Origin of the sequence: Aquimarina algiphila, assembly GCF_947494415.1 — a bacterium.
Taxonomy (GTDB): Bacteria; Bacteroidota; Bacteroidia; order Flavobacteriales; family Flavobacteriaceae; genus Aquimarina; species Aquimarina algiphila.
Genome location: NZ_CANLVC010000001.1, coordinates 519,043 through 576,713 on the forward strand (window position 1 = coordinate 519,043; position 57,671 = coordinate 576,713).

Sequence of the window (57,671 nt, forward strand, 5' to 3'; positions counted from 1 at the left end):
ACTTTGGTATTTGGCTTAACATATGGATAGAAACACTTGATAAACTCTTTTTTGGAGAAAAAGTAGAACTTGCAAAAAGAAGAGCCCGAAAAATGTCAACTCACCTATTCATAAAAATGTTTGAGTCTAGAAATTCTAATAAAACAATATGCCCATTTCTAAATGAAAAAAGCAAAAATGCTTTTTAAATATATTGATGTAAAACCTGAGGTGTAATCATACTATGTGAAGAATGATGAACCACTACTCCATTGCGAATTACAATAAATTGTGGTGACTCATGAAAAACCTGAAATTTTGCAGACACCTCTGAAGAAACATCTCTATGATTCAATAAATCTAAATAATAAAGATCTACCTGACTCTCTGTTAGATCAAAACTACTTTCAAAATTTCTAATCACCATTCTACTAATTCCACATCGTGTAGAATGTTTAAAAATTGCTTGTGTTTTAGTCTTTGAAGCTTCTGCTATTTTATCCAATTGAGGTATCGAATTAAGCTCTTGCCATGGTAGAGCTTGTTTTTCTTCTTTAGATTCTTTCTCTTCAGATCCAAATAATTTACCTAATATTCCCATTGTTATTTCTTATACTAAATTATTGCAAACTTAGTCAAATGCATTTTAAAACTGACTATAATTATTTATTTGTCGTTGTAAAACCCTTAACTTTACATTTAGCCAAAAAGTCAGTAAACCTCGAGAAAAAACAGACATTTTGACGTGTTTTTATTGTCGGAATATTATTTGATTTCCTACACTAGAACTCAAAATATAACCCTATGAATTTTAATAATTTCACCATAAAATCACAAGAAGCCATACAGCAAGCACAACAACTTGCTCAAGGGTTCGGACATCAGCAAATAGAAAATGAACATATTTTTAAAGCCATTTTTAATGTAGACGAAAATGTTTTACCATTTCTACTTAAAAAACTTAATGTAAATATTAATCTATTACAACAAGTTTTAGATAGTACGTTAGAAAGTTTTCCAAAAGTAAGCGGAGGAGAATTGCAATTGTCTCGAGAAGCTGGTTCTTCATTAAACGAAGCTAGCATCATTGCAAAAAAGATGAACGATGAATACGTTTCTATCGAACATTTAGTCATTGCAATTTTTAAATCAAAAAGTAAGATCGCACAAATCCTAAAAGATCAAGGAGTCACAGAAAAACATCTTACCGAAGCCATTAGCGAAATAAGAAAAGGAGAACGAGTAACATCTCAAAACGCAGAAGAAACATATCAAGCATTAAGCAAATATGCCAAAAACCTTAATGAAATGGCAGAAAGCGGGAAATTGGATCCTGTAATTGGCCGTGATGAGGAAATTAGAAGAGTGCTACAAATCTTATCTCGTCGTACCAAAAACAACCCAATGCTGGTTGGAGAACCTGGTGTTGGTAAAACTGCTATTGCCGAAGGATTAGCACATCGAATTATCGCTGGAGATATTCCAGAAAACCTGAGAGATAAACAAATTTTTTCCCTGGATATGGGTGCCTTAATTGCTGGCGCAAAATTTAAAGGTGAATTTGAAGAACGTTTAAAATCTGTAGTCAAAGAAGTAACCTCTAGCGATGGAGATATTGTACTATTTATTGACGAAATACATACTTTGGTAGGTGCCGGCGGTGGCCAAGGGGCAATGGATGCCGCCAACATCCTTAAACCAGCTTTAGCAAGAGGAGAGTTACGAGCGATAGGAGCTACAACACTAGATGAATACCAAAAATATTTTGAAAAAGATAAAGCTTTAGAAAGACGTTTTCAAAGGGTAGTTGTGGATGAACCAGATACAGAAAGTGCTATTTCAATTCTTAGAGGTATTAAAGAAAAATACGAAACACATCATAAAGTTCGTATAAAAGATGAAGCCATCATTTCTGCAGTTGAATTATCCCAGCGCTACATAACTAACAGGTTTTTACCCGACAAGGCTATTGACTTAATGGATGAGGCTGCTTCTAAATTACGAATGGAAATCAACTCAAAACCTGAAGAATTAGATGTATTAGATCGAAAAGTTATGCAACTCGAGATTGAAATCGAAGCTATAAAACGAGAAGATGATCATCTAAAATTAAAAACATTAAATGCTGATCTTGCTAATATCAAGGAAGAACGTAATGAAATTTTCTCAAAATGGCAAAGTGAAAAAGAAGTCGTTGATGCCATACAAAATGCCAAAACAGATATAGAAGAATATAAACTTGAAGCTGAACGAGCAGAGCGAAATGGTGATTATGGGAAAGTTGCAGAATTACGTTATGGAAAAATAAAAGAAGTACAGGAAAAACTGGACGAACTTCAAACACAACTAAATGAACAACAGAGTAAATCTTCTCTTATCAAAGAAGAAGTTACCAATGATGATATCGCAGAAGTTGTTGCCAAATGGACAGGCATACCCGTTACCAAAATGCTACAAAGCGAACGAGAAAAATTACTTGTATTAGAAGAAGAACTTCAAAAACGAGTTGTTGGTCAAACTGAAGCCATACAAGCAGTTAGTGATGCAGTACGTCGAAGTCGTGCCGGTTTACAGGATCAGAAAAAACCCATTGGATCGTTCTTATTTCTGGGAACTACCGGAGTGGGTAAAACTGAATTAGCAAAAGCTTTAGCAGAATATCTCTTTAATGATGAAAGCTCCATTACTCGTATAGACATGAGTGAATATCAAGAGCGACACTCTGTAAGCAGATTAATGGGAGCTCCTCCAGGATATGTTGGATATGATGAAGGAGGACAATTAACTGAAGCTGTAAGAAGAAAACCATATTCTGTGGTATTACTCGATGAAATAGAGAAAGCACACCCTGATACATTTAATGTACTCTTACAAGTATTAGACGAAGGTCGATTAACAGATAACAAAGGTAGAACAGCCGATTTCAGAAACACCATCATCATTATGACCAGTAATATCGGGAGCCATATCATTCAGGAAAAATTTGAAACTATTAAAGATATGGATTCTGCGATGGAAGCGGCCAAAGTTGAAGTTCTTGGATTACTAAAACAAGCTGTTCGCCCAGAGTTTCTAAACAGAATAGACGACATTGTGATGTTTTCTCCATTAACCAAATCCAACATAAAGGAGATTGTAAAACTTCAACTAAAACATGTTTCAAAAATGCTAGTGGAACAACAAATTACTTTAGATGCCACAGAACAAGCAATAACATATCTCGCAGAAAGAGGTTTCCAGCCAGAGTTTGGAGCAAGACCCGTTAAACGTACAATACAAAAAGAAGTGCTAAACAAGCTATCAAAAGAAATTCTAGCAGGCAAAGTATCTACTGAAAACATAATCCTACTAGATGAATTTGATAATAATTTAGTTTTTAGAAATCAAGAGAATTTAGTTTCTTGACCGGGAAAAATCCCCTGAATTTTATGACAAAACAAGCAATCTACCTGGAAAAAGTAGATTGCTTGTATATTTTTAAACAAAAAAATAAAAAAAGTAAATATCGTTAGACTGCATGAATTACGGTTTTACCGTAGATATTAACAAAATTATTCCTACATGGTTAATAACTAAATAATGAAAAAAAAGAGGTTTTGAGTACATTGCTCCCTCAATGAAACCAACTATAGTATTAGTACTTCTTCTGACCTCATTTATCTCCCTGGGCCAAACCAGAAAAGGAGCATTATCTGATATTCGCAATAAATATCAATTAATCAGAGAATTAGTAGACACAAACACTCTAAGACAACATCATACAGAATACTCTTGTGAAGAAGCAATAGAAAAAGGAGGTCTTACTTTTTATTACAATGGTAATGAACTAAAACACATCATACATACTCATACCAAAGGGCATGTAAAATATCGTGATGAATTCTATATCTGGGATGATGAACTATTCTTCCAGTACGCAACACATAAGATCTCGTACAAGGATTATGAAAGAAGTAAATCAGGAAAGCGTCAACTTGTAGATGTTATATTAACTCTTGAAGAGCGTTTCTATTTCAAAGAAAGAAACGTTATAAAATGCCAATTTAAAGACTTTGAAAATAGAAGTAATCGACCTAAAGAGATTAAAACAAATAATGTGAGAAATGTGAATGTTGGGTGTGATCAAGCGCAAAGTGCTCTCAAAAAATTTGATTTATTATTACGTTATCAGGATATGGAAATTGAAGATGCTTGTAACTTACCAAAAAGCATTACAAAAATAGAACCTCTCGATGGTATTTATGGCAATCTAGGTCATAATTAGCAACTTTACTTTTTTCTGTTTTTTAATTATCTAAAAATTATTTTACTTTAAAATATACCAATAGGTATATTTTTTGTACATTTAAACTCATTTTACTAAGAAATGCTTACAAAAGCCGAACAGACAACAGAATTTATTATTCAGACCGTTGCGCCAATTTTTAATAAAAATGGATACGCAGCTACAAGTCTTAGTGATATCACTAAGGCTACAGGATTAACTAAAGGCGCTATTTATGGTAACTTTAAAAATAAAGAAGAATTAGCTGTTGCTGCATTTAATGCTACAGTAAAAAATATGCTTCGCAGGATCACAGATCACCAATCTTTAAGTAACTCTTCTCTGGAAAAATTATTTCTAATTACCGATTTTTATCGAAATTATTATAACTACAGTCAAGAATTAGGAGGTTGTCCGGTTCTAAATATGGGAGTAGATGCCAAACATCAAAACCCTTTATTACTCGAACGGGTAAGATATACAATCACAAAAATAAAAAGTAATCTTGCAAAGATTATTGAAAACGGCCAAAAACATGGAGAGATAAACTCTAAAATAGACCCTATATTATATGCAAAAAGATTATACACAATGATTATTGGTGCTATTTTTATGACGCATACCCTAGAAGATAACAGTTATCTTCTGGAAACTATGGATCAAGTTGATGAAATAATTAACAACGAACTTAAATAATAACTTTTTTTTAATCTACAATATACCAATTGGTATATTATTAAAATTAATAAATAACAGACATATGAAATTACTTAAAGTACTAGAAAGTAAAGCAAAAATAAGATTTCAGGATTGCGACCCTTTTAATCACCTGAACAACGCTGCTTATATCAATTATATGATCAATGCCCGAGAGGATCAAATTGACAAATATTACAATCTTGATATTTTCACACTAGCAAAGACAAAAGGTATAAGTTGGGTAGTCGGCACAAACCAGATTGCATATATCAAGCCTGCCTTATTAATGGAAAATGTAATTATAGATTCTCAACTGATCCAACACACAGAGAATCAATTGCATGTAGAAATCAGAATGTGGAATCAAGACAAAACTGAATTAAAAGCTATATTGTGGAGTACTTTTGTACACTTTAATTTATTAAAGCAAAAACGTTGGAATCATGATACTCAACTCATGGAATTATTCAAAAATATCGAAGAACCAATTGCAGCATCCAGTTTTGAAGAAAGAATTTCACAATTAAAACCACAAAAAGTGTAACATTTATATTTTTATGGGGTCTTATATAAACATGCAACCACATAAAACCAAGCCATATGAGATCTTCTGGCGATTTGGGCTCCTCTAACAAAAAGAGAAGCTCCTATACCTATATCTATATAGGATTTTTTATCATAGCCATTCTGTCTATGATCATTGTTATTTGGCAAATGGGAATGTTAGAATAATCCAATCAGATACGAAAATAACCGTTTATTACTTTTGTAATAGTTATTTTCGTATCTGATTTAATAGTTACATTATATTATGAGAGCAATATTAGTTTTAAGCATTTTTCTTTCTTCATTTTTAAGTTTAGCTCAGAACACAGGAGCATCACAGGATCTTACAACTACGTATTTCTTTATACGACATGCCGAAAAAGACCTTAGTGATCCCAAAAACAGGAATCCTAAACTTACGGATGAAGGAAACGCAAGGGCAGAAAACTGGGCGAAAATGCTTGTTGACACTACTATTGATATGATATACTCTACTGATTATATCAGAACGCAAAAAACCGCTGAACCTATAGCAAAAAGTAAAAATTTACAAGTAACACTATATGATCCCAGAAATCTAAATGATCCTGAGTTTCAGCAAAAAACTAAAGGAAAAACAGTTGTCGTTGTTGGTCATAGCAATACTACTCCTGCTTTTGTAAACAAAATCATGGGTAAAGAAAAATATAGTGCAATTGATGAAAAAGTTTATGGCAAAGTATTTATTATAAAAATTACTGGAGATATTATTACAGATACTGTACTTACAATTAATTAACGATATCCTTTTCAAGATACACATAAATATCTTCTAGCTCTATTTTCGAAAGTAACTTCAGTTGTTTCTGCTCAAATAATTGATCTAGTTTTTCTAATGGAGTTTTTAGATCGTCTGTTTTATAATTCTTATAATCCACAAACCGTATACCATTAATAACCCTTGAATTATATGCCTCTCTAAAACGTATTCCTCCTCCATTAACTGCATATTTATAAGCTAGATAATCTATTGTAAAATCTTCTTTATTTATCCAATATAAAAATTCATCTTCAAAATCAGTTCCTCCACCTTCTTGAGCAAAAGTGACTTTGATCTTATAATACCCTTCATTATCAATAGTTGATTCGCCTATTAACTCTTTTTGTACGGCAGGAGCATTAAGTCCATAAGGTAAGTTTGCAAAGTAATGCACAGAATTTACCCCATCACTAATTCTGGTTACTAATGAATCAGTAATTTCCACAGGACAATTTTCAATAGTACGCTTCAAACCAGCATTACTCACAATATCATGAATCAATCCATTTGGTCCATCCACAAATCTTTCTAATGCATAGATTCCTTCTCCTCTTTCACTTCTATATTGTTTTCCTCTAAATGTAAAATGCATAATTGCATTATCAAATCTATGACCTCCAGCATGATCTATAGCTTTGTCTATAATTTCTGTTGCAGAAAACTGGGGCAAAACCAAAGTGAATGAAGCTAAAGCTATAATCAATAATAAAAGTGAATACCTTTTCATAACAATCATTAAAAAAACTAAATTAAACTTTACAGGATAAATTACTGTCACAATTTTGTTAAACCCCAATTACATAAAAATTAAGGTCACACAAAATTCAATAGTGTTTATCGCCCTATTAGACGGTACCCATATAACATACTTACTCATTAACTTCACTTTTTATACCCCAAAAAGAGGATTAGGTAATTATCTGTTTTTTAGCCTTATTTTTTTAAATCTTAAAAAAGATAATTATTTTGCACTTTCAAAACCCCAAATGTTAATGCTATGAAATATATAGTTCTACTTATAATTTGTTTTTCTACTCAGCACATCCTAGCTCAGGATGCTACTGCATATGAAAATACTATAAAAGCTTTTCAAGAAAACTTTAATGCGCAGAATGTAGATGCCATTTTTGCGTTATATACTCCCGAAATGCAAGAAACCATGACAAAAGAAGGAGTGAAACGTTTTGTGAATGGATGTCATGAGCAATTTGGAAACCTAAAAAACCTTACTTTCATACAGACAGCAGAAAATATCAATAGCTACACGGCAGAATTTGAAAAAATAAGTTTGGTAATGGAGCTTCTGTTAAGCCCCAATGGTAAGATTGCCACAATACAATTTCAAGAACCATAGAAAGTATTTAAAATATTCACTTTTGATGTAAAGCTTTCTTTCGAGAAAGCTTTGTACTTTTGCATTCATTTATAAAAGTATCTCGAATTCACAAACATGAATCCAAATAAAATCAATATACTCAACCGTAAAGCAAAATTCGAATATGAATTTCTGGATAAATATACAGCAGGAATTAAATTAGCTGGAACCGAAATCAAAGCAATACGCGAAGGTAAAGCAGGTATTGCAGAAAGTTTTTGTGAATTTAATAACGGTGAGCTTTTTGTAATCAACATGCATATAGAAGAATATTCACATGCCACATATTTTAATCACAACCCCAAAAGTGAAAGAAAATTACTTCTGAATAAAAAAGAATTAAAAAAATTAGAAAAAGAAGTAAAAAATTCTGGATTAACCATTATCCCTACCCGTTTATTTATTAATGATCGTGGATTAGCCAAGTTAAATATTGCACTTGCTCGTGGTAAAAAAATGTATGACAAAAGAGAAACGATTAAAGATCGTGATAATAAAAGAGCTCTGGATCGTATTAAAAAAGATTTTAGATAACTTGAATATATTCTTATTTATCTTATTCCATTAATTCTATTATATTCCTGACGTTCTTTTTCTTGTAAAAGAACATTATCCGGATCTGCATCCAATTCTTTCAAGGTTTCAACATAATTAGGGTAATCTCTATATTTTAACTGCATCAATATAGAACTCGGCATTAAAAACAATAAGCAACACACCACTCCTAACACAACTGATCTTAAAAGTATTCCCGCATACACCTCTTTCTTTCCCAACCATAGTTTTATCAAGCTCACTACTAAAATTATGGATGTTATCCCCCCTCCGATCAACAAATTTTGATTCGCAAAAGGCCATTTAAATATTTTAAAAAGTATCCCTAAAACTATGATTGAAAACCCTATCCCTGCTCCTATTGTAGCAAAAATTCTGACCCCGGGAATTCCTCTGAAGGATTCTTTTCTAAACATTTCATGAAACTTCACTCCATTAAGTAATGCAAAACTAAAATAGAAATAGAAACCAGAAAGTGTTACAAGAGACAATATTGCAATAATAGCTCCAAAAGGCAAGTTCAATACAAATAGTAAGATTCCAAAAATAATTAAGGCTCCTAAAATTATTTCAGTTTTTTTCATAATACAAACTTGATCAATTCTTATCTTCTAATAAAGGAACAAATCTAAATTCTCCAAACTCTCGCTTTTCAAATTCAGTTTCATTTTTGCGAATAAAAAGAGTCATAATTTGTACATCTTCTCCTACGGGGATTACCAACCTTCCATTAATTTGTAACTGGCTTAATAATGGTTTAGGAACATAAGGAGCACCCGCTGTCACGATAATTGCATCATAAGGTGCATGCTCTGATAAGCCTTTATACCCATCACCAAACGATAAATGCTTAGGGCGATATCCAAGTTTGGATAAAAACAATTTTGTTTTTTTAAACAATTCTTTTTGGCGTTCAATACTATAAACTTTTGCTCCTAATTCACATAATACAGCTGTCTGATAGCCCGATCCTGTTCCTATTTCTAATACCATATCCCCCCTTTTGATTTCCAATAATTCACTTTGAAAAGCTACAGTATAAGGTTGAGAAATTGTTTGATCTGCAGCTATAGGAAAAGCTTTATCCTGATAAGCATGATCTTCAAACCCAGAATCCATAAATAAATGTCTGGGTATCTTTTCTATAGCAGATAGCACAGCTTTATTCTTGATTCCTTTCTTAATTAATACTTCAACTAACTGTTTTCTTTTTCCGGCATGTCTAAGGGTATCTTTCACTATCTTGATGGTTATTTAGAGGGCTAAAATTACATAAACATTTTATCTGTTTAAATATTTTGAGTTGAAAATATTACAAAAATTTACTCTTTGCAATTAGATCAATTATTTATAGAATTAAGAGTATAATGATTTATGATTTCGAAAACAAATAAAACAAAAATTATCGTTTTTATATATTCTAAAAATGCTCATTTAAAAAACATTTAGTTGAAGTATTTACAACTTATTCCCCTTTTAGAATTAAAATTTTAGATTTTAGATATAATTAGGATTTAAAATTTATAAATAATACTATTTTTGTGTAAAATCTTGAATTATGCTCAAAGCCGGAGTACTCGGTGCGGGACACCTTGGTAAAATCCATTTACGTCTTTTAGAACAGTCAGAAAATTACAATCTTATAGGTTTCTATGATGCTAGTCAAAGTCAGGCTAAATCTATCGTTGAAGAGTTTGGATATCAATTATTCAATTCTGTAGAAGAACTCATAGATGCTGTTGATGTGGTTGATATTGTAACCCCAACTTTTGCTCATTTTGAAGTAGCAAAACAAGCTATTAAAGCAGGCAAGCACGTTTTTATAGAAAAACCAATCACCAATACTGTTGTAGAAGCTCAACAACTTATTGAGCTGGCAAATACACATGGTGTTAAAGGACAAGTAGGTCATGTAGAACGTTTTAATCCTGCATACACTGCTGTCGCTAACAAAATAGACAACCCTATGTTTATTGAATCTCATAGATTAGCAGAGTTTAATCCCAGAGGAACAGATGTTCCTGTTGTTTTGGATCTTATGATTCATGATATTGATGCTATTCTAAGTGTTGTTCATTCTGAAGTAAAACATATTAGTGCTAGTGGCGTTTCAGTAATTAGCGAAACTCCGGATATTGCAAACGCTCGTATCGAATTTGAAAATGGCTGTGTAGCTAATCTTACAGCTAGTAGAATTTCGTTAAAGAATATGAGAAAATCTAGATTTTTTCAACGTGACGCATACATTTCTGTCGATTTCTTTGAGAAAAAATGTGAGGTTGTCAAGATGAAAGATGCACCAGAAACTCCTGATGATTTTGCCATGATTTTACAAAACGCAGAAGGCATCAAAAAACAAATATATTTTGACAACCCTAATGTACCTTCTAATAATGCAATATTGGATGAACTAGATACTTTTGCCGAAGCTATAAAAAATGACTCAATTCCTATCGTTTCATTAGAACAAGGAAAAAAAGCGTTAGAAGTAGCATTAAAAATCATTGACTGTTTCTAGCGCTAATACAAAATTTACACACTCATATAAATAAACAATACACACATGAAAAACATTGCAGTAATTGGTGCTGGGACTATGGGAAATGGTATTGCACATACTTTTGCTCAAAAAGGATTTAAAGTACAATTAATTGATATATCACAACAGTCTTTGGATAAAGGTTTAGCGACTATTACAAAGAATTTGGATAGAATGATTGCTAAAGAAAAAATATCAGAAGCTGATAAAGAAGCTACTCTGGGAAATATATCTACGTTTACTAATGTTAAAGACGGAGTAGAATATGCTGAACTTGTTGTTGAAGCAGCCACAGAAAATATTGATCTTAAGCTTAAGATATTCAAAGAATTAAATGATGCATGTTCTGATGAAACTATTTTAGCATCGAATACCTCATCAATATCAATTACTCAAATTGCGGCAGTAACAAATCGTCCCGAAATGGTTATCGGAATGCATTTTATGAACCCTGTTCCTATCATGAAACTTGTTGAAATTATTAGAGGTTACAATACTTCTGATGAAGTGACGAATACAATCATGGAGTTATCAAAAACATTAGGCAAAACCCCTGTTGAAGTAAATGACTATCCTGGATTTGTAGCAAATCGCATTCTAATGCCTATGATCAATGAATCTATTGAAACGTTATATAATGGCGTGGCAGGTGTTGCAGAAATAGATACGGTTATGAAACTAGGTATGGCTCATCCTATGGGACCACTTCAACTTGCTGATTTTATTGGCCTTGACGTATGCCTTTCTATCCTCAATGTAATGTATAATGGTTTCAAAAACCCTAAATATGCTCCTTGTCCATTATTAGTGAATATGGTTATGGCTGGTAAACTCGGTGTAAAAAGTGGTGAAGGGTTCTATGATTATAGCCAAAGTAGAAAAGCAGAGCATGTAGCAAAACAGTTTATATAACCAACAGTTTGAGGTTTGAGGTTTGAGGTTTGAGGTTTGAGGTTTGAGGTTTGAGGTTTGAGGTTTGAGGTTTGAGGTTTGAGGAAAAAAGTTATTATAATCCAAAAATGAAAATACCTTTAATAATTGTTATAGTAATCTTATCTTCATTTTTGTCCTGCAAAAATGAAACAAAAAGTTATTCTGTTACTCAAAACATAAATAAAAAAACAAACCCTGCCTTAGTCCAGAATCAATACCAAAAATACGACACTTTATTTAAGAAAAACCCTGACTGGATTGCTACTGATTTTGAATATCCAGTAGGTAAGCCAAACGCTAAAGGGTATTATAACGCTCAAAAGTTCGAAGAAAATAACCATTTAGGCGACGACTGGAATGGCGTTGGTGGAGGTAATACCGATTTAGGAGATCCTATTTATGCTATTGGAAATGGATATGTATCTTTTGCAAAAGATATAAAAGGAGGATGGGGTAATGTTATCCGAATTATACATAAATACAAAGGGAAATATTATGAATCGGTATATGCCCACTGTGATACTATACATATAGAAGAAGGTGATTTTGTAAAAAAAGGAACCTTAATAGGAACTATTGGTAATGCACATGGTATATATTGGGCACACTTGCATTTGGAGATAAGAGATGATATCTTTATGGATATCGGAGGTGGTTATTCTGAAGAAACTTCTGGATATCTTGATCCAACAGAATTTATAAATATCAATTAATGACAAAAATCCTTCCGTTTAAGGCTGTACGGCCAACACGAGACAAAGTAAGCTTAGTAGCTTCCAGATCATACCAAAGCTACACTCCCTTTGAACGAGACTCGCGAATGGATTATAATCCTTATTCTTTTCTTCATATTGTAAACCCAGGATATAAATATCAGAAAGAAATATCAGGCGAAGAACGTTATAAATTAGTTCGTAATAGGTATTTAGAATTTAAAGAAGACGAAATCTTTATACAGGAAGACACTCCTTGCTATTATATTTATAAAATTGTAAATCGTGAGCATGAATCTTTTTGTGGTATAATTGCGGCCGCTAGTGCTGAAGATTATGAAAATGACATTATCAAAAAACACGAAGACACCATACAATATCGCGAAAACACCTTCAAAGAATATCTAAAAACAGTAGGATTTAATGCAGAACCTGTATTACTCACATATCCTGACAATCCCACAATTGCAAAAATTATTGATGAAACCATTGAGCATAGAGCAGAATATGAATTCACAACCACAAATCGAGACACCCATTATCTCTGGAAAATAGATAATAAAAATTCTATCCAAGAAATAAAAGAAGCTTTCTCTTTGATTCAGACAATTTATATTGCTGATGGACATCACCGCTCTGCTTCTTCTCAATTATTGGCACAAGATTTAAAAACGCATAATTCTGAGCATACTGGTAATGAAGCTTATAATTTTTTTATGAGTTATTTGATTCCCGAATCAGATTTAAAAATCTATGAATTTAATAGATTAGTTAAAGATCTTAATGGATTATCAAAAGAAGAGTTTTTAATTCGGTTAGATGAGTGGTTTCGAATTGAAAATAGAGGAATCGAAGTTTACAAACCTTCAAAACCCCATCATTTCAGCATGTATCTGGATGGTGAGTTTTATTCCTTATATCTTAGAAAAACAACTTATGAATTTACTAATGCACTTGAGGAATTGGATGCACAAGTGCTTTACCAAACAGTATTGAATCCTATATTAGCAATAAAAGATGTACGAAGTGATACTAGAATTGATTACGCACATGGTAAAAAAGACATCGTATATATCAAAAGCATGGTCGACTCCAAAGAGTTTAAAGTTGGATTTGGATTATTTCCTGCTTCGGTAGCTCAAATGAAAAAAATTGCAGACGAAGGATTAACAATGCCTCCCAAGAGCACTTATATTGAACCCAAACTTAGAAGCGGCATTACTATATATGAGTTTTAGAGTAAAAATGGTTTTTTTAGATATCTTTGTAGCTTATGAATGACATCGAAAGAAATCTTCACAACATACAAACTTCAATTCCAAAAGAAGTTACTCTGGTTGCTGTATCCAAGACCAAACCTATTTCTGATCTAATGACTGCTTATAAAGCCGGACAACGCATTTTTGGCGAAAATAAGATTCAGGAAATGGTTGAAAAATGGGAAAATATGCCAAAAGACATTAATTGGCATATGATTGGTCATGTACAGACTAACAAAGTTAAATACATGGCTCCTTTTGTAAATCTCATTCATGCTGTAGATAGCTATAAACTTCTTAAAGAAATTGACAAGCAAGCAAAAAAACACAATAGAATAATCGATTGTCTCTTACAGGTTAAAATTGCTGAGGAAGAAAGTAAATTTGGTTTAGATACAGAAGACATCATTAATTTACTAGATTCTAAAGAATTAAAAAACCTCACTAATATTAGTATTAAAGGGCTAATGGGGATGGCTACTTTTACTAATAACCAACAACAAATAAAAGCTGAATTTGAAAAAATAGCTGTGCTGTTTAGAACGTTAAAACCTAAATATCCTTATCTAGAAACCTTATCCATAGGCATGAGCGGAGACTATAAAACAGCAATTGATTGCGGTAGTACCATGGTTCGAATAGGAAGTTCTATCTTTGGAGCCAGAAATTATGGATAAACAGCAAATAATTTTAATTTAACAAAAACAAAAAAACGTAACCGCTACGACAGACATTATATATGTATGCAATTTTAGATATAGAGACTACAGGAGGAAAATATAATGAAGAAGGAATTACCGAAATTGCTATATATAAATTTGACGGACATAGTGTAATTGACCAATTTATTAGTCTTATCAATCCTGAAAGACCTATACAACCATTTGTTGCTAATCTTACAGGAATAAACAATCAAATGCTTCGTAATGCTCCAAAGTTTTATGAAGTAGCAAAAAGAATTGTTGAAATCACCACAGACTGTGTTATTGTTGCTCATAACGCCAGTTTTGACTATAGAATCTTAAAAACCGAATTTTCCAGATTAGGGTTTGAATTCGAAAGACAATCATTGTGTACCGTAGAGCTTTCTAAAAAGCTAATTCCAGATCAAGAATCATATAGTTTAGGTAAGCTTGTTCGTGGACTAGGAATACCACTTTCTGACAGACATAGAGCAAATGGAGATGCTTTGGCAACAGTAAAACTATTTAAACTATTATTATCAAAAGATCTGGAAAAAACCATAATCACCGACACCGTTAGAACAGAAACCAAACGCCAGGTTGATGACAAACTCCTTAAACTTATAGAACAAGCACCTAACGCCACAGGAGTATATTATATGCATCGCGAGGACGGAACTATTATATATATTGGTAAAAGTAAAAACATTAAAAAGCGTCTCAATCAGCATTTCACTAACGATAATAGAAAATCCAAAAGAATACAAGAAGAGGTGGTAACTGTAACCCATGAAATTACAGGAAGTGAATTACTTGCTCTATTAAAAGAGAGCGAAGAAATAAAACGCAATAAACCAAGATACAATAGAGCTTTACGCAAAACTAAATTTGACCAGGCATTATATCATTTTACAGATGATAATGGGTATATAAATTTAACAGTAGGCAAAGTAGATTCTAAAAAAAACAGTATTACTACTTTTTCTAATAGACAACAAGCCAAATCTTACATGCATAGATGGACAGAAGAATATAATCTTTGTCAAAAATTAATGGGGTTAGATAATGGTAAAAGCAATTGCTTTAATTATACCATAAAAAAATGTCTTGGAGCTTGCATCAATAACGAATCTCCTGAAGAGTACAATATTCGAGCACAAAAATTAATTTTCAATAGTTCTTTTCAAAGTCAAGATATGGTTATTGTGGATAGAGGAAGAGATATTGATGAACAAAGTATAATACTCGTAGAAAATGGTAGGTTTAAAGGCATTGGATATTTTAATCTTAATCATCAAATACAAAATATCGATATTTTAAGAACAATTATCACTCCGATGACCCACAATAGGGACGCCCAACATATTATTCAGAGCTACGTGCGCCAGCATAAAAAATTAAAGATTATCAAACTACCAAAAAATGATTAAAAACCTAACACTATTAATCTTTTTAACTCTTTCATTTTTTTTTACATATTCTCAAGAAACTTATAACAGCGCAAATATGCTGGTTAGTAAGGCTGACTTAGAGAACACCATTTACAAAAAAGACAGTACTGCAAATGCCTTTTTCATATATGAAAAAGGGTTTAGTAGAGTTGAGAACGGAGGAAATTATGACCTGCTTACCGATTATGAAGCAAAGATTAAAATACTTAATGAAAAGGGGTTTGATCAGGCAACTGTAAGTGTATTATTATTCAAAAACAAGAGTGGAAAAGAGCAATTTGATGATTTAAAAGCGTACACTTATAATTTGGAAAATGGTGAAATCTCAAAAACCAAAATAGAAAAGAAAAATATCTACACAGAAGCATATGACGAAAATTATACACTAGTAAAGTTCACCTTTCCTAATGTAAAGCCAGGATCAGTACTTACCTATAAATACCAACTAGCATCCCCATTTATGTATAAATTTAATGGATGGGATTTTCAGGATGATATTCCAAAACTACATAGCGAATATATTGCAGATCTTCCTGGGAATTATATTTATAATATAAAATTGGTTGGGACACTAAAACTAGAAACTAACACATCTACAATACTCAAAAAATGTTTAGAAGTTTCTAGCGGAGGGCATGCTGATTGCTCTCATAATGTATACATAATGAAAAATATCCCGGCATTTAAGGAAGAAAAGTATATGACCGCCAAAGAGAACTACTTCTCAAGGATAGATTATGAATTGAAAGAGTTTAAAGGTTTTGATGGAACAAATAAAAAATATACAGAAACCTGGGAAAATGTTGACAACAAACTCAAAAAAGAAGTTGCGATAGGAGTACAACTCAAAAAACTAGCAATTACAAAAGGGATTCTTCCTGATAGTATAAAAGCTACACCTAATGATATAAAAAAAGCCAAAAAAATATTTAGATACATCTCTAGTAATTACACATGGAATAAGAAAAACAAAATCTTTAAAGACGTAAATATTAATGAGGTAATTAAAGAAAAAGTTGGCAATGTTAGTGGCATCAACATACTCTTACACAACATTTTAAAACAGCAAAAATTTACAGTACATCCTGTACTTTTATCTACTAGAAATAATGGCTATGCTACCAAAATACATCCCGTCATCTCTGGTTTTAATTACTTGATTGTACAACTCTCAATAGATAACAAAACCTATTTATTAGATGCTACAGAAAAAACATTAGTATTTGGGGAAGTTCCATTTAGGTGCTTAAATCAATATGGTAGGTTATTAGATTTTAAGAATGGTAGTTCATGGATTGATATAAAACCAAAGCAAATTTCTGCTCATTTTTTTAAGGAAGAGATTGTACTTAATGAAGATTTAAAAATAAGTGGTAAAGCAAAACATCTTTATTCTGGATATCATTCTCATTTCAAAAGAAAAAAATTAGAGGCATTAGGCGAGAACCATTTCCTTAATAATATTAAAAATCAGGATCCAGAAATAACGATCACAGATATACATATTAAAAACAAAAATAACTACGATAAAGCTATCGAGTTTGAATTTGATTTTACAAGAGATGATGTTTCTAAAATAGACGACATACTCTATCTTAAGCCATTTACTAAAAGCTTTTTTAAACAAAATCCTTTTAAACTTAACCAAAGAACTTACCCCATAGATTTTGGTTACAAAGACACATACACCTACTTAGTTTCAATAGAATTACCCGAAAACTATGAATTTGTAGACATTCCAAAAAACTCTTTGTATCAAATTCCTAACAAATTAGGTCAACTTGGTATTAGTTTTCAAAAAAATCCGAAAAAACTAATCATCACTCATAGAATAACATTTAACTCCTCTTACTATCCTACAGAATATTATTCCATTTTGAAAGAATTCTTTAATCTCATTGTTAATATAGAAAATGACATTCTCATTGGTGTAAAGAAAAAGAGTTAGTTTTTTTATTATTTTTATTCAAAATCAAGAAGTTTGAACAATAATTCATCTCAGAAAAACTGGAAAGACAAATTACATGAGATTATCTATGAAGCAGACACACCTGCCGGGAAATCATTTGATGTAATTATTCTTATTATGATCCTTGCTAGTATTATACTAGTTATGTTAGAAAGTGTTTCGTATCTAAATGACAAATATGCTTCACTGTTTAATGCCTTGGAATGGGTTATTACCATAGTATTTACTATTGAATATTTTTTAAGGATTATAGCTATTAACAAACCAAAGAACTACATTTTTAGCTTTTTTGGAATTATAGATCTCCTTTCTACAGTTCCAAAATATTTATCTATACTATTTGTAGGAACTCATGCTCTTGTTGCCTTAAGGGCTTTACGATTATTAAGAGTTTTTAGAATATTAAAACTTGCACGTTTTATAGGAGAATCTAATAATTTAGTAAAAGCTTTAAAAGCCAGTAGAGTAAAAATATCTGTGTTTTTGCTTGCTGTGATCATTGTTGCTATAATTTTAGGAACCGTAATGTATCTGGTAGAAGGATCAGATCATGGTTTTAATAGTATTCCAAAAAGCGTTTATTGGTGTATCGTCACTCTCACAACTGTTGGGTATGGGGATATATCTCCAGAAACTCCTTTAGGGCAATTGATCGCTTCAATAATAATGATATTGGGATATGGAATTATAGCTGTTCCAACCGGTATTGTTAGTGCCGAATATACCCAACAAGTTAAACATAAAATGCCATTGAATACCCAACATTGTAGTAATTGTAATGCTGATAATCATTTAGACGGAGCAAAATTTTGTCATAAGTGTGGAGAAGATTTATATAATGAATAAAAATTTAATTGTTATTGTAGGCCCTACCGCAATTGGAAAAACAAGCTTAAGCATTCGACTTGCACAACATTTTGATTGTGAAATTGTTTCTGCAGACAGTAGGCAGTTTTACAAAGAGATGAGTATTGGTACAGCTGCTCCTACTCTCGATGAACTCAAACAAGCTAAGCATCATTTCATTCAGCATAGAAGTATCCAGGACAACTATAGTGTAGGCGATTATGAAAAAGATGCACTAAATACTCTAGAGAGGTTATTTAAAAAAAATAATTATGTTATTCTTATTGGTGGTTCTGGCCTTTATATCGATGCAATTACTAAAGGATTAGATCATTTCCCCGAAGTCGATGAGCAAATTAGAAAAGATCTTCAGGATAAATATAACACTAAAGGGATTGAATATTTACAACAACAATTAAAAGCATTAGACCCTATATATCATGAAAAAGTTGATCTACAAAACACTCATAGAGTAATGAGAGCTTTAGAAGTTTGTATTGAAAGCGGAATGCCTTATTCATCTTTTCTCAACAAACCCAAAAAAAAGAGACCTTTTTCTATTACCAAAATAGGAATCACTGCAGAACGAGAAGTTATTTATGATAGAATAAATCAAAGAGTAGATCTAATGGTAAATGATGGTTTGATAAAAGAAGCCAAAGACTTATATCCATACAAATCACTTAATGCACTAAACACCGTTGGATATAAAGAGATATTCAAACACTTAGATGGTGAATGGGATTTGGATTTTGCATTATCTGAGATTAAAAAAAATACCCGACGTTTTGCAAAAAGACAGCTTACCTGGTTTAAGAAAGATCTAGAAATCAAATGGTTTACTTATAAAGAAGATTACAAGTCTATTGTATCATACATAAAAAAAGTTCACCATAATTAAATATTTATTATGGTGAACTTCTAAAAGTTAGTTACCGTTATTACTATTATTTAGGATTCTTCGTTTCTAACAACCAACCTAAATCCTTCTCCATGAATATTAAGAATCTCAACATTCTCGTCTTTCTTTAGATATTTTCTAAGTTTAGCTATATATACATCCATACTACGAGAAGTAAAATAATTATCATCTCTCCATATTTTTGTAAGCGCTAACTCTCTAGGCATCAAATCATTAAGATGAAGAGCTAACAAACGAAGTAATTCATTTTCTTTAGGAGAAAGTTTTATCGGATCCTCCTCTTTAAATGTTAAAAAACGAAGTTTTGAATTAAGGTGAAATCCTCCAACTTTAAATTCAAATTGCTTACTATCCGCAACAGACTCTGTACTCTTGCGTTGCATGATCGCCTGTATTTTCATCAATAACACCTCGCTATCAAAAGGCTTATTAAGATAGTCATCTGCTCCTACTTTATATCCTTTTAAGACATCTTCTTTCATTGCCTTAGCGGTTAAAAAAATGATAGGAATTTCTTCATTTTTTTCTCTGATCTCTTTTGCTAATGTAAATCCATCTTTATAAGGCATCATAACATCAAGGATACACATATCATAATCATCCTTTTTGAATTTCTCGAAGCCTTCCATACCATTTTTAGCATGCACAACATCATACTCGTTCATTACAAGATAGTCCTTTAAAACTGTTCCAAAGTTTGGATCATCCTCTACAAGCAAAATCTTTTTGTTTTCTGTTTCCATATTTTAAGATATTAACGGTAATTTAATTATAAATGTGGAGCCTTTTCCCCTTTCGCTCTCCACCCATATCTGACCATGATGATCGTCAATAATTCGTTTTACATATGTTAGTCCTAATCCGTGTCCTTTTACATTATGCAGATCTCCTGTATGTTCTCTAAAGAACTTTTCAAAAATCTTCTTCTGTGCTACTTTACTCATTCCAATCCCTTGGTCACGAATCTTAAGAACAATACTATTTTTTACATTTTCTGTATATACATCTATTTTGGGTTCTCCTTCAGAATACTTTATTGCATTATCCAAAATATTAACTATCACATTTGTCAAATGGCTATCATTAGCCAATACAGTTGTTTTAAGGGCGCCTAAATGCATTTTAATATACCCTTCTCTATTTTCAACAATTAAAGAAACATGTGTTATTGCATCTTCAATAATATCATGTAACTCTTGTCTTTCTTTTTTAATATTAAGCTCATTTTTCTCTAACTGAGATATCCTTAATACATTTTCAACTTGAGCATGCATTCTTTTATTTTCTTCACGTATCATATTCATATAGCGCTTTACTTTTTCTTGATCTCCTGATATCTTTGGATTCTTTATAGAATCTAAAGCCAAATTAATCGTAGCTATCGGAGTCTTAAGCTCATGCGTCATATTATTAATAAAATCTGTTTTAATCTGTGATATCTGGCGTTGTTGCATCAATTGTGACAACGCACTCGAATAAGCGACTACAATAATTAATGTAAAAATTATTGATAATATCGCCATCCCTTTAATGGTAGAAAGCACATATTGCTTTTTCCCAGTAAAATTAACATACAATTGATACTCACTTACGCCTTCATCATTTACAAAAAGCGGTATGGCGTATGTTGTAGGATAATCCAAACTAAAATCATCAGAACGTACTTTTGTAGCTAAAGCATTACTATAAATAGCATACTCAAAATCTACCTTTATATCTCTCTCTTCTAATTCTTTTCTAAGCAAATATTCTATTTCCTTCTTTTGTACTCTTCTATGAATAGGGATAAAACTCGCTATTTCTCCTATCACTATTTCATAATCCATCCTTTGGAGATCTGTTAGACCTCTTATTCTCTCTAACTTAGATTTAGAATTTCGCCTCGTAAAATCATTTTTACCGTCTTGTGTTGCACTGTCAACATTACGGTTTAAAATGTTTTTCAACCTTACTGTATCAATATTAAAATTGACAAAAGATGAAAATAACTTATAATCTTCTTCTAAAATACCATCAGTATAAGCAAATGACTTTGTAGTATTATCGATACTAATATTGAGAAGCTGACGTATCGTTTTATTATCAGGCTCCTCTATGCTATCCAAAATCTCCTGCAATGGAAAAAACATTTCCTCAAACTCTCTATATTGAATTCGATTCGATACAGATATTAATATTTGCTTTGCATTAAAAGAAAACTGTTCTTCATTATTCTCTACTGTGTTGTTAATCCAATATCCCTGAACAAAAATAATCCCAATTAACGACAAACTCATCAGGATTATCAGCAACACGAATAACCTTTTATTCATAAATCAAAAGTAAGACTTTAACATTTAGCTACTTTACGGTTTAACCAAATGTTAACAAAATGAAAGATTCGGATTACAAAGTACTTATGAAGATATGACTTTATGTATCCTATTTACCTGTTTATCAGTATCTTTTAAATCCAGGTTATAGATTACAAAGTCTGCCAATGGTATTTTCTTGGCATCCTCCCACTGATTATTCATCCTGGAAAGCACCTGTTCTTTGGTTATATTATCCCTTTTTAAAACTCGTTGAATCCTAATTTCTGAAGGTACTGAAACCAAAATCGTATAATCACATTGTGTATGCCCTCCGTTTTCAAAAAGTATTGCAGCTTCTTTTATTACATATACCGAATCTTGCAAACTCTTCCAGGAATCAAAGTGTTTAGCCACTGCAGGATGTACAATCGCATTTAACTTTTCTAATTTTAAGGGGTCATTAAAAACTATATTTGCAATATACCCCCTATTCAACGTCTCATCCACATAGGAATTTTCTCCTAATAGTGCTATGATTTTCTTTTTGACGTCATCATCTTCGTTCATCAACTTCTTAGCTTCATCATCTGATATATATATGGGAATTCCCAACTTTTCGAACATTTTAGCGACTGTGGACTTCCCGCTACCAATTCCACCTGTTAGCCCGACAACTTTTATCTCATTTCTCATTTTAGAACTACAAATTGAACTTGTTTTTCCTGCAAACGAACATCATGGATTGATCTGGGTTTATTTACTAGTTCCAAAGTTAAAAATGAGCTTTCTTCAGATACCTTTGCATAATCTGCAACAACCATAAAATCTCGTTGACTTATTTCATTATACTTATCTAAACCTACACGGTATACAACGGTTATTTCTTTTGGAAAAATTTTAATTTCGACTCCCTCTGGTATATTATTAATAGTAATCGGAATCTTCTGATTTCCTTCAGTAAATTTACTAACCAAAATATTTGCTTCTACCTTGAAAGGAACCACTTTTATCGTAGAAGAAAAACTTGAAACATCTATATTCAATTCAGAAGTATAATCAACATTAAGACCTTCTAGATTTAGGTTCTCTGTATATATCCTCTCTATAGTATCAATTACTTGTGAGGGTCCGCTTATCATGACTGAATCCGGAGAAACTACTAACCCTTTATCACTGCCATACCCAACAGCATATTGAATATCCTGAGCAATATTAACAGGAATCTTTTTTTCTAAATTAAGGTCTACTTTTAGCCTTAGGGTATCTTTTTGTATCGATAAAACTCTTCCCTTAAAATCTAATTTATTTTTCAATACCGCAGATTCTTTATTAACTCTAAAGTAATATTGATTGTCATCACTAATTACTGCATCTTCAACATTAAACTCTAGTATTCTCTTTTTCCAATTATGGCTCATTAATCTAAAACCATTTCCGTTTAAAACCATACGTAGTGCCTGATCACTTTCCTCGTTGAAAATTTTATCTTGTGGTATATTAGTGTATTGAACAGCTACTTCTACTTCTCGAGTATAATTTTTAGAAAATTGAATAAACAGCCATAGTAATGATGTGAATATTAGAAAAAAGAAAAAAGTCTTCACATTACTTTTTTTTAGAGAAAATCTATTGCTTATTCTGTTTGGCATATGTATTACTTTGAAAAAAACAACTTTTCGAATTGTCTTTCGGGTACTTTTTTCAATAGATGAATATAATAATAAGATTTCAGGAATCCTTTTCCGTATCCATAAAATTGTATAAAAACTGCCAATATAGATTGAAAACCTATTGAAATATTTTTATAAACTAAAGTTGCTCCCAAAAATATTAAAATAAAATATAGTCCTAAAAAAGTGATAAAATACCACCATCCAAAAAAAGCAGTTATTATTGAAAATACACCATAAAACAAAAATAAAGTGGGAAACCAATAGGTAAGTTTAGCGGTTTCTGGATGCCATTTATTTAAAATAGGCCTTACCAATCCAAATTTATTGACCTGTATGTAGAATTTTTGCCAAGAAATTCTTCTTTTATGAAAAACTTTTGCATCAGGAATCAATTCTGTATCATAGTCTAATTTCCACAATCTTATCGTTAAATCAGGATCTTCTCCAGGATGTATATCTCCAAATCCTCCAGAAGCCTGAAAAGCATCTTTAGACAATCCCATATTAAAACTTCGGGGTTGAAATTTACCTAAAGTATTTTTTCGTCCTCGAATTCCTCCTGTAGTAAGGTAAGAGGTCATACTATAACTTATCGCTTTCTGAAGGTTAGAAAAACTCTCATGTGCGTCATCTGGACCTCCATAACAATGCACAAATTTTTTGTTTAAAAAACCATCAACTTTAGATAAATAATTTTTAGGAAGAATCACATCGCTATCTAAAATAATGAAATAATTTCCTTTTGCTTTACGCATACCGTAATTACGAGAATCTCCAGGGCCAGTATTAGGTTTTTGATAGTAACTGATAAAAAGCTTATCTACAAAAGTCTGAATAATATCTTCTGATGTTTCAGTTGATCCATCTTCTACAATAACAATTTCATACTTTTTATCGTAATCCATTATCACCATACTATCCAACAGCTCCTTAATCTCATTGGGTCTGTTATATACGGGAACAATAAAGGAGAAATACATTTCCATATCACAAAGGTAACCTACAAAAAATCCCATACCAATTAAGAATGGGATTTTATGAGTATTATATTAATACAAAGCTGTATTTATTTTTCTTCTACAAATTTATCCATCACCATTTGGCTTACTCCCATATTTGAGAAACCTCCATCGTGATATAAATTTTGAAGTGTAACCTTTTTGGTTAAATCTGAAAACAAGGTAATTGTATAATCTGCACATTCTGAAGCAGTAGCATTACCAAGAGGAGACATCTTATCTGCATACTCAATAAAACCATCAAATCCTTTTACTCCTTTTCCCGCAGTAGTTGGCGTAGGTGATTGAGAAATCGTATTCACACGTACTTTGTTTTCTCTACCAAAGAAATATCCAAAACTACGAGCTATAGATTCTAAATATGCTTTATTATCTGCCATATCATTATAATCAGGAAATACACGTTGTGCTGCCATATAAGTCAATCCAACAATACTTCCCCACTCGCTCATTGCTTCTTTTTTGTACAATGTCTGCATGGTTTTATGAAAAGAAAGGGCAGAAACATCCCAACCTTTTTGACTCCAATCATAATTAAGATCAGTATAGTGACGACCTTTTCGCACATTTACCGACATCCCTATAGAATGTAATATAAAATCAAGTTTACCACCCAAAATTTCCATTGCTTTTTCTACAAGATTTTCTAAATCTTCTAATGAAGTAGCATCTGCAGGTATAACCTGAGCATTAGTTTTTTCTGCAAGAGTATTTATTGCACCCATACGCATTGCAACAGGAGCGTTTGTAAGAACAAAACTTCCTCCTTCTTCAAAAACACGCTCTGCGGTTTTCCAAGCAATTGAATTTTCATCAAGCGCTCCAAAAATAATTCCTCTTTTGCCTTTTAATAAATTGTGTGACATTTAATTATAAATTAAAGTATAGTTATACGAGCGGTAAAGATAACAAAACGACCTAAACCACAACGAATGGAAATAGATTTAGTTCTATACCGAAAAAAGAGATTTTTATAAAAACAGTACTATTATAAATCAACAGAACTCAAAATCCTTTATAAATATTTGATTTATGATTGCAAAAACAATAGGATTTCACCATCTTTAAAAGGACTATAACTAAATCAAAAACAGATCATTATCTAATACTAAGTTCTGACATGAAAAATAAATAACTTTAACCTCCAAAAACTAATTCAATCTAAAATTATTATTTTTCAATTAGTTGATTTTTATCGATATATAACATATATTTGACACTATATTTATAATGAGTATAATTTTTGGCATACTATTGAAAATAATATTCATCATAAATCCCCCCAAAATATAATATTGCTCCCCCGCAAAAAAAGTATAATTTATTATTCCCCCCTTACTATGTATAAATAGGCATTAGCTTATTGCTATGTCAAGGTACTTAATTGTGCACAAGAGATATTTTGATTCTAAAATTAATATCGTTTTGTATTAATTCAGATAAAACATCAATTCTCGGCATGAGTATGTACATCCAATCTTATATACAGAAGGAATTCTGCACATAAGATAAGCTTGCTAATTAAAATAATGTGATGAAAAAAAATTACTAAACTACTTATTATTATCGATTGTTTGTAATTTTTTTGAGATCCTAAGACAACAAAAAAATGGGGATTTTCTTATAGTAAATCAATAAAAATGGGGGCCTATGAAAATTATTACTTTACTCTTCTTTCATAAGAAAATTATTTTATTTACTTGTGTTTTTACATTATTACACATCTCTTCATATGTTTATGGAGATACTATCTATAAGCATGAAAACAACTCATTAACCATAAGAGATTCAGGCTCAATTTCTGATCCTCCCAATCCACTTAGTCTTACGATAATCAAAATACAAGACGCCACATCTACTGGAATATGTTGTGATGGTAAAGCCAAAGCTATTGCTTCTGGAGGAAAACCAGGATACACATATCAATGGAGTGCTTCTGCCAATAACCAGACTACTGAAATTGCAACTCTTCTTACAAATCGAACACATAGCGTTACAGTAACAGATGCCAATGGCACCACATTAACAAGAAGCATTGTTATACAATGTATAAACCCTTGTCAAATTAAAACAACTAATGCGATAACAGATGTATTATGTACAGGCGATGCAACCGGAGCTATCGACCTTACAGTAAATGATGGGACTCCTCCTTATACTTTTGCATGGAATAACGGTTCTTCTAATGAAGATTTAACCAATGTAATTGCTGGCAGATATACTGTAACGATTACTGATGCCAATAACTGTATAGTTAAAAACACTGCTATTATTTCTGAACCTCAAAAAGCTTTATCTGTTTCTATTGACACCAAAACCGATATTGCATGTGAAGGTTTAGGTCAAATTACATCAAAAGGAACTGGAGGCACACCTCCTTATTCCTATTCCATAGATAATGGAGTCACTTATCAAGCTAATGAAACGTTTTTAAATCTCCCTCAAGATAACTACACAGTAACCATTAAGGATGCTAACAATTGTACCTCTATAGCTTGTACAAAGATTTCATTTAATTGTACTCATGCTATAACAGACATCAATAATACTTTTGTGAATATTCCTGTCTCTGGAAATGTATTAACCAATGACTTTGATCTCGAAGGAGATACACAAACAGTAACCACACTTATTGTAACTACTACAGAAGGGATAGAGGTAGCTATAGAACCTAACACTGGAATATACACCTATACTCCTCCTATCGACTTTATTGGAGTTGACACTTTTGAATATACCATATGTGACAATGGTAGTCCGGTAGCTTGTGATACAGCAACTGTATATATTGAAGTACTTCCTAATGGAAATCCTAAAAACAACCCTCCTATTGCAAATCCAGATACGGCAATTACAGAAATCAATACGCCAGTAAACGGCAATGTACTTACTAATGATTTTGATCCTGATGGAGATCCAATCAAGGTAACAACCACTACAGTAACAACCCAGAAAAGTGTTATCGTAATCATCAATCCCGATACAGGAACATTTACTTACACACCTATTAATGGATATACCGGAGAGGATTCTTTTGAATACACCATATGTGACAATGGCAATCCCTCTTTATGCGACACCACAACGGTAACAATTACAATCATAAATAATCAAAACAACAGTACATTTGCAAATGATGATGCATATTTTATAGCTTGTGACAATATTTCAGATAATGTCCTGGATAATGATTTTGATCCTGAAGGAGATACCCAAATCGTTAATACAATTCCTGTAGACGATGTTGATAATGGCACTTTACAGCTCAATGCTAATGGAACTTTTATATACACTCCCAACATAGGATTCACAGGTACAGATAGTTTTATATATTCTGTTTGTGATGATAATACTCCTCTAGCTTGCGACCGAGCGACTGTATATTTCACTGTCTCAGACTTTACTCCTCCTGATCTAACTACCTGTAACATTGCAGATGAAATAATTGAATGTGATGGAGAGAATAATGAAACTATTGCTACTATTTGGAACTCGAATAATATCTTAGAATTAGAATCTTGTGTAACAAATATCTGCAATGAAGATTTCACTGGTAAAGTAACTTCAGATTATGATTTTAATAATCTAATTAGCACTTGTGGTCAAAGCGGAAGCATAGAAGTTACCTATACTATTACAGATAAAGATGGAGATGCAACAACACTTGTAGCAACCCTCACTCTCCTTGACACTACTCCTCCAAGCTTAACAAACTGTGAAGTAACCGATATAACTTTAGCTTGCTCTACAATCGATATCGAAGAAACTGCAAGTCAATGGAATGCCGATAATATCGTTTTATTAGAAAGTTGTGCAAATGATAACTGTAATGCAAGCACAACTACAATAGTAACTTCTGACTATGATTTTGATAATCTAATTGATGAGACGCTATCTGTAGAATATACCATAACAGATGATTGTGGTAACACATCAACAATAAATGCCAAAATAACATTAGAAAATAACTCTGTAATTGTAAACGACAGAAGTTTATGTGCTCTCGATGAAGTAGAATCGCAAATTTTTGATCTATTTGATTTATTAGAAGGCGATGTTGACACTAGCGGAATCTGGGAAGTTACATCTGGAAATACCTCTGTAATTGATGACAATTTTTTTGATCCATTAACTATAGAGTTAGTCGATGAAGATGATTCGGAGACAGTAACATTTAGCTATACTATAGACAACTCTGTCTGCCCAATATTCCTTGAAGCAGAAATAGAAGTGCATAATAGATGTGCAGTACTAACTTGTGGAGGAGAAGGTGATATAAAAATTTCAAAAGTAATTACACCAAACGGAGATTCCTTTAATGAATATTTTTTAGTTAAAGGTGTCGAGGATTGCGGTTACACCATAGATGTAAAAATTATTAATCGTTGGGGAGCGATTATATACAAATCAAGTGATTATCAAAATGATTGGAATGGAATAGCAAACCAATCTTCTGTGGGATCTGCAAATCAGATTCCTAGCGGTACATACTATTGTATTGTAACTTTAATTGATAGCGGCTTAAAACCATTTAGTAGTCCATTATATATCGGAACTAGATAAACAAATAATCCATGAGGGGGGTAAAAAATAAAATAACATTACTAATACTATGTATTAGTTCGATCGGATACACACAACAACTACCGCAGTTCACGCAGTATATGTTTAACACTATATCTATAAATCCAGCCTATGCCGGTAGTAGAGAAACACTAAGTATTGTAGGATTACACAGAAACCAATGGACAGGAATACAAAGAGGACCAGAAACTCAAACATTATCAGTTCATTCTCCATTGAGAAATGATAAAATCGGAATTGGATTATCTGTCATAAGGGATGCTCCTGGTTTTGAAAACTACCTATATATTTATGGTGATTTTTCATATTCTATTAATATCACAGAGACAACAAAATTAGCTTTCGGATTTAAAGGAGGAGTTACACATTATAACCTGGATCAAGAGTTTTTAAACGATCCTGATGTTACTCAAGACCCTTTCTTTGGAAATTATGCTAATCGATTGAATCCAAATATTGGTGCTGGATTATATTTAAATTCGAATGCGTGGTATGTAGGACTTTCTGCTCCCCGAATATTAAACACCGATAATAATCGCACTACTGAAACTACTTCTGTAGAATACGTTGCACTAGAACGTGTGAGCTATTATTTTACTGGAGGATATGTGTTTGACCTTAGCACAAATGCAAAATTAAAGCCATCGATTTTATTTAAAGCTACCAACGGAGCCCCCATTTCGATGGATGTAAACGCAAATGTTCTTCTCTATAATAAATTATGGCTCGGAGGTTCTTATAGATATAATAAAGACACTGCTTCAGTAGGTGCTTTAGCAGATTTTCAAATAACAAAACAATTTAGAGTTGGTTATGCTTATGAACATTTTATTTCTGACCTGAGACCATATATAGGAGCTACTCATGAAATATTACTCATGTATGAACTGTTTAACGAAAAACGTGTTAGATCCCCAAGATTCTTTTAAGCTTATATCTATATGAAAAATAGAATCCTTTTAATTTTAATCTTCTTTTTTAGTACTTTTATTTATGCTCAAAAATCAAAAGTAGCCGACAAATTTTTTAAGGATTTTGCTTATCTCAAAGCAAAAGAATTATATAAAGATGCATTAAAAAAAGAAGATAGTACTAAACATATTCTATCCAGAATTGGTGATTGCTATTACAACAATTCAAACTCAGAACAAGCATACTTTTGGTATAATAAAGCGATTAGCAAGTACAAGGATATTGCTCCTGAATATATTTATAAGTACATACAAACTTTAAGAAGTTTAGGCCATTTTGACGAAGCAAATAATTGGCTAAAAAAACTTAAAGCACATCAAAAAAATAGCAGACGCCTAAAAGGTTCTGAAGATATAACACTCGAAAAATTTCAAGAATTATCCAGCACAAAAGACAAGTATATTCGTATTGTAAATCTAAGTTCAAATAGTAAATATTCTGATTTTGGAGGATATGAAAGAAATGGAAGCCTATATTTCTCTTCATCAAGAGCAAACGACAGTCTTTTTGGAAAACAAAAAATTTATAAGTGGAATGGAGAACCTTATTTAAATATTTATCAATCAACAATTGAACGAATTGATTCAACCCTTGTGATTAGCAATATAACTCCCATTACCTCAGATAAAATAAATTTAAAGAATGAACACGAGGGAGCTTTAGCAATAACAAATGATGGAAAAACGCTATACTTTACAAGAAATAATATTAATAAAAGAAAAAAAGCATCATATGACAAAGAAGGTAACTCTAACCTAAAACTCTATAGAGCTAAACTTCGAAATCGTCTATGGACAGATATTGAGGAGCTGCCTTTTAATGGTAAAACTTTTTCTACCGGACATCCAGCCTTAAGTCCTGATGAGAAGACCTTATATTTTGTTTCAAACAGAGAAGGAGGTTATGGTCAGTCAGACATATACAAAGTTGTTATCAATACCGATGGCACATTTGGAAATATTGAAAACTTAGGTGATAGAATTAATACAGAAGGGCGAGAGGTCTTCCCTTTTGTAGCAAAAGACTCTACATTATATTTCTCTTCAGATAGTCATATAAACTTAGGCCTTTTAGATATTTATAAATCTGATATACTAAAAAAGGACATAGATGAAGATATAGAAATCAAAAATCTTGGGGCACCCTTTAATAGTGGTTATGATGATTTTGCATTTTTTTCCAATCCAACCGGGGATTCTGGTTATTTCTCATCCAATAGAACTGGCGGTATAGGAAGTGATGATATTTACACTTTTGATCGATACGAGTGCATGCAAATTTTAACCGGCATCACATATGATAAAAACACATCAGAACCTCTTCCTGAAGTTACAGTACAGATTATTGATCAAACAGGTAAAATTATTAGTTCTACTCTATCAAACAAAAATGGTGAATATACTTTTGAAGAAATACCATGTGGAAAAACGTTTTCCATTTTTGCTACAAAAGCTAATTATAAACCTGATTCCAAAGAATTCTCAACAACAACCAAAAACAAAGATAAAACTGAAATAGATTTATATTTAACCCCCTTAATTATAAACAAGGAAATTGTAATCAATCCTATCTTCTTTGATTTTGACAAATATGAAATTCGTACTGATGCCGCGTATGAATTAGAGAATATTGTTAGTGTAATGAAAGAAAACCCAAAAATGATTATAAAAATTGAATCCCATACAGATAGTCGTGGTACAGATAGATACAATCTAAAACTATCCCAAAGACGTGCCAAATCCACTAGAGATTATATTCTATCCAGAGGAATTAATACAGAACGAATTCCTAGTTTTGTAGGTTATGGCGAATCACAATTATTAAATAAATGTGGTAAAGGTTATGACAGACAGTGTACTGAAAAAGATCATGAAGAAAATAGACGTTCGGCTTTTTTAATACTCAATGATTATAAATAATCTAGATAGTATTTTTTTATTTTTTAATAAAAATATTTGTAAAATACATAACCCCATCCTCATTTTGCTCTGCTGAAATGTCAAAATTCGTAAAATCACCTTCTATTGTTTCTCTATGGCTATCGCTTTTTATCCATGCATTGACTACAGATTCTGCTGAAGAATATCCATAACCAACATTCTCGGCAACAGAATTTGCTCCTGCATTTGTAAGGAGATATGATTTACGAGCATGAAAGTAATCATGAGAAATTTGATTTTCTTTAATCATATACTCAGTATGACTATATGCTTGTGATTTCACAATATCCAAGGTCTCCAGAACAGATAATCCAATAGATGCTCTGTAATTATTTATACGCTCTAAAATTTCAACCTCAATGGATTTTACTTCTGGAACAGTAAACTCTTTGATAGGAGAATTTAAATCATCATCAACATTTTCTGAGGAACACGAAAAAAATAACATTACCATGCAAGCAATGTAGATTACTCTAATAAGTGATTTCATAATTTGGGGGTTTGTAGATTTGGGAACTACGCTCGCAAACTACAAAATAAATAGAGACAAATAGTGGGCACACTGTTAAAATCGATAAAAAACAATCATTTCATCGGTTTATTCTGCAAATAATCGATGAAATACACGGGTCAAAGTTTTAAAAACCTGTTTTTTAACCAATTAAGAACATGTTTTTTCATATTCAGCTTAATCTAATACTATTAACTTTACTGTATCAACGCTTTTGCATGAGTCAATGCCGAATCAGAAATATCTTTTCCTCCAATCATTTCGGCAATTTCTCTAATTCGCTCCTCCTTGCTTAATAATTTAAGCTGTGTAATTGTAGAATTATTAAGGTCTTCTTTGTAAACTTTGTAGTGACTTTGTCCTTTGGCTGCGATCTGAGGTAAATGAGTAATACTAAAAACCTGGAGATTTTTACTCATATTTATCATCAAATCTGCCATTTTATGCGCTATTTCACCAGAAACTCCTGTATCTATCTCATCAAAAATAATAGTAGGCAATTGAGCGTATCTAGAAAGAATTGACTTAATTGCAATCATTATTCTTGATAACTCCCCGCCTGAAGCCACTTTTTTAAGTTCTCCAAACGCCCCTCCTTTATTAGCAGAAAATAGAAATGTTAAGAGTTCTTTTCCATTAGTTAAATATTTATCCTGTAATTCTAAAGAAGCTTGAAAAGTAGCATTAGACATCCCTAAGGCTTTAAGAATATCCTCTAATTCTTTTATCAGCTTAGGAAGTGCTTTATTTCGTTTCTCATGAATCTTCTCTGCTACTTTATCCAGCTGAGCTTGAACAACTAGTATCTCTTCTTTAATTTTTTCTATATCTTCAGTAAGTGATTCTGTTTTAGCTACTTTTTCCTGCAACACCTCTGTCAAACTAATTAATTCATTGATACCAGAGGCATTATGTTTTATCTGTAAATTATGCAACAACTGTAATCGTTCACTTGCTGCTTGTAATTGTTGAGGGTCTGCTTCAAGCTTATCAAATTCATCTCGCAATGAAGCATATATATCTTCCAATTCTATATATACACTATCGATTCGTCCTGATAGCTCTTTTAAAGAACCAGAATATGATTCTATTTTTGATAGATTAGCCTTAATCGTATTTAATTGATCAGATACCCCAACCTCTTCTGAAGAAACTATAGCAATCGAACCGGATAATCGTTCTTGAATTTCTTCTATATTGTTTAGCCGTTCATATTGCGTTTCTAACTCTTCTAACTCATCAGGTTTTAATTTTGCTTCTTTCAATTCTTTGAGTAAAAAAGCATTATATTCATACTCTTTGGTAAATTCTTCCTGACTAGCAATAAGCGTATGTACCTCTTTTTCTTTTTCTTTTAATAGCTTAAGTCCTCTTTTGTATGATTCTATTTCTCGATCTGCTCCTGACAAGGCATCCAAAACTTCAAATTGAAAATCGTTTGTAGTGACCTCTAAAGTTTGATGTTGACTATGTATATCTATCAATCTTACTCCTAGTGAAGCAAGGGATTGCAAAGTAACAGGTGTATCATTTATAAAAGCTCTTGATTTACCTGAAGGTAATATTTCTCGTCTTATTATAGTCTCATCTTCATAATCAAGTTCTTCTTTTTCAAAAAAAGATTTTAGATTATACTTTGCTACAGAAAACACACCTTCTATTACACATTTTTGAGAACTATCTTTAACACTATTTAAATCTGCTCTTTTACCAAGAAGTAATCCTAAAGCACCAAGTAATAAAGATTTACCGGCTCCAGTTTCTCCCGTAATAGTTATCAAACCAGAATCAAAAGACACCTGTAGCTGTTCTATTAACGCAAAGTTTTTTATCGAAAGACCTTTAAGCAAGGGATAGAAATATTTATTGTTTTAAAAAAGTAAAGATACTATAGTTTTTAAAAAAAACATCTGTTGCTTTTATTTTTTTAAACGGACAAAATTTGTAACATAATTATCAAAAACACCTGAAGTAAACCCAACAAAAATAAAAGTATTCTTAGAATTTAATTTCTTTCCAATTATCTCCATAAGTAGGAGCAATTTTATTGAGTATCTGAATTGTTTCGGCAATATTTACAGAAGGTCCACCGGAAAGAACGCTTGCTATTTCATCTGCTTTGGCATCAAAAAACACTCGCATTATATATGAATTTGGCCTGGTATTATGAACATCTTCCAACGACTTCATTGCTTCGGTAATTGTTTTTTTACCTTCTTTTAAATTATTATGCATTACATCCAGTCCTTCTCTATGATAAGTATACATCGCTTTCCTATATCCTTCATACGTATTAGACAGAAGATCATCATTAAGCCTAAATCTATTAGGGTTTTGTTCTCGTTGCCACCCCAACGTATTACTACTTTGCGCATTTCCTACGATATTTTTTGCTTCTTCGTAATACGATGTACCACTATTCATTTCAAAAGTATCTGCATCCACCCCCAAAATAGTATATAAATAAAATGCAACAACAGAAATCAGATTAGATTCAAAATTATTTGGATTATAGTTTAGTGGCTGAAATTCTAGATAATTAAAACTAAACTGCTTATCATTAACATTAAAAATAGTAGTTGAATAATTGGATCCAAATACAGGGCGTGAAGCTTGCACCTGAACAGTTGCTGTAAAAGCATCATTATCATATCCTACTATTGTGACAAAAAAGCTACAATTAATGCGTTCTTCTGTACGATAATCTACATCTGTCCATTTTGTATTGTTAATAAATTCTGTTAGTGAACGCTCCAAAGTTTTAAACACTTGTAAATTTGGATTCCCCGTTTGCTCGGCATTAACTACTACTGTAGCATTAAATTCCTGGGCATTAGCTCCAAAACTTACTATAAGCGCGATAACAAGGAACAGTCTATTCATTTTTTAGCGTATTAATTTCATTGAATATATCTTGAGCAACCTCTGACTTTGTTTTTAGATCAAACGCTTTAATCCCTAATTTATGATTAATCAGAGTCACTTTATTTGTTTGCCCTTTAAAACCAGCCCCTTTATCATTAAGAGAATTAAGAACAATCAAATCTAAGTTTTTATTTTTTAATTTACTTTTTGCATTCTCTTCTTCATTTTCAGTCTCTAACGCAAAACCTACCAAAAACTGGTGTTTCTTTTCTGCTCCCATCCATTTAAGGATATCATTTGTTCTCTCTAATTCAATAGAAAATGCAGTATCTTTCTTTTTAATTTTTTGATTTGATATATTTTTAGGTCTATAATCTGCAACAGCAGCCGACGCAATAGCTATATCTGAAGTCTCATATTCTAACATCACCGCTTCATACATATCTTTTGCGCTGATTACATTAATCACTCTGATTAAGCTATGATTAACAGAAAGTGAGGATGGTCCTAAAACCAAACACACCTGAGCCCCAAGATTAGCAGCTACATTAGCCAATTCGATTCCCATTCTACCACTGGAATGATTTCCAATGAATCGAACTGGATCAATTGCTTCATAGGTTGGCCCAGCAGTAATAAGAACTTTTTTTCCTTCTAACGGAAGCTTTCCTAAAATATCTTTTTCTATAAATTTAACGATAGTATCTGGTTCTGCCATACGTCCTTGTCCAACTAACCCACTAGCTAATTCTCCCGACTCTGCAGGAATCATAATATTACCAAATTCTTGTAATTTTTTGAAAGTTTGATGTGTAGATGGATGATTATACATATCTAAATCCATCGCTGGCGCAAAATACACAGGACACTTTGCAGATAAGTAAGTAGCTAGTAATAAATTATCACTATTTCCTGTTGCCATTTTAGACATCGTATTAGCTGTAGCTGGAGCTACCAACATCAAATCAGCCCATAACCCAAAATCGACATGATTATTCCATTCTGCATTTTCATCTTCTTCATTAAAGAAAGATGAATACACAGGGTTTTTGGATAATGTAGATAAGGTTAGCGGAGTCACAAAGTCCTTAGATGCAGGGGTCATAATAACCTTTACCTCTGCTCCGGCTTTAATAAACAAACGAACTAAGCTAGCTGTTTTATAGGCTGCAATACCAGCGGTTACACCAATTAAAATCTTTTTACCGCTTAAAATTGACATAGATTTATAAAGATTCTGTGTCCGCCTTTGTATTTCTATGATAAATCTTACCTTCTAACCATTCTTGTACAGCTAATGCATGTGGCTTTGGTAATCTTTCATAAAACTTAGAAACTTCTATTTGTTCTTTATTCTCAAAGATTTCTTCTAAGCTATCATTATAAGTAGCAAATTCATCCAATTTCTCAAGAAGTTCTTTCTTGATATCTGTATTGATTTGTGTTGCTCTTTTTGATATAACCGAAATCGCTTCATAGATATTATCTGTTGGTTGATCTATACGGTTTTTATCGATAGTAGTTGTGTTTACCGGCGCATTACTTTTTTTCAAATCCATCTTCTACTTTATTTTCTATTTGAATTGTTCTAATCTTGATTTTATATCTTCTCCTATCTCATCTGCCTTTTCAATATATTCACCTTCAGTTTTATAATACTTCTTATAGTTATTATAATACCCTTGAGCTACTGTAAGCCTCTCTTTTACTAAGCTTTGGTAACTTCCTATAGCAAGAAGGTATTCAGATTCTAATTTGTAATATAATACTTTTTCTCTAAAAGAAGAACCTGGATAATCAACCAAATAATTATCAAATGCTGCAATAGCAACTTTATAATCTTCGCGATGATGATTTTGTTTTGCTATTTCATATGCTTTTTTCTCCTTCTTAGTTCTAAGCTCAGCCACTAAAGCATTAGCCTCTTTTAATCTTTCACTATCAGGATACGTATTTATATATGCCTGAAGTTTTTCGAGTGCCTTATCAGTATCTTCTTGATCCAAACTATATCTGGGAGATAATTCATAATAACTTTTTGCTCCTTTATATGATGCATCTTCCCTTTTTTGACTTTTAGGATAAGACTTTGCAAATCTCTCAAATTGATATCCCGCAAGATAAAAATCTTCTAACTGATAGTATGTATCAGCATAATAGTACATTATTCTTTCTGCTTGTGGCTTGCCTCGATATTGAGGTACAATCTGTTCGAATAAACGCAAAGCTTTCTTGTACTTCTCTTTTTTGTACAATTCTTCGGCAGTTTTATATTTTGCAGCTAAATCTTCACCTCTTAGCACCTTTTGATACTCACTACAAGACCCTAAGAATAATACAAAAACAAATAAATACAATAATCTCATCATAGCTAAAAAAACATCTGGCAAAAGTATATATTTCTGCCGTATTACAAAAACTTTAATTCATCAATTCATCTATCCTCATATATTGTTCTTTAATTTTGGATAGAATTCCTCTAAATATATCTAAGTTTACTATAAACTTAGCAATTTTGACTCATTTCAATAACTATATAATTAAAGCTTTGTTGCAGAATTAAGTTTATTCACTCTCTATTTTAGAACATTTAGATTCATTCATATCCTTTTGAAGGACAATTTTCTATTTATGTGCGGTATTATTTATGGTTTTATCAAGATTATTATGGTCAAGAATAGTATACCCTTCATCATCATAATAGAATGCAGAAACAAAATTTTGACCCTGTATTACATCTTTTAGTTCGTATGAATGCACTTGATGCACTTCTTGAGCAAAAGATTCATCATAATAACTTACAAGAATAAGAATTTCTCCATTTAATTCTGGCAGTTGTTTTCTTTCAAATTTTGCTAATGGACTCAACTTATCTATTGGATGAACTATAGTCCAAGTTGTAGGTAAATAGGTAATAGAATCTCGTTCTAATTTTAATTTATAAAAACTGTTTACATACTCCCCTTCTTTATCTTCTTGAGACAAAGCTAGCGTTGCTTCTATTTTGGGCCGAATCATTACATTAGTACTTCTACTCATCAATCTAAACATAATAGAATATACTTCATTGTGCTCTCGAAGAACTATAGTGTTACTAAATCTAATATTGGCTCTAGGCTTAGAGAATCTACCATATAACAATCCTGTAATAAATGAAAAACTCAGTAATCCTATAAGCGCTTCAAAAGAAGATATAATTCCAAAAAGCAATCCTTTTGGAGCCATAGCTCCATAACCAACAGTAGTAATTGTTTGTGCCGAAAAAAAGAATGCTTTTAAAAAATCTCTAAAAAAATTACCCGTCGGATCCGCAATATTAGAAATTCCAAATAGAGTATAAATAAGTGCAAATATAGAATTGATCAAAGTATACCCTAGTAGTACCCAAAGAAAGAATTTTGTCCAACTAATACTAATTAAGTAATTATAACTCTCTGATAAAGAACTAGGTCTATTGACATGTTTTATATTAAAAGATCCATCTTGATTTATAAATCGTTTGGCGTGTTTATTTGAGGACTTACCTATTCCCGGATCTTTTATTCTTTTAGCCATTACTATGAAAACTATTAATCTTCAATATACTCTTTTATTTTATGAGATAAGCTTTGTGATACTTTTACTAATGGTAAACGCACATAATCATCGCATACTCCTTTTACCTTCAAAACATGCTTTATTCCGGCAGGGTTTCCTTCTTCAAAAGCATAATCCAGAACTGGTAAAAGTTGATATAAAATATCAAAAGCTTTTTTTGTTTCTCCAGACAACCCTAACCGTATCATTTCTGAAAAAGATTCTGGAAACCCCTGTCCCACTACACTAATAACACCATCCCCTCCAGCAGCAACAGCTGGTAAAGCCAGAGCATCATCTCCAGAAATTACAAGAAAGTCTTTTGGTTTATCTTTGATAATCTTCAACACCTGTGTAAAATCACCAACAGCCTCTTTAATCCCAATAATATTATCTAATTGAGCCAAACGCAATGTTGTGTCTGCTGTCATATTTGTTCCTGTTCGAGAAGGTACATTGTACAGCAATACTGGTAATTTTGCCGCATCGTTTATAGCCTTATAGTGTTGATAAATCCCTTCTTGAGTTGGTCGATTATACATAGGAACAACAGAAAGAATCGCATCAAATTCTGAGACATTAACCTCTTTCATTTCATCAAGAATAGCTGCAGTATTATTACCTCCCACACCAATTACCAGAGGAAGTCTTTTATTATTCACTTCTATGATATGAGTTATTAAACTCTTCTTTTCTTCTTTGGTTAAAGTAACCGATTCTGCAGTAGTTCCTAAAACCACTAAATACTCTACTTTACCTTCTATACAAAAATTAACAAGAGAAGTTACTCCTTGATAATCTATTGAACCATCTATATTAAAAGGAGTAGCTAATGCTACACCTGTCCCTCTAAGAAAAGTACTCATACTATATAATCTGTAAAATTTTTAAATATTTCTTAAGCTCTGATATAAAAAGGTTAGCATCATCGGTTGTAGCTCCAATAATTAAATCATTGATTCGATTATCCACATCTGCAAAACCTACTTTTAATTTGGCTTTGGAAGCAGCTGCAACATAATTTAATTCCATTTTATCTTTTCCATAAAAATTAATCAAAACATCATAATCTTTATTTATAAATTCTTGCAAAGATCTACTTTTTACTGCCCCATTAACTCCAAAACTTTTGTCATTATAATAAGCCGTATCCTTATCATCTTCAATATCTTTTTGATCTTCTTTGTACCCCATTACTTTAAGCGCCCCAGAACTAACTCCTAATTCGTTAGCTAGTTTCAATAATGAAATAATATTGATAGAATGCGATGCATCTATAAGAACTGCTAGTGTCTTAAGATTAGAAATACTTCTAGATTCAGCATCTCTTTTCTTTAGATGAGCATCGATACTTTTCTTTATTGCATTTCTTTTAAGACCCTTTAAAATCATTTATTAAAAAAATTAATAAGCCACAAATGTAGCTATTTTACAGTTTACAATCATCCATGAAGTTATAAGAAAAATCAAAAACTAAATCATCCCAGAATATCTATATCTATCCATCAGTTTTTCTTTCATGTTTTCACCAAAATACCAAGTCACACAACTCAAAAGGAACAACCTGAATTTCAATACGATATAAAACCTTATATCGTTCTACAGAAAATGAAGATTCAAAATCTCTCGAACATCCAATTAAATCGATTCCCAAATAGCCCTCATTTTTTTCGATTAAAATAACCTGATCTTTAAACGGTAAAATGATTCCTATTGTTGTAGCATGTTTTTTTTGAACACTACCCTCTTCTTTTATTATTCTTTATCAAAGTCTTTAATTAGTGATATTGAAGCCTAAAAATATTTACGAATATAAATTATAAACACCAGATAAAAACTTTGATTTATCCAGAAGAAACAATTTTAAAAATGCCCCTCCTCTTTTGACGATGAATCTATGCGCTTTGTTTCAATAAAAAAACTTACAAAAAAGTAAATCCCCCCTATTTCTGCGATATTAATAAGCACGGTAAATACCCTATTATAAAAATAAAATTCATTTATAGCCAAGAGAAAATCCACAAACAAAGTACAACATGTAGCTATAAAAAGGTAAATTGATTTTTCATAACGATCGGACAAATAAATAAAAAAACTTACCCCAGAGAATAAAAGTGCACTAACTATTATTAATACTGTAGCTTTAATATCATTTATAATCTTAGGCAACACCAATTCAGTTACAGAAAATATTAAATATGCAATTAATAGAGTACTAATTATCACCGGAGGAGAGAATAACATACTTAATTTAACATCTTTCTTATTAACATAGCGCTTTAACATAAGTATGCACAAGACATAAAACAAAGCAATAAGTATAGAGATAAGAATATAATACTTTACAAAATCTACATATATTAAAATATCAGTGACAGCAATAATGACCATACTTAAAGGAAATAGAAAACGTATCCTTTTTACTGATTTTAAATACAACAAAACCAACGACAAAGGAACAAATGGCTTTACATAAATCAACAACCATTTATCAAGAAAAACGGCGACCCATATAACCATCAAGAAAGTGAGATAGAAGAACAAATATGTAATGCTTGTTTTTTTCAAGAATATTTAAAAAAATTACACCTCAACTACTAGATATTTATTTCCTTAATGCCTTCCTCTTAGAAATAATCATCATTTACCGGAACTAAATTCTGCTGTTCTATGAAAAACTTAATTAAGAAAAATTGACCCGAAATCTGTAATAGGTTTATTATTAACACAAACACCTCTAAAGAAACATAAAGGTTATCAAGTGCTGTAACTATATTCACTATTAAAAAGCAGGAAGCAGCAACCATTAAGGAAGAACTGATAATTGTTTTACTATTTAAATAAATATAATAGCAAAGCCCTATAAAAGAAGTAAAACAAGCTATTAACACAAAAAGATAGAACTTATGATCGTATACTTGAGGTAAAATTAAATCTGCGACAGAAAACAGAACATACATGATAAGCAACATAGTTATTATCAATTGAACCGTGAAAATTTTCTTGAATTGAACCTTTATCTTTTTTAAACTTTTCCAAAGTAAAATGATATTAAGTATATAGTATACTGAAAGTAAAATGTTAAGAATTCTAAAGTAACGGATAAAATCTTTACTAGTTAAAATCTCCAAAACCATAATTAATAGCATTGTAAATATAACCAAGTAATTTTTTCGTTTTGCTTTTATCAGATATAAAATACACAGTGAAATAATCACGGAAGGCTTAAAGAAAATGATCAATTTCTCCGCAAAAATTGACACAATCAAAGTAAGTATTCCTGTTAGGTAGAATAATCGGTATGTTAGTTTCTCTGTCATCAATACTTAATTCTTTCGTATTAAACATCAAAAACCTTCAAACTCTTCAGCCTTAAGAATCAAAGATTTTGTTATCATATAATGTACTAAAAAAACGAGAGCAATGGGTTCACATATCAACATAAGTAACTTAAGCTCAAAAGACTCAAGATAAAACCTATCTATTAAGAACATGAAATTACCAAATGCAAAATTTAACATCGATAAAAAAAACCAAAGTGATTTTTCTGATCTTATATTAATATAATGCATTGCTCCTATTATGAGCAACATATAAATTAGTAATAAATAAAGAAACCCTAGTATTTTGAGTTCTCCCATAGGTTCTTCTAGCTCCATATATGCTATGAAAAATATAACAGTATATAAAGAACTACCTAGCACCAATGTAAAGACATCCCTTCTATTGTACTTAAATGACTTATGATTATAATACAAGAAGTAAAACATTAGAACATAAGCAATCATATGTCCTATTATTTGAAATTTAACAACTTCTTCAATTTCACAAAAAACAATCAATTCTCGTATAAAGAAGATCAACAGAATGATTACCTTATACACCTGTACCTGTCTAGTACTTATGAAATAAAGTGTGATTATTGATATCAAAAGAAGTATGCTAATGTATGTGTTTAAAAACTCATTTTCAAACACAAAACCAAGCACTTGTAAGATAATCAAAAAAGAAATTAAAAGCTTTAGTAGTTTCTCTCCATTCATTAACTATATTTTGTGCTTGAAATTTGACTTTTTTTAAATCCAAACACTTTGTTATACAATCATTTTTTTCCCTTACACAATATACTAAATTTTATAAGAACAAAAATTTTGGGAAAAATCAAACAAAAAAAGACTCTACACAACACCTTAATTAAAGCTTATTTAATTTTAACGGAGCTGGACTTGCTATTTGAAATTGTACTAAAAAGAAAACGGCCAATAACTGATAAATAGAATTTATAATTTCAAATTCTATGGAAGAAATATAAAACTTATCCAAAGCAAAACAGGAATCACTTATAACAAAATTGAGTATCGCGATCAAAAACCATAATGACTTAGTAGATCTAATATTGACATACTGAAAAACAGCACCTATAAATAAAAAATACAATATTAATAAATACGTTAGTCCATAAAATTTAATCCCACCCATTGATCCTTCAATAGCTTCATAAATCTCATATACGATAAGAGTCCAGGCAACCCAGAAAACACTTAAATAAACAATATCTGTTGTGCCATAGTCTATCGGTTTATAGTTTTTATATAAAAAAAAGAACAATAACAAGTAACACACACTATAGCTCATCAAAACATACATAAAGCTATTCTCCACATCTGTCAACAAAAATATATCTCCTAAAAAACAAAGCAATAAAACCATTAAAAACAAAACATCTATCTTCTTTGTATTAAACCAATACAGCATAAAAAATAATGGCACCGTCGTAGGTTTTATATAGAATTCTAAAACCGGCCATTGCATAGCTGTACTTAACACGCAAAGTCCCCCCGTTATAATCAATAATATTTTAATGAGGGTTCTTGTTTTCATGATAATTTACCAAGAAATTCGTCTTCGCTAATAATAGGAACTTCTAATTTTTTTGCTTTTTCTAATTTACTTGGTCCCATATTGGCACCGGCAACAATAAAAGAAGTTTTAGAAGAGATAGAACTTGACACTTTACCTCCATTATCTTCAATTAGCTTTTTAAGCTCATTACGAGATACTTTTTCAAACACTCCTGAAACCACGAATGTCTGACCCTGTAACGTATCTGTTTGATTTGCCAGTTTTTCTGCAGAAACCTCTAACTGAACACCATATTGTTGTAATCTAGTAACCAATGCCTTATTTTCATCAGATGCAAAAAATTCTATAACACTCTGAGCTATTTTAATTCCTATCTCATCAACATTTACTAGTTCTTCTTCTGATGCTGCAATAATACCATCAATAAACTTATAATGTTTGGCTAACTTCTTTGCCACTGTTTCTCCTACATATCGAATTCCTAAAGCGAATAGAACACGTTCAAAAGGAATTTCTTTAGACTTTTCTATTCCCACAATAAGGTTTTCGGCACTCTTCTCTGCCATTCTTTCCAGCGGAATTACCTGTTCCTTTTTTAACTCATAGAGATCAGCATAATTAGCAATCAGACCTTCATTTACTAGCAGTGCCACCGTTTCTCCTCCTAATCCTTCTATATCCATCGCTTTACGCGAAATATAATGTTGTATGCGACCAATAATCTGTGGAGGGCAACCTGCATAATTAGGACAGTAATGCTGCGCTTCTCCGTCCTTACGAATAAGTTCTGTTTGACATTCTGGACATTCTGTTATATAAACCGTAGGTTCTGAAGCCTGATCTCTTTTTTGAAAATCAACAGCTATTATTTTCGGAATAATCTCTCCTCCTTTTTCTACAAAAACAGTATCTCCTACCCGAATATCCAATTTCTCTATCTGATCTGCGTTATGCAATGAAGCTCTTTTCACTGTGGTTCCCGCAAGAGCCACAGGTTCAAGATTAGCTACTGGTGTAATTGCACCTGTCCTCCCTACCTGATATGTAATCTCATGAAGTATTGTTGAAGCTTGTTCTGCTTTAAATTTATATGCCATTGCCCATCTTGGGGCTTTTGCTGTAAAACCTAATTCTTCTTGTTGCTGAAGATCATTTACCTTAATAACCACACCATCAGTTTCATATGGCAGATCATGACGATGTTCATCCCAATACCCAATAAAATCCAACACTTCATCGATTGAACCTACCCATTTGGATTCTGCTGGAACTTTAAACCCCCAATCTCTTGCTTTTTCCAAACTTTGAAACTGAGACGCTATCCCTAATCTATTTCCTGTGATATTATACAACAAACAATCTAGCGGACGCTTAGCAGTCTCACTACTATCTTGTAGTTTAAGACTACCAGAAGCTGTATTTCTAGGGTTTGCATATGGTTCTTCTCCTGCCGCAATTCGTTCCTGATTCATTTTGGCAAAACCTTCATACGGCAAAACAATTTCACCACGTATATCAAATTTTGGAGGAAAATCACCTTTTAATTTTAGCGGTACAGAATTAATGGTTTTCACATTTGTAGTCACATTATCTCCTTGAATACCATCTCCTCTTGTTACAGCCCTAATCAGTTTCCCTTCCTCATACGTGAGGCTTATAGAAGCTCCATCATACTTAAGTTCACATGTATAACTAACTTCTCCATCAACTAATTTTTTAATACGTTTTTCCCAGTCTAGCAAATCTTCTTTAGAATATGAATTATCTAATGAATACATTCGATATTCATGTACTACAGTCTCAAAATTCTTAGTTACCTCCCCTCCAACTCTAAGTGTTGGAGAATTAGGATCATAAAACTCTGGATGATTTTCTTCTAATTCTTGTAATGCTTTGAGTTTCATATCAAACTCATAATCACTTATCACTGCAGCATCTAATACGTAATAATTATAATTATGTTTTCTTAGTTCTTCTCTTAGTTGATTAATTTGTTGTTCTGTATTCATCTGTATTATATATATCGTTCAATAGTCAAATCCAACCTTCGACTACTAAAACAATCATTCCCCTTTTACAAGTATTCTTTTAAATTACTAAATTTTATCTATATAGTATCTATTTCAGATTTTATGTCCTTTCTGGTTTTAACCATTTTGGAACTTCTGTCGATTTAAAATTCCTCATCTTATCTAATAGCCTATCAATATCATCTTCTACTATAAGAAGTTCGTAGTTTTCCATTTTTAAAAAACCTCTTCGAACCATATTCTCTAAAAGTCCTAGTAAATCATTATAAAATCCTGAAACATTTAATAAGCCTATTGGTTTTTGATGCAGACCAAGCTGAGCCCAAGTGATAATTTCAAACAATTCTTCTAATGTTCCAAACCCACCTGGTAATGTAATAAACCCATCACTAAATTCTTGCATTTTCATTTTCCGTTGATGCATATTCTCTGTAGTATACAACTCTGTTAAACCAAGGTGAACCACTTCTTTCAGTTTCAAAAACTCGGGAATTATCCCAACTACCTTTCCTTTATTAGTAAGAGCACCTTCTGCTATTTTACCCATAATTCCTATTTTGGCAGCTCCATACACCAGAGTAATATTTTGTAAAGCCATTTTTTCTCCTAATAAAAATGCTTCAGAAATAACTTTAGTATCATTACCCTCACTACTTCCACAAAATACACAAATTGAATTAAGATTATTCATACATTTATACCTTTTAAATTCTCAAAAAAGAATCTCTACAAATCTTATAATTTCTATTAAAAATCCCAGATTTGTATTTTCTTATTTACGTCGGCCAATTTAACATCTTCTCACTAGTCGAAACAAGCCTTTATCATTCGATCATTTCCATACAAATCCTTACGTATTTCTACAGATGTAAAACCTAAGTTTTCAATCATATCTTTAGTTTCTAAACCCAAATATTGATTAATCTCAAAATATAACGATCCTTCCTTTTTTAATTTATTTTTTGCCAAACTTGTAATCTTTTCATAAAAAACCAATGGTTGATCATCAGATACAAACAAAGCTCTTGACGGTTCATTATCAAGCACATTTGATTTCATTTCTATTTTTTCTAACTCACGAACATAGGGTGGATTAGAAACTATAACATCAAAATCAATAGATAAATCCTGAGTCTCTAAAATATTTGCTTTGATAAAAGTAACGTTTACTTTATTTAATTTTGCATTTTCTTCTGCAACCTTAATTGCTGGTTCTGAAATATCAATTGCGTATACTCTAGCTTCTGGTATTTTTTTTGCCAAAGAAATCGCAATACAACCACTACCTGTTCCTATATCTAATATTGCTATTGGATCATTCGAGTTAAGTCGGTCTTTTATAATCCAATCCACTAATTCTTCAGTTTCTGGCCTGGGAATCAATACATTTTCACTTACCACAAAAGGCAATCCATAAAAATCAGTTTTTCCAATTATATATTGAATAGGCTCCTGGTGTAGTAATCGGTTTTTTGCAGCATCAAAATCACTAATCTCATCATCAGAAAGAATTTTGTCTAGATTGATAGCGACATTCACTCTGGTAAGGCCTAAAATTTCTTCTGAAAGCAAATAAAAAAAGGATAAAATTTCTGCAGAATCATAAAGTCCGGATAGAGAATTCACAAAACTAGTTCTTAGGTCTTTTATCTTCAACTGGAAGTTTATTTTAATTTATAACTCTTTTATCATCCATGCCTGGCAACTGTAATGACCTGTATTTCCGATAGGTTTTTCTAATGACACAAAACCAACTTTCTGATATAATTTTCTGGCAGCTTGCATATACGGCATAGTTTCTAAATAACATTTGGTATACCCTTGCTCTTTTGCATAACTTAAACACGTTTGTATCATCTTATATCCAATTCCTTTCCCTCTTGTAACGGGTAAAAAGTACATCTTTTGCAATTCACAAATATCATCAGAAGTTTCTCCCTGCAAAGGTGCTATACCTGCGCCTCCCACTATTTCACCTTTTTCTTCTACCACATAATATCGCATTCCGGAATAATTATAAGTGTCATACATTCTGTCCAAAGATTCATCCTCATATGCTGTACCTACTTTTGGCACCCCCATTTCTACTAAAACACTTCGTATCAAACTAGCTAATGCTTTATCATCTTTGGATTCTAACAGACGGATTTTGACATTACTCATTATATTATAAATACTACTTTTACGTTATTATCAAAGGATATTGAAATATACGTTAAATCTAACCATGAATCAATGAAGAAATTTCTATTATTATCAACAATAATTATTAGCATCACAAGCTGTTCTATTTCTAAACAACCAAAATTTAAATACGTTGATAATATTATGGTTAAAAATATTAGTGTGCGTAATATAACACTTAAAGCTGATGCTGTTTTCAACAATCCAAACCACTTAAAAGGGAAACTTTCTATTGAAGATGTCCATATTTTTGTTGATAATATAGATGTAGGTACAATTTCTGCACAAGAATTTGATGTCCCTTCTAAAAATGAATTTATCATACCTCTAGAAGGTACGATTTCTCTTTCTAAAGTATATAAAGACAATAAAAACAGCATTCTTGGTAGTGTTCTCAAAGTAATACAAACCGATTCTCTTTCTATTCAATATAAAGGTATAATTCGATACCATTTAGGAAACTTCTCTTATCCATATGCTATTGATAAGACTCAAGACATTTCTATAAAATAAAAGTATCTCCTATCTAAAAACATCTATTTTTCACTGGAAACAGTGTTCCTTTTTGAATACCTTATATAGATCTTTACAAATAGCATATAACATTATAAGTTAGTTAATGCTCGATTTTACATTAACAGATATAGAACACAAAATGACAAAATTAATACTAAACTCTATTTTAATCACAATCACACTCTGTACCACCACTTCTTTTAGCACAATAAAATTAAGTCAGAATGAACCTAAAATCATAAAAATCACTCCAATAAAAGAAGAAGCTTTTAAATATTTTCAACTTCAAGGTGAAACTGCTACTGGAGTCAAAGGTGAAATTTATTTAAATGGCAAAAAATTACATGAGTTCAATAAAGAAAGCTCTAGGTTTTTCAATAATGAAGCTCAGGAACTTATTAAAAACGGTACTAATGAAATTACACTCAAAATCTCTTCAATTGGTAAAGATGTAGAAAAAGATTATTTTTCAAAATGTGTTGTTTTTATTGCTTTACACGGAGTAAATGAAAAAATATTCCCTTCCAAAGAAACTCAAATAGTTCGTATCAAATGGAATCCAGAAAAAGACCAAAATAAAGAACATATTAAATATGTTTTCGATGTTAAAAGATAATTTCACAAAACATCACTATTAACTAGTCCCAAAAGGTTTCAAAACGCATAGTTTTATTTATTTTTGTGAATTGTAAAAGTGACAAAACACGAAAACTATATAAGACGATGTATCCAGTTAGCCAAAAATGGACTGGGAACAACCTATCCTAATCCCTTGGTAGGTAGCGTTATTGTACATAATGATATAATTATTGGTGAAGGATGGCATTATCAATCAGGAAAACCACATGCAGAGGTAAATGCTATAGCTTCTGTCAAAACCCCTTCTCTTTTAAAAGATGCTACAATTTATGTAAGTCTTGAGCCGTGCAGTCATTATGGAAAAACTCCTCCCTGCAGTGATCTTATTATCGAAAAAGGAATTAAAAAGGTAGTTATTGGCACTATAGATACTTTTGCGAAAGTATCAGGTGCCGGAATCAAAAAATTGATGAATGCAGGTTGCGATGTAATTGTAGGCGTCCTGGAAAAAGAGTGCCTGGAATTAAATAAACGTTTCTTTACTTTCCATAACAAAAAACGCCCTTACATTATATTAAAATGGGCAGAAACTAAAAATGGTTACGTGGCTCCTGCTCTAACTAACAAAAGAGAACCTGTATGGATTACTAATCCTTATTCAAGGCAATTAGTACACAAATGGAGAGCAGAAGAGCAAGCTATTTTGGTAGGCAATCAAACCGTAATAAAAGATAATCCAAAACTCACAATAAGACATTGGTCAGGTATAAACCCTACAAGAGTGGTCATAGATAGATCTGGCAAAATACCTATTGACTCTTCTATATTAGATCAAACGGTAAAAACTATTATAATCACTTCTGAAAAATTCAGACAAGAAAATCATCATCATCTCATTTATGAAACTATTGATTCGAAAAACTCACTAACAAAAAAAATATGCGACATCCTTTATCATCATAATATACAATCAATAATCATAGAGGGCGGTACGTTTACTATCCAATCATTTATTGATAGCGAACTCTGGGATGAAGCAAGAGTTTTTACTGGGGATACTACCTTCGATTCTGGAATAAAAAGCCCTATACTCAATGGACATATAGCATCTGAAACCAAAATAGAAAATGACACTTTAAGGACATACTATAATGATTAAGACTATAATTTTTGACTTTGGAGATGTCTTTATCAATCTAGACAAACCTGCCATACAAAAAGAACTTTCGCTCTTAGGCAAAATCTCTCCTCCACAAATACAAGAAATCAATATCGCATATGAAACAGGAAAGTTATCTACATCAGAATGCGTTAATGCCTTTCAAACAATACTTACCAATGCTACAAAAAAAGAAATCATTAATGCCTGGAATGCCATATTACTTGATTTCCCAGAGCATCGGTTACAATTCATTCAGAATTTATCTATCTCCAAAAAATATACATTAATCTTGCTCAGCAATACAAATGAATTGCACATTGACTGGATTAAAGAACATGTTTCTTTTTACAATATATTTAAGTCATGTTTTAATTTCTTTTATTTATCACATGAAATTGGTTTAAGAAAACCTGATACGTCTATTTTTGAATTTGTTTTAGAGCAACATCAATTAAACCCTTTAGAAACATTATTCATTGATGACACAAAGGAAAACACTGATTCAGCTAAAAAATTAGGTATTCATGTATGGAATAACGATCCAAAAACCGAGGACATTACAAACTTATTTACTATAAAATCTAATATATTTTGATCTATTTAATTCTTAGCGTTTTAGCTTCAAGCTTGATTTTTATAATCTTCAAGTTATTCTCAAGATACAATGTAGACACTTTACAAGCTATTATTGTAAACTATGTAGTTGCTTGTGTTTCAGGAATTATAGCATATTCAGAACCAGTGGATATAGTTACAATATCAAAAGAAGGATGGTTTTATGGAGCAATGATATTAGGTATTGTTTTTATTTCTGTTTTCAACCTTATGGCTGTCACAACACAAAGAAACGGACTTTCTGTAGCGGCAGTTGCGACCAAAATGAGCTTAGCTATACCTATAGTATTTGGTATTATAGCTTACCAAGAAAGCACAGGTATTCTAAAAATAATCGGAATCCTTATTGCTCTAATAGCGGTATACTTAACCTCTATGAAAACTCCTGATGGAGTTTCAATAACAAGAAAAAATCTAATCTTCCCATTACTTGTTTTTATTGGAAGTGGTATTATAGATACTAGTCTAAAATTCTTAGAAACACATTATGTAGCTCAAAATGATGTTCCTGTTTTTTCAGCAACTATTTTCGGATTTGCAGCAATTGTAGGAGTATTTACAATACTATATAAAGCTATATTAGGGAAATTTAAGATTTCAATTAAAAATATTATTGCCGGAATCGGATTAGGAATACCAAATTATTTTTCTATTTATTTTTTAATAAAAGCATTGCGTCATGACAGTATGGATAGCTCTACTGTTTTTACAATTAATAATGTAGCCGTTTTATTAGTTTCAACGATTGCTGGAATTTTATTTTTTAGAGAAAAATTAATTCTTAAAAATTGGATTGGGATCATTTTAGCTATATTGAGTATAATTTTGGTAGCCTTTTCTATATAGCAAGATCAAATTGGATATAAACGACACCTATAAAACGATTGACACTTCAGGAAACGAGGTCCTTTTCAAAGATCGAAACAGTAAATTTTTTGGATATACATTCCCTATTATATCCGAAGAGGACGCAAAACAAATTCTGGAACGCCTTAAAAAACAACATCACTCTGCACGACATTGGTGTTATGCCTGGCAAATTGGCACAGAAAACCCAAGATATCGTTCTAACGATGATGGTGAGCCTTCTAATTCTGCCGGACAGCCTATATATGGACAAATTCAATCATTTGAGGTTACTAACATATTAATCGTTGTTGTACGTTATTTTGGCGGTGTAAAACTAGGAGTAGGCGGACTAATTAACGCCTATAGAACCGCAGCTCAATTAGCCCTAGAAGCATCTAACATTATAGAAAAAACTATCAACATCAATTATGTTATTATTTTTGAATACAAAGACATGAATAAAGTCATGCGTATCATAAAAGAAAACAAACTGAAAATCAACAAACAAGAGTTAGAACTTAATTGTAAAATTTATATTTCTGTAAGAAAAAAGATCTCTGATAAAATAAAAGACATTTTCTCCCCGTTGTATGAAATAGAAATTAAAAGAATAGAGGGTTAATAATTTTTTATTTTTTCAAGTAAATAAGGAGGACATGAAGTAGGTTTTCTTGTTTTATCATTAACAAAGACCAAAGTTGTAGAAGCGATTGTTAGTAATTCTTGATTTTGATTGTAAATTTCATAGTCAAAAATTATTTTAACTGTAGGAATTTTCCTCAATGAAGTTTTAACAGTCAAATTATCGTCAAAGAAGGCAGATTTCTTAAATTTAAGGTCTAATGTAAACACAGGAAGTATAACACCATTTTCTTCCATTGATTTGTATGAAATCCCTAATCGGGACAACCAATCGATTCGTGCTAATTCTAAGTACTGTGCATAGTTCCCATGGTGTACTACGCCCATTTGATCTGTTTCAGCATATCGTACTTTTAATGAAGTTTCTGAAGTGATTGGCATATTGTTATAATCAAAAATTAGTATTAAAGTTAAAAGTAGTACTATCAAATTATGCAAAAAAAATAATTAATATTCAATACCCAAATCGTTTTTTTTTTACATTTTTTGTTCACATATTTGTCGTGCAAAAACAGTAAGGAGTTTTTCAACAATTTCTTTTTAGTATCTTAACAAAAAAAAGTAAACCTAACCAGTAAGAATGAATGTAACCGCGCAGTCAGTTTGGGATAATTGTTTGTCTTTTATAGAAGACAACATCACACCCCAAGCTTTTAAAACTTGGTTTGAGCCAATCAAAGCTGTAAAACTTACAGATAGCGCCCTGAGCATACAGGTTCCTAGTAAATTTTTTTATGAATGGTTAGAAGAACATTATGTAAATCTTCTTAAAGTTTCATTAACCCGAGAATTAGGCGAAAGTGCAAAATTGGTTTATGTTATCAAAATGGAAAACACGTACGGTAACAAAAAACCATTTACTGAAAAAATACCTAGCGCAAATCGCACTCCGGTTAATTCACAAGAAGTTGACGTTCCTATTAAAAGTAAAAACCCAGAACTTAAAAATCCGTTTGTTATCCCAGGGATAAGAAATGTAAAAATTGAATCTCAATTAAATCCTAGTTACAACTTTGAAAATTTCTTGGAAGGAGATTCTAATCGATTAGCACGTTCTGCAGGTATGGCCGTAGCCAACAAACCTGGAGGGACCTCTTTTAACCCATTACTTATTTTTGGAGGAGTTGGCTTAGGTAAGACACATTTAGCTCACGCTATAGGTGTTAACATCAAAGATAATTACCCAGAGAAAACTGTTTTATACATATCAGCAGAAAAATTCACTCAACAATATATTGAATCTGTAAAAAAGAATAATAGAAATGATTTTATTCATTTTTATCAGATAATTGACGTACTCATTGTTGATGACATTCAACTTTTATCAGGCAAAGCAGGAACTCAAGATGTATTCTTCCACATATTCAACCATTTACATCAAAATGGTAAACAAGTAATCCTAACAAGTGATAAAGCTCCTGTTGACATGCAAGACATAGAGCAACGATTATTATCTCGTTTTAAATGGGGATTATCTGCAGAACTACATCAACCAGATTTTGAAACCAGAATTTCTATTATCAAAAATAAATTATATCGTGACGGCGTGGAAATGCCTGAAGAAATAGTAGAGTTTCTTGCCAACAACATAAAAACCAACATAAGAGAATTAGAAGGCGCTATTATCTCATTGATTGCTCATTCTTCTTTTAACAAAAAGGATATTACTATAGATTTAGCCAAAACTATAGTAGACAACTACGTAAAAAATACAAAACGAGAAGTATCAATAGATTACATTCAAAAGGTCGTTAGTGATTATTTCCAAATGGATGTAGAAACACTTCAATCCAAAACACGTAAACGTCATATTGTCCAAGCACGTCAACTAGCTATGTTTTTTGCCAAAAAGCTAACCAAGGCTTCACTAGCAAGTATCGGAACACAAATTGGCAAGAGAGATCATGCAACAGTTCTTCATGCTTGCAAAACAGTGGACAACCTTTCTTCTACAGACAAACAATTTAGAAAATACGTAGAAGACCTAGGAAAGAAACTTACGCTATAAACATTAAGCATAATTTTACCAAAAAAAATAAACCATAAGACATACCCTCTATTTCACCATCGGGTTTACAGTAAATATGCATACATGATCTGTTTTGAACACTCAAATAACAAAGCAAAAACATGAAAATCAAAATCCTAATGGTATGCCTCGGAAACATCTGCAGATCCCCTCTAGCAGAAGGAATCTTAAAATCAAAACTCGACCTAAACAAATATAGCGTTGAATCCTGCGGTACAAGTAGCTACCATATTGGCAATAAACCAGACACAAGATCTATTGATGTAGCCAAAAAACATGGCATAGACATAGCAAGTCAACGCGCAGCTCAATTTAAGGCAAGTGATTTCAAAACCTACGATTACATCTACGCAATGGATCACTCTAACTACCAAAACATTATTAAACTCACGAATAACGAAGAAGATAGAACCAAAGTTAATCACATTCTCAACGAACTTCATCCAAATAAAAATCTCGATGTCCCAGATCCATATTATGGCGGTGAACAAGGCTTTGAAGATGTTTTTCGAATGCTTGATGAAGCTTGCGAAAATATAGCTTTAAGATTACAAAAAAGCAATTAACTACAAAAATAACGCTTTACTCTCATCACTCTCAAAACAACACTACCCATATAAAAATACCAAAACATCTCATACCCCAGAAACAAATACTACAAACACAAATAATAGCGTTATAATCAATAACAATAAAAAAATAATATTATTTTAGTGTGCAATCAACAAAAACAAAGACACAACCTATCACCTAAACATTAAAAACCTATACTAAAAACCACTTATAAACCTATGGAGCTTAAACCCCTAGATCCCAAAGGAAAATTATACTTAATACCAACTCGGCTAGGAGACGATGTCCCCTTAGAAGTTCTACCAATATCCATTAAAAAAGTACTAGAACAAGTAAATCATTACATTGTAGAGAATGAAAAACCCGCCAGAAGGTTTATAAAAAAAGTAAGCCCTAGCAAATCTCAACGCTCTCTTGTCATACACACCGTTAATAAATACACTGATACTTCAGAAATCCCAAGCTACCTGACCCCTTGTCTTAACGGGGAATCAATAGGACTACTATCAGACGCAGGTTGCCCAGGAATTGCTGATCCTGGAGCAGAAGTTGTAAAAATAGCCCATGAAAAAGGCATCCCTGTAACACCACTTGTTGGCCCATCCTCTATTTTATTAGCTATGATGAGTAGTGGAATGAATGGACAAAATTTCACATTCAATGGGTATTTACCTATTGACAAAAATGAGAGAAAATCTACTATCAAACATTTAGAAAAAATCTCACTAGAAAGGAACCAATCTCAAATATTTATAGAAACACCATACAGAAATGACAAAATGTTCGCAGACCTAACATCTATACTACACCCCAATACCCGATTGTGTATTGCATGCGACATCACACTTACTACCGAATTCATTGCCACTAAAACCATTGAAGAATGGAAAAAAGAAGAAATAGATCTACATAAAAGACCTACTATATACATAATACAACGAGAATAAAGAAACTACGATCACAATACAGCTTTCGCTCTTCTATTCGCAACGACAAAAGACGTATCATACCCTCCAAATCGTTTCATATAATATCGAATAGTAGTACCAAATGCATCAGCAAATCCTTCTACTCCACCAGTACGCAAATATCTTTTTACTGCACCAGGCCCAGCTAGATGGGCAGCAGCAAGAATTCCAGATTCTGTTACCTCTACACCATTCATTCTTTTACCGGCAAACCATTTAATATCCCTACGTAAAACCCATTTATTCCTAGAAAGATTTGCATAAAAAGCTTTTTCCTGAAGTTCTGGATTATTAAGAAACTCATTCTTAGAAATATTCTTAACACCAATTAAAGCTAATGTTCCTTTACCGAATTGATATTTTCCCATATAACCAAATTGATTCACCACACCATAGTCGCCGCGAGATTCTTTAAAAGCAACAGCCTCTTTAAATCCTACATAAGATTTCCCCAGTTCAGGAGAAAAAAATGCGCTATCATCTTCAATTTCACTAAAATTAGGTGCGATGTAGTACAAATCCAAACCAGCTGTACTATAGGAGCTAAAATCTACTTTCTCTTTTGTTGTAAAACTCAACAAAAGCGCCCCTCCCATTGTAAGTAATATAGATAATCCTATTATCCTCTTTATCATATAAAAAATTTCTAAGTAGCCATTAAAAAAATGGTCCCCTCTACTTAAATTTTTGCCGTGCAAATATACAACTTTTTTAAAAATAAAAAAGAACAGAGTGTTAAAATTATTATAATGCTGAAAAACAGTGTTTTAGACCAAAAAACAAGCTTAAAAAGCATTAAAATTTGTGTAAAAAACCTTAAAATTGACACTTAAACGTCAAACCAAGTCTTTTAGTCGAACAAAAATAAACCTAAACTTTTAATAGTAATTCACAAAAAAAATACAATTTTGTTAATAAATTGATGAAGTTTTTAAAGCGGCACAGAAAAAAACTCTATTTTTTCCTACAAAAAAAGAGGATATAAATCTACCTATTTATCCCCTTCTCGTTAATCCACTTTACATACTGTTTTTTATTACGATTATGCTGACTCAATGTCTTAGCGAATTTATGGTATCCAAAATTCTCTACGTTAGCAACAAAAAAGTAATATTCATGCTTTTCATAATTAAGAACAGCATCGATAGAAGAAATATCAGGCATTGTTATTGGCCCAGGTGGTAATGCAGCATATTTATATGTATTATAAGGACTATCTAACTCTAAATCTTTATACAAAACACGTTTTATTACTACATCCCAATCATTACGATGTTTTTTAATTGCATAGATTACTGTTGGATCAGCATCTAATTTCCATCCATTAGTATATCTATTCATATAAACCCCCGCAACCCTTGGTCTTTCATCAACCTTAGCTGTCTCTTTTTGAACAATTGAAGCAACTGTACAAACTTGAGCAGGTGTCAAACCTATTTTCTTGGCTTTTGACAGACGCGATTCATTCCAAAACTTATTATACTCCTTTAGCATCCTATCTCTAAACTGCTCTGCAGAAGTATTCCAAAAGAATTCATACTTATTTGGCACATACATAGCTAGAGAAGTTTCTGGAGAAAACCCCTTTGCTTCTAAAAAAGCTTTTTCTTTAAAAACTTTTAACAATGAAATACTATCTGCTTCTATCTGAGTAGCAATTCTTCCCGCAAGATTTTCGAGTCTTTCCTGATTATT

Annotated in this window: 60 protein-coding genes (2 of these 60 only partly in view); 29 read left to right on the forward strand and 31 right to left on the reverse strand. The window is 31.8% G+C overall.

Annotated features, from left to right (window positions below):
• Nucleotides 1-188, forward strand: the end of a protein-coding gene (locus PQF96_RS02135; RefSeq protein ID WP_271764938.1) for a group III truncated hemoglobin. The gene continues 247 nt to the left of window position 1, outside the view; 188 of the gene's 435 nt are visible here — the last part of the coding sequence; its start codon lies beyond the left edge, outside the window; the stop codon is at nucleotides 186-188.
• On the opposite strand, the gene ytxJ is transcribed toward PQF96_RS02135, so the two are convergent.
• Nucleotides 185-580, reverse strand: a complete 396-nt coding sequence (gene ytxJ / locus PQF96_RS02140; RefSeq protein WP_109439154.1) for a bacillithiol system redox-active protein YtxJ — start codon at nucleotides 578-580, stop codon at nucleotides 185-187. The genes PQF96_RS02135 and ytxJ overlap by 4 nt on opposite strands.
• A 203-nt stretch (nucleotides 581-783) precedes the next feature.
• On the opposite strand from ytxJ, the gene clpB reads away from it, so the two are divergent.
• The 4 genes from clpB to PQF96_RS02160 all read left to right on the forward strand — a co-directional run bounded on the left by clpB (nucleotide 784) and on the right by PQF96_RS02160 (nucleotide 5,486).
• Nucleotides 784-3,384 carry an ATP-dependent chaperone ClpB gene (gene clpB / locus PQF96_RS02145; RefSeq protein WP_109439155.1) on the forward strand — a complete coding sequence of 867 codons (2,601 nt, stop codon included), beginning with the start codon at nucleotides 784-786 and terminating at the stop codon, nucleotides 3,382-3,384.
• Between the two features lie 211 nt (nucleotides 3,385-3,595).
• Nucleotides 3,596-4,243: a hypothetical protein gene (locus tag PQF96_RS02150; protein WP_109439156.1), complete on the forward strand. Its 648-nt coding sequence runs from the start codon at nucleotides 3,596-3,598 to the stop codon at nucleotides 4,241-4,243.
• A gap of 102 nt (nucleotides 4,244-4,345) precedes the next feature.
• On the forward strand, nucleotides 4,346-4,939 hold the full coding sequence (locus PQF96_RS02155) for a TetR/AcrR family transcriptional regulator (RefSeq protein WP_109439157.1): 594 nt from the start codon (nucleotides 4,346-4,348) through the stop codon (nucleotides 4,937-4,939).
• A 64-nt stretch (nucleotides 4,940-5,003) separates the two neighbouring features.
• Nucleotides 5,004-5,486: an acyl-CoA thioesterase gene (locus PQF96_RS02160; protein ID WP_271764939.1), complete on the forward strand. Its 483-nt coding sequence runs from the start codon at nucleotides 5,004-5,006 to the stop codon at nucleotides 5,484-5,486.
• Nucleotides 5,487-5,497: 11 nt separating this feature from the next.
• Here the strand turns inward: PQF96_RS02160 and PQF96_RS02165 are convergent, their stop codons facing one another.
• Entirely contained in the window at nucleotides 5,498-5,656 is a 159-nt protein-coding gene (locus tag PQF96_RS02165; protein WP_160114396.1) for a hypothetical protein, read from the reverse strand.
• 97 nt (nucleotides 5,657-5,753) lie between these two features.
• Between PQF96_RS02165 and PQF96_RS02170 the strand changes: the two genes are divergently transcribed.
• The gene (locus PQF96_RS02170; protein WP_109439159.1) at nucleotides 5,754-6,266 is read left to right on the forward strand and encodes a SixA phosphatase family protein; all 513 of its coding nucleotides are present in this window, start codon (nucleotides 5,754-5,756) and stop codon (nucleotides 6,264-6,266) included.
• On the opposite strand, the gene PQF96_RS02175 is transcribed toward PQF96_RS02170, so the two are convergent.
• Entirely contained in the window at nucleotides 6,259-7,014 is a 756-nt protein-coding gene (locus PQF96_RS02175; RefSeq protein ID WP_271764940.1) for a DUF6503 family protein, read from the reverse strand. The two genes, PQF96_RS02170 and PQF96_RS02175, sit on opposite strands and share 8 nt — an antisense overlap.
• 270 nt (nucleotides 7,015-7,284) lie before the next feature.
• Between PQF96_RS02175 and PQF96_RS02180 the strand changes: the two genes are divergently transcribed.
• Both PQF96_RS02180 and smpB read left to right on the forward strand, forming a co-directional pair.
• Nucleotides 7,285-7,641, forward strand: a complete 357-nt coding sequence (locus PQF96_RS02180) for a DUF3887 domain-containing protein (protein ID WP_271764941.1) — start codon at nucleotides 7,285-7,287, stop codon at nucleotides 7,639-7,641.
• A 96-nt stretch (nucleotides 7,642-7,737) separates the two neighbouring features.
• Nucleotides 7,738-8,196 carry an SsrA-binding protein SmpB gene (gene smpB / locus PQF96_RS02185; RefSeq protein WP_109439161.1) on the forward strand — a complete coding sequence of 153 codons (459 nt, stop codon included), beginning with the start codon at nucleotides 7,738-7,740 and terminating at the stop codon, nucleotides 8,194-8,196.
• Between the two features lie 17 nt (nucleotides 8,197-8,213).
• On the opposite strand, the gene PQF96_RS02190 is transcribed toward smpB, so the two are convergent.
• Complete coding sequence (locus PQF96_RS02190; protein ID WP_271764942.1) at nucleotides 8,214-8,801, reverse strand: hypothetical protein; 588 nt, start codon at nucleotides 8,799-8,801, stop codon at nucleotides 8,214-8,216.
• Nucleotides 8,802-8,814: 13 nt separating this feature from the next.
• Nucleotides 8,815-9,456, reverse strand: coding sequence for a protein-L-isoaspartate(D-aspartate) O-methyltransferase (locus tag PQF96_RS02195; RefSeq protein WP_271764943.1), 642 nt, complete (start codon nucleotides 9,454-9,456; stop codon nucleotides 8,815-8,817).
• 319 nt (nucleotides 9,457-9,775) lie between these two features.
• Here PQF96_RS02195 and PQF96_RS02200 point away from each other — a divergent pair, with 319 nt between their 5' ends.
• The 9 genes from PQF96_RS02200 to miaA all read left to right on the forward strand — a co-directional run bounded on the left by PQF96_RS02200 (nucleotide 9,776) and on the right by miaA (nucleotide 19,511).
• Nucleotides 9,776-10,735, forward strand: a complete 960-nt coding sequence (locus PQF96_RS02200) for a Gfo/Idh/MocA family protein (RefSeq protein WP_271764944.1) — start codon at nucleotides 9,776-9,778, stop codon at nucleotides 10,733-10,735.
• Nucleotides 10,736-10,780: 45 nt separating this feature from the next.
• Entirely contained in the window at nucleotides 10,781-11,668 is an 888-nt protein-coding gene (locus tag PQF96_RS02205; protein WP_271764945.1) for a 3-hydroxybutyryl-CoA dehydrogenase, read from the forward strand.
• A 107-nt stretch (nucleotides 11,669-11,775) separates the two neighbouring features.
• Nucleotides 11,776-12,402 (forward strand): M23 family metallopeptidase, encoded by a 627-nt coding sequence (locus tag PQF96_RS02210; RefSeq protein ID WP_271764946.1) that lies wholly within the window; start codon nucleotides 11,776-11,778, stop codon nucleotides 12,400-12,402.
• Nucleotides 12,402-13,640, forward strand: a complete 1,239-nt coding sequence (locus PQF96_RS02215; protein WP_109439167.1) for a DUF1015 domain-containing protein — start codon at nucleotides 12,402-12,404, stop codon at nucleotides 13,638-13,640. The genes PQF96_RS02210 and PQF96_RS02215 overlap by 1 nt, the downstream gene beginning before the upstream one ends.
• A 35-nt stretch (nucleotides 13,641-13,675) precedes the next feature.
• A complete protein-coding gene (locus tag PQF96_RS02220) occupies nucleotides 13,676-14,338 on the forward strand; it encodes a YggS family pyridoxal phosphate-dependent enzyme (protein ID WP_271764947.1) in 663 nt (220 codons plus the stop codon).
• 62 nt (nucleotides 14,339-14,400) lie between these two features.
• Nucleotides 14,401-15,774, forward strand: a complete 1,374-nt coding sequence (locus PQF96_RS02225) for an exonuclease domain-containing protein (RefSeq protein ID WP_109439169.1) — start codon at nucleotides 14,401-14,403, stop codon at nucleotides 15,772-15,774.
• On the forward strand, nucleotides 15,767-17,743 hold the full coding sequence (locus tag PQF96_RS02230) for a DUF3857 domain-containing protein (protein WP_271764948.1): 1,977 nt from the start codon (nucleotides 15,767-15,769) through the stop codon (nucleotides 17,741-17,743). Before PQF96_RS02225 ends, PQF96_RS02230 begins: the two co-directional genes overlap by 8 nt.
• 33 nt (nucleotides 17,744-17,776) lie before the next feature.
• Nucleotides 17,777-18,610, forward strand: a complete 834-nt coding sequence (locus PQF96_RS02235; RefSeq protein WP_109439171.1) for an ion transporter — start codon at nucleotides 17,777-17,779, stop codon at nucleotides 18,608-18,610.
• Nucleotides 18,603-19,511 carry a tRNA (adenosine(37)-N6)-dimethylallyltransferase MiaA gene (gene miaA, locus PQF96_RS02240; RefSeq protein WP_271764949.1) on the forward strand — a complete coding sequence of 303 codons (909 nt, stop codon included), beginning with the start codon at nucleotides 18,603-18,605 and terminating at the stop codon, nucleotides 19,509-19,511. Before PQF96_RS02235 ends, miaA begins: the two co-directional genes overlap by 8 nt.
• Nucleotides 19,512-19,561: 50 nt before the next feature.
• Here miaA and PQF96_RS02245 read toward each other — a convergent pair whose 3' ends face one another.
• The 6 genes from PQF96_RS02245 to PQF96_RS02270 all read right to left on the reverse strand — a co-directional run bounded on the left by PQF96_RS02245 (nucleotide 19,562) and on the right by PQF96_RS02270 (nucleotide 25,384).
• Nucleotides 19,562-20,275, reverse strand: a complete 714-nt coding sequence (locus PQF96_RS02245) for a response regulator transcription factor (RefSeq protein WP_109439173.1) — start codon at nucleotides 20,273-20,275, stop codon at nucleotides 19,562-19,564.
• Between the two features lie 3 nt (nucleotides 20,276-20,278).
• The gene (locus tag PQF96_RS02250) at nucleotides 20,279-21,844 is read right to left on the reverse strand and encodes a sensor histidine kinase (RefSeq protein ID WP_271764950.1); all 1,566 of its coding nucleotides are present in this window, start codon (nucleotides 21,842-21,844) and stop codon (nucleotides 20,279-20,281) included.
• A gap of 84 nt (nucleotides 21,845-21,928) precedes the next feature.
• Nucleotides 21,929-22,519, reverse strand: a complete 591-nt coding sequence (gene coaE / locus PQF96_RS02255) for a dephospho-CoA kinase (protein WP_235011045.1) — start codon at nucleotides 22,517-22,519, stop codon at nucleotides 21,929-21,931.
• Nucleotides 22,516-23,475, reverse strand: coding sequence for a YbbR-like domain-containing protein (locus PQF96_RS02260; RefSeq protein ID WP_271764951.1), 960 nt, complete (start codon nucleotides 23,473-23,475; stop codon nucleotides 22,516-22,518). Before PQF96_RS02260 ends, coaE begins: the two co-directional genes overlap by 4 nt.
• A 5-nt stretch (nucleotides 23,476-23,480) precedes the next feature.
• Entirely contained in the window at nucleotides 23,481-24,485 is a 1,005-nt protein-coding gene (locus PQF96_RS02265) for a glycosyltransferase (protein WP_271764989.1), read from the reverse strand.
• Nucleotides 24,486-24,565: 80 nt separating this feature from the next.
• The gene (locus tag PQF96_RS02270) at nucleotides 24,566-25,384 is read right to left on the reverse strand and encodes an enoyl-ACP reductase FabI (protein WP_109439176.1); all 819 of its coding nucleotides are present in this window, start codon (nucleotides 25,382-25,384) and stop codon (nucleotides 24,566-24,568) included.
• A gap of 784 nt (nucleotides 25,385-26,168) precedes the next feature.
• Between PQF96_RS02270 and PQF96_RS02275 the strand changes: the two genes are divergently transcribed.
• Genes PQF96_RS02275 through PQF96_RS02285 form a run of 3 tightly spaced genes read left to right on the forward strand, consistent with a single transcriptional unit; the run spans nucleotide 26,169 to nucleotide 31,993 of the window.
• Nucleotides 26,169-29,081, forward strand: coding sequence for an Ig-like domain-containing protein (locus tag PQF96_RS02275; RefSeq protein WP_271764952.1), 2,913 nt, complete (start codon nucleotides 26,169-26,171; stop codon nucleotides 29,079-29,081).
• An 11-nt stretch (nucleotides 29,082-29,092) separates the two neighbouring features.
• Complete coding sequence (locus PQF96_RS02280) at nucleotides 29,093-30,031, forward strand: PorP/SprF family type IX secretion system membrane protein (protein ID WP_271764953.1); 939 nt, start codon at nucleotides 29,093-29,095, stop codon at nucleotides 30,029-30,031.
• A 12-nt stretch (nucleotides 30,032-30,043) separates the two neighbouring features.
• Nucleotides 30,044-31,993 (forward strand): OmpA family protein, encoded by a 1,950-nt coding sequence (locus PQF96_RS02285; protein WP_271764954.1) that lies wholly within the window; start codon nucleotides 30,044-30,046, stop codon nucleotides 31,991-31,993.
• Between the two features lie 16 nt (nucleotides 31,994-32,009).
• Here PQF96_RS02285 and PQF96_RS02290 read toward each other — a convergent pair whose 3' ends face one another.
• The 17 genes from PQF96_RS02290 to PQF96_RS02370 form a co-directional block, all read right to left on the reverse strand.
• The gene (locus tag PQF96_RS02290; RefSeq protein WP_271764955.1) at nucleotides 32,010-32,504 is read right to left on the reverse strand and encodes a CAP domain-containing protein; all 495 of its coding nucleotides are present in this window, start codon (nucleotides 32,502-32,504) and stop codon (nucleotides 32,010-32,012) included.
• 218 nt (nucleotides 32,505-32,722) lie between these two features.
• The gene (gene recN, locus PQF96_RS02295; RefSeq protein WP_271764956.1) at nucleotides 32,723-34,375 is read right to left on the reverse strand and encodes a DNA repair protein RecN; all 1,653 of its coding nucleotides are present in this window, start codon (nucleotides 34,373-34,375) and stop codon (nucleotides 32,723-32,725) included.
• Nucleotides 34,376-34,523: 148 nt separating this feature from the next.
• Complete coding sequence (gene porD, locus PQF96_RS02300) at nucleotides 34,524-35,408, reverse strand: type IX secretion system protein PorD (RefSeq protein ID WP_109439182.1); 885 nt, start codon at nucleotides 35,406-35,408, stop codon at nucleotides 34,524-34,526.
• On the reverse strand, nucleotides 35,401-36,612 hold the full coding sequence (coaBC, locus tag PQF96_RS02305) for a bifunctional phosphopantothenoylcysteine decarboxylase/phosphopantothenate--cysteine ligase CoaBC (RefSeq protein ID WP_271764957.1): 1,212 nt from the start codon (nucleotides 36,610-36,612) through the stop codon (nucleotides 35,401-35,403). The genes porD and coaBC overlap by 8 nt, the downstream gene beginning before the upstream one ends.
• Before the next feature lie 4 nt (nucleotides 36,613-36,616).
• Nucleotides 36,617-36,949, reverse strand: coding sequence for a DNA-directed RNA polymerase subunit omega (locus PQF96_RS02310; protein ID WP_109439184.1), 333 nt, complete (start codon nucleotides 36,947-36,949; stop codon nucleotides 36,617-36,619).
• Between the two features lie 15 nt (nucleotides 36,950-36,964).
• Nucleotides 36,965-37,780: an outer membrane protein assembly factor BamD gene (locus PQF96_RS02315; RefSeq protein WP_333924905.1), complete on the reverse strand. Its 816-nt coding sequence runs from the start codon at nucleotides 37,778-37,780 to the stop codon at nucleotides 36,965-36,967.
• A gap of 235 nt (nucleotides 37,781-38,015) precedes the next feature.
• Complete coding sequence (locus tag PQF96_RS02320) at nucleotides 38,016-38,945, reverse strand: ion channel (RefSeq protein ID WP_271764958.1); 930 nt, start codon at nucleotides 38,943-38,945, stop codon at nucleotides 38,016-38,018.
• Between the two features lie 14 nt (nucleotides 38,946-38,959).
• Nucleotides 38,960-39,832: a 4-hydroxy-tetrahydrodipicolinate synthase gene (dapA, locus tag PQF96_RS02325; protein WP_271764959.1), complete on the reverse strand. Its 873-nt coding sequence runs from the start codon at nucleotides 39,830-39,832 to the stop codon at nucleotides 38,960-38,962.
• Nucleotide 39,833: 1 nt separating this feature from the next.
• Nucleotides 39,834-40,358 carry a DUF6913 domain-containing protein gene (locus PQF96_RS02330; RefSeq protein ID WP_235011046.1) on the reverse strand — a complete coding sequence of 175 codons (525 nt, stop codon included), beginning with the start codon at nucleotides 40,356-40,358 and terminating at the stop codon, nucleotides 39,834-39,836.
• 133 nt (nucleotides 40,359-40,491) lie between these two features.
• Nucleotides 40,492-40,620, reverse strand: coding sequence for a hypothetical protein (locus PQF96_RS02335; protein WP_271764960.1), 129 nt, complete (start codon nucleotides 40,618-40,620; stop codon nucleotides 40,492-40,494).
• A 209-nt stretch (nucleotides 40,621-40,829) separates the two neighbouring features.
• On the reverse strand, nucleotides 40,830-41,357 hold the full coding sequence (locus tag PQF96_RS02340; protein ID WP_208746763.1) for a hypothetical protein: 528 nt from the start codon (nucleotides 41,355-41,357) through the stop codon (nucleotides 40,830-40,832).
• Nucleotides 41,358-42,313: 956 nt separating this feature from the next.
• Nucleotides 42,314-43,009: a hypothetical protein gene (locus PQF96_RS02345; protein WP_271764961.1), complete on the reverse strand. Its 696-nt coding sequence runs from the start codon at nucleotides 43,007-43,009 to the stop codon at nucleotides 42,314-42,316.
• Nucleotides 43,010-43,160: 151 nt separating this feature from the next.
• The gene (locus tag PQF96_RS02350; RefSeq protein ID WP_109439190.1) at nucleotides 43,161-43,847 is read right to left on the reverse strand and encodes a lysoplasmalogenase family protein; all 687 of its coding nucleotides are present in this window, start codon (nucleotides 43,845-43,847) and stop codon (nucleotides 43,161-43,163) included.
• The gene (ligA, locus tag PQF96_RS02355; protein ID WP_143916140.1) at nucleotides 43,844-45,838 is read right to left on the reverse strand and encodes an NAD-dependent DNA ligase LigA; all 1,995 of its coding nucleotides are present in this window, start codon (nucleotides 45,836-45,838) and stop codon (nucleotides 43,844-43,846) included. The genes PQF96_RS02350 and ligA overlap by 4 nt, the downstream gene beginning before the upstream one ends.
• A 121-nt stretch (nucleotides 45,839-45,959) precedes the next feature.
• Nucleotides 45,960-46,550, reverse strand: coding sequence for an LOG family protein (locus PQF96_RS02360; RefSeq protein ID WP_143916139.1), 591 nt, complete (start codon nucleotides 46,548-46,550; stop codon nucleotides 45,960-45,962).
• Between the two features lie 113 nt (nucleotides 46,551-46,663).
• Complete coding sequence (prmC, locus tag PQF96_RS02365; RefSeq protein WP_271764962.1) at nucleotides 46,664-47,515, reverse strand: peptide chain release factor N(5)-glutamine methyltransferase; 852 nt, start codon at nucleotides 47,513-47,515, stop codon at nucleotides 46,664-46,666.
• Nucleotides 47,516-47,533: 18 nt separating this feature from the next.
• On the reverse strand, nucleotides 47,534-48,022 hold the full coding sequence (locus PQF96_RS02370; protein WP_271764963.1) for a GNAT family N-acetyltransferase: 489 nt from the start codon (nucleotides 48,020-48,022) through the stop codon (nucleotides 47,534-47,536).
• Between the two features lie 72 nt (nucleotides 48,023-48,094).
• Here PQF96_RS02370 and PQF96_RS02375 point away from each other — a divergent pair, with 72 nt between their 5' ends.
• The 6 genes from PQF96_RS02375 (at nucleotide 48,095) to PQF96_RS02400 (ending at nucleotide 52,386) form a co-directional block, all read left to right on the forward strand.
• Nucleotides 48,095-48,556 (forward strand): hypothetical protein, encoded by a 462-nt coding sequence (locus PQF96_RS02375; protein ID WP_271764964.1) that lies wholly within the window; start codon nucleotides 48,095-48,097, stop codon nucleotides 48,554-48,556.
• Nucleotides 48,557-48,662: 106 nt separating this feature from the next.
• A complete protein-coding gene (locus PQF96_RS02380; RefSeq protein ID WP_271764965.1) occupies nucleotides 48,663-49,175 on the forward strand; it encodes a hypothetical protein in 513 nt (170 codons plus the stop codon).
• 78 nt (nucleotides 49,176-49,253) lie between these two features.
• Nucleotides 49,254-50,297 carry a bifunctional diaminohydroxyphosphoribosylaminopyrimidine deaminase/5-amino-6-(5-phosphoribosylamino)uracil reductase RibD gene (gene ribD / locus PQF96_RS02385; RefSeq protein ID WP_271764966.1) on the forward strand — a complete coding sequence of 348 codons (1,044 nt, stop codon included), beginning with the start codon at nucleotides 49,254-49,256 and terminating at the stop codon, nucleotides 50,295-50,297.
• A complete protein-coding gene (locus PQF96_RS02390; protein WP_109439198.1) occupies nucleotides 50,290-50,895 on the forward strand; it encodes an HAD family hydrolase in 606 nt (201 codons plus the stop codon). Before ribD ends, PQF96_RS02390 begins: the two co-directional genes overlap by 8 nt.
• The gene (locus PQF96_RS02395) at nucleotides 50,892-51,761 is read left to right on the forward strand and encodes a hypothetical protein (RefSeq protein WP_109439199.1); all 870 of its coding nucleotides are present in this window, start codon (nucleotides 50,892-50,894) and stop codon (nucleotides 51,759-51,761) included. Before PQF96_RS02390 ends, PQF96_RS02395 begins: the two co-directional genes overlap by 4 nt.
• Before the next feature lie 10 nt (nucleotides 51,762-51,771).
• On the forward strand, nucleotides 51,772-52,386 hold the full coding sequence (locus PQF96_RS02400; RefSeq protein WP_271764967.1) for an IMPACT family protein: 615 nt from the start codon (nucleotides 51,772-51,774) through the stop codon (nucleotides 52,384-52,386).
• On the opposite strand, the gene PQF96_RS02405 is transcribed toward PQF96_RS02400, so the two are convergent.
• Nucleotides 52,383-52,787: an acyl-CoA thioesterase gene (locus PQF96_RS02405; RefSeq protein ID WP_143916133.1), complete on the reverse strand. Its 405-nt coding sequence runs from the start codon at nucleotides 52,785-52,787 to the stop codon at nucleotides 52,383-52,385. The genes PQF96_RS02400 and PQF96_RS02405 overlap by 4 nt on opposite strands.
• Before the next feature lie 199 nt (nucleotides 52,788-52,986).
• On the opposite strand from PQF96_RS02405, the gene dnaA reads away from it, so the two are divergent.
• The 3 genes from dnaA to PQF96_RS02420 all read left to right on the forward strand — a co-directional run bounded on the left by dnaA (nucleotide 52,987) and on the right by PQF96_RS02420 (nucleotide 55,955).
• Nucleotides 52,987-54,414, forward strand: coding sequence for a chromosomal replication initiator protein DnaA (gene dnaA / locus PQF96_RS02410; RefSeq protein WP_109439202.1), 1,428 nt, complete (start codon nucleotides 52,987-52,989; stop codon nucleotides 54,412-54,414).
• Nucleotides 54,415-54,554: 140 nt separating this feature from the next.
• The gene (locus PQF96_RS02415) at nucleotides 54,555-55,001 is read left to right on the forward strand and encodes a low molecular weight protein-tyrosine-phosphatase (protein WP_244299589.1); all 447 of its coding nucleotides are present in this window, start codon (nucleotides 54,555-54,557) and stop codon (nucleotides 54,999-55,001) included.
• Nucleotides 55,002-55,226: 225 nt separating this feature from the next.
• Complete coding sequence (locus PQF96_RS02420) at nucleotides 55,227-55,955, forward strand: SAM-dependent methyltransferase (RefSeq protein ID WP_271764968.1); 729 nt, start codon at nucleotides 55,227-55,229, stop codon at nucleotides 55,953-55,955.
• 11 nt (nucleotides 55,956-55,966) lie between these two features.
• Here the strand turns inward: PQF96_RS02420 and PQF96_RS02425 are convergent, their stop codons facing one another.
• Nucleotides 55,967-56,611: a peptidoglycan-binding protein LysM gene (locus tag PQF96_RS02425; RefSeq protein WP_271764969.1), complete on the reverse strand. Its 645-nt coding sequence runs from the start codon at nucleotides 56,609-56,611 to the stop codon at nucleotides 55,967-55,969.
• A 352-nt stretch (nucleotides 56,612-56,963) separates the two neighbouring features.
• A protein-coding gene (mltG, locus tag PQF96_RS02430; protein WP_271764970.1) for an endolytic transglycosylase MltG crosses the window boundary here: on the reverse strand, nucleotides 56,964-57,671 show its 3' portion. 336 nt of this gene lie beyond the right edge of the window; only the last 708 of its 1,044 coding nucleotides appear in the window; the start codon falls outside the window, past its right edge; its stop codon occupies nucleotides 56,964-56,966.

Bases quoted from the DNA above. Each gene is read 5' to 3' on its own strand.
- ytxJ (WP_109439154.1), bottom strand. From the start codon at position 580: ATGGGAATATTAGGTAAATTATTTGGATCTGAAGAGAAAGAATCTAAA.
- clpB (WP_109439155.1), top strand. From the start codon at position 784: ATGAATTTTAATAATTTCACCATAAAATCACAAGAAGCCATACAGCAA.
- PQF96_RS02150 (WP_109439156.1), top strand. From the start codon at position 3,596: ATGAAACCAACTATAGTATTAGTACTTCTTCTGACCTCATTTATCTCC.
- PQF96_RS02155 (WP_109439157.1), top strand. From the start codon at position 4,346: ATGCTTACAAAAGCCGAACAGACAACAGAATTTATTATTCAGACCGTT.
- PQF96_RS02160 (WP_271764939.1), top strand. From the start codon at position 5,004: ATGAAATTACTTAAAGTACTAGAAAGTAAAGCAAAAATAAGATTTCAG.
- PQF96_RS02170 (WP_109439159.1), top strand. From the start codon at position 5,754: ATGAGAGCAATATTAGTTTTAAGCATTTTTCTTTCTTCATTTTTAAGT.
- PQF96_RS02175 (WP_271764940.1), bottom strand. From the start codon at position 7,014: ATGAAAAGGTATTCACTTTTATTATTGATTATAGCTTTAGCTTCATTC.
- PQF96_RS02180 (WP_271764941.1), top strand. From the start codon at position 7,285: ATGAAATATATAGTTCTACTTATAATTTGTTTTTCTACTCAGCACATC.
- smpB (WP_109439161.1), top strand. From the start codon at position 7,738: ATGAATCCAAATAAAATCAATATACTCAACCGTAAAGCAAAATTCGAA.
- PQF96_RS02190 (WP_271764942.1), bottom strand. From the start codon at position 8,801: ATGAAAAAAACTGAAATAATTTTAGGAGCCTTAATTATTTTTGGAATC.
- PQF96_RS02200 (WP_271764944.1), top strand. From the start codon at position 9,776: ATGCTCAAAGCCGGAGTACTCGGTGCGGGACACCTTGGTAAAATCCAT.
- PQF96_RS02205 (WP_271764945.1), top strand. From the start codon at position 10,781: ATGAAAAACATTGCAGTAATTGGTGCTGGGACTATGGGAAATGGTATT.
- PQF96_RS02210 (WP_271764946.1), top strand. From the start codon at position 11,776: ATGAAAATACCTTTAATAATTGTTATAGTAATCTTATCTTCATTTTTG.
- PQF96_RS02215 (WP_109439167.1), top strand. From the start codon at position 12,402: ATGACAAAAATCCTTCCGTTTAAGGCTGTACGGCCAACACGAGACAAA.
- PQF96_RS02220 (WP_271764947.1), top strand. From the start codon at position 13,676: ATGAATGACATCGAAAGAAATCTTCACAACATACAAACTTCAATTCCA.
- PQF96_RS02225 (WP_109439169.1), top strand. From the start codon at position 14,401: ATGTATGCAATTTTAGATATAGAGACTACAGGAGGAAAATATAATGAA.
- PQF96_RS02230 (WP_271764948.1), top strand. From the start codon at position 15,767: ATGATTAAAAACCTAACACTATTAATCTTTTTAACTCTTTCATTTTTT.
- miaA (WP_271764949.1), top strand. From the start codon at position 18,603: ATGAATAAAAATTTAATTGTTATTGTAGGCCCTACCGCAATTGGAAAA.
- PQF96_RS02245 (WP_109439173.1), bottom strand. From the start codon at position 20,275: ATGGAAACAGAAAACAAAAAGATTTTGCTTGTAGAGGATGATCCAAAC.
- PQF96_RS02250 (WP_271764950.1), bottom strand. From the start codon at position 21,844: ATGAATAAAAGGTTATTCGTGTTGCTGATAATCCTGATGAGTTTGTCG.
- coaE (WP_235011045.1), bottom strand. From the start codon at position 22,519: ATGAGAAATGAGATAAAAGTTGTCGGGCTAACAGGTGGAATTGGTAGC.
- PQF96_RS02260 (WP_271764951.1), bottom strand. From the start codon at position 23,475: ATGCCAAACAGAATAAGCAATAGATTTTCTCTAAAAAAAAGTAATGTG.
- PQF96_RS02265 (WP_271764989.1), bottom strand. From the start codon at position 24,485: ATGGAAATGTATTTCTCCTTTATTGTTCCCGTATATAACAGACCCAAT.
- PQF96_RS02270 (WP_109439176.1), bottom strand. From the start codon at position 25,384: ATGTCACACAATTTATTAAAAGGCAAAAGAGGAATTATTTTTGGAGCG.
- PQF96_RS02275 (WP_271764952.1), top strand. From the start codon at position 26,169: ATGAAAATTATTACTTTACTCTTCTTTCATAAGAAAATTATTTTATTT.
- PQF96_RS02280 (WP_271764953.1), top strand. From the start codon at position 29,093: ATGAGGGGGGTAAAAAATAAAATAACATTACTAATACTATGTATTAGT.
- PQF96_RS02285 (WP_271764954.1), top strand. From the start codon at position 30,044: ATGAAAAATAGAATCCTTTTAATTTTAATCTTCTTTTTTAGTACTTTT.
- PQF96_RS02290 (WP_271764955.1), bottom strand. From the start codon at position 32,504: ATGAAATCACTTATTAGAGTAATCTACATTGCTTGCATGGTAATGTTA.
- porD (WP_109439182.1), bottom strand. From the start codon at position 35,408: ATGAATAGACTGTTCCTTGTTATCGCGCTTATAGTAAGTTTTGGAGCT.
- coaBC (WP_271764957.1), bottom strand. From the start codon at position 36,612: ATGTCAATTTTAAGCGGTAAAAAGATTTTAATTGGTGTAACCGCTGGT.
- PQF96_RS02310 (WP_109439184.1), bottom strand. From the start codon at position 36,949: ATGGATTTGAAAAAAAGTAATGCGCCGGTAAACACAACTACTATCGAT.
- PQF96_RS02320 (WP_271764958.1), bottom strand. From the start codon at position 38,945: ATGGCTAAAAGAATAAAAGATCCGGGAATAGGTAAGTCCTCAAATAAA.
- dapA (WP_271764959.1), bottom strand. From the start codon at position 39,832: ATGAGTACTTTTCTTAGAGGGACAGGTGTAGCATTAGCTACTCCTTTT.
- PQF96_RS02330 (WP_235011046.1), bottom strand. From the start codon at position 40,358: ATGATTTTAAAGGGTCTTAAAAGAAATGCAATAAAGAAAAGTATCGAT.
- PQF96_RS02340 (WP_208746763.1), bottom strand. From the start codon at position 41,357: ATGGTCATTATTGCTGTCACTGATATTTTAATATATGTAGATTTTGTA.
- PQF96_RS02345 (WP_271764961.1), bottom strand. From the start codon at position 43,009: ATGAATGGAGAGAAACTACTAAAGCTTTTAATTTCTTTTTTGATTATC.
- PQF96_RS02350 (WP_109439190.1), bottom strand. From the start codon at position 43,847: ATGAAAACAAGAACCCTCATTAAAATATTATTGATTATAACGGGGGGA.
- ligA (WP_143916140.1), bottom strand. From the start codon at position 45,838: ATGAATACAGAACAACAAATTAATCAACTAAGAGAAGAACTAAGAAAA.
- PQF96_RS02360 (WP_143916139.1), bottom strand. From the start codon at position 46,550: ATGAATAATCTTAATTCAATTTGTGTATTTTGTGGAAGTAGTGAGGGT.
- PQF96_RS02370 (WP_271764963.1), bottom strand. From the start codon at position 48,022: ATGAGTAATGTCAAAATCCGTCTGTTAGAATCCAAAGATGATAAAGCA.
- PQF96_RS02375 (WP_271764964.1), top strand. From the start codon at position 48,095: ATGAAGAAATTTCTATTATTATCAACAATAATTATTAGCATCACAAGC.
- PQF96_RS02380 (WP_271764965.1), top strand. From the start codon at position 48,663: ATGCTCGATTTTACATTAACAGATATAGAACACAAAATGACAAAATTA.
- PQF96_RS02390 (WP_109439198.1), top strand. From the start codon at position 50,290: ATGATTAAGACTATAATTTTTGACTTTGGAGATGTCTTTATCAATCTA.
- PQF96_RS02405 (WP_143916133.1), bottom strand. From the start codon at position 52,787: ATGCCAATCACTTCAGAAACTTCATTAAAAGTACGATATGCTGAAACA.
- dnaA (WP_109439202.1), top strand. From the start codon at position 52,987: ATGAATGTAACCGCGCAGTCAGTTTGGGATAATTGTTTGTCTTTTATA.
- PQF96_RS02415 (WP_244299589.1), top strand. From the start codon at position 54,555: ATGGTATGCCTCGGAAACATCTGCAGATCCCCTCTAGCAGAAGGAATC.
- PQF96_RS02420 (WP_271764968.1), top strand. From the start codon at position 55,227: ATGGAGCTTAAACCCCTAGATCCCAAAGGAAAATTATACTTAATACCA.
- PQF96_RS02425 (WP_271764969.1), bottom strand. From the start codon at position 56,611: ATGATAAAGAGGATAATAGGATTATCTATATTACTTACAATGGGAGGG.